Source organism: Jatrophihabitans sp. (assembly GCA_036389035.1).
Taxonomy (GTDB): domain Bacteria; phylum Actinomycetota; class Actinomycetes; order Mycobacteriales; family Jatrophihabitantaceae; genus Jatrophihabitans_A.
On sequence record DASVQQ010000005.1, the window covers coordinates 57,672 to 115,342 of the forward strand.

A 57,671-nucleotide genomic window follows, 5' to 3' on the forward strand; every position below is an offset into this window, starting at 1 on the left:
AGTACCAGCATGCTGCAGGCGCCCCGAGCGTCGGCCGCCTCGCCCGCCATCACGCTCGCCAAGCAGGCGCCGGCAAGGGTGCTCGCAGGCAAGCCGGTGAGCTTCACCCTGACCGCCGCGAACCCGTCGGCCAACGCCAGCTCGCAACCGGAGTACAACACCACGTTCCGCGATGTGCTGCCGCTGGGCCTGAGCTACCAACCCGGCTCGACCACGCCGGCCGACCTGGGCGAGCCCACCGTCCTGACCGACCCGGGCAACGGCCAGCAGACCCTGATCTGGAGCGACACCTTCGACCTGGCAACCGGATCCTCGGCCAGCCTGAGCTTCTCGGCCACCGCGAGCCTGCCGATCGGCAGCACGGTGCACAACGTCGCCACCGCCTATGCCAGCACCGCGCCCCGCTACGTCGCGCGCTTCACGGCCGCCGGCCTGCCGATCGCCGATCCCCGGATCCAGCCGGCGACCAGCAACCAGAGCGCCACCGTGATCACCGCACTGCAGCTGAGCAAGACCGAATCCAGCCCGGACGCCAAGCTCCTGCGCGGCGCCCACCAGCATCCGACGGTCTACACCCTCACCCTGAGCAACGCCAGCCAGGCCGGCACCACCGGCGTCACCGTGCTGGACTACCTGCCCGCGTCCCAGGAGTTCCTCGGCTGCGGCCAGCTCGACAACACCGGCGGCGCGGCTGTGGAATACCCCGGCGCGGCCCGGCTCAGCGCGACTCCCGCGGTGGGCGCTGACTGCCCGGCCCCCAGCTCGGTGGACACCGTGCTCAACCCGCCCCCGAACGGAACTGCCAGCTACCCACCCGGCGTCTACACCAAGCTGACCTGGACGCTGGGCACACTGGCCGCCGGCCAGGTCAGAACCATCCGCTACGCCGCCGCCGTTCCGCTGAGGCAGAACGTGCTGTTCACCGCCGGCCCGACCCCGGCCTCACTCGGCCAAGCCGCCAACCTCGACAACAACACCGGCGCCAGCACCCGCCAGCTCGGCAACCCGGCCCCGCTGATCAGCTACGCCCATGCCGGCGGCACCTACACCGGCCCGGCCATCGGCGGCGCGGCCAGCGTGTCAGACACCAGCCACCAGGTGAGCGTGCACGACCTGCGGATCGACAGGTCGGTCACCCCGTCGGAGTTCGAGGCCGGCGGCATCGCCAACCACACCCTGCGCATCGACTCGGGGGAGTACACCGACAACTCCGCCATCGTGATCACCGACGTGCTGCCCAACGGGACCTGCCCGCTGGACGGGGTCAGCAACCACGCCGCCGGAGCCCCGGCCGACTGCGCGCCGGCTGCCGGCTACGCCCCGTCGCTGCCCTATCAGTCGGTCAGCCAGAACCCCGACGGCAGTTTCACCGTCGTCTTCCAGCCGGTCGCGGTGCCCCGCAACGGCTCGCTGAGCATCACCTACACCGCTCGTGACCGGGCCAGCTACACCGGCGGTCCGCTGGCCGGGTTGCCGCCCGCCGCCGGCGACAGCTTCGTCAACACCGCGGCCGCGCAAGGGGATTCGACCCCGGCGCCGGCAACCGGCGTGAGCGGGAACCAGCCGGTACGCGATGCCGACTCGGTGACCCGGACCACGTCTGCCGGCACGCTGACCAACTCGGTCGCCGCCCGCACCACCCCCATGAACTGCTCGGACCCAGGCGCCAGTTACGGCGCCGGCAACCCGGTGTTCGCCAAGGGCGATCGGATCTGCTTCCAGCTCAGAGTCGGGTTCTCGGCGGCGAACCAGACCCGCAACGCGGTGCTGACCGACTTCCTGCCGGTCGGCACCGCCTACGAGGACGGCAGCGTCAGCTACCCGGCGGCCAACACCGTGGACCCGGCGCAGATCAGCTTCGACACGGCCGGAGCGGCCGGTGGAGCGCTCAGCTGGAGCCTGGGCGCCACCCAGGCCGACGGGTCCACCACGGTGCCGGCCGGCAAGGTGTTCGTGGCCCGCTTCAGCGTCCTGGTCACCGCCGCGGCACCCGGCCCGGCACCCGACAAGCCCGGCAACATCGCCAAGCTGCGCACCACCGACAGCGCCGGAAAGGCCAGCTCGCTGCGGGCCGGAGCCGACTTCCGGGTAGCCGCCGCGGCCCCGCTGACGATCGCCAAGTCAGTGGCCAGCGTCAACGGCGCCACCCCGGCGCCGGGCCCGAACACCGATCATGTGCTGGTCCGTGAAGGGGATTCGGTGGTGTTCGAGGTCGAGATCGACAACGCCGGCAGTGCCGCCACCGGCAACGCTGTCGACGTCGATGACCTGCGACTGTGGGACGTGCTGCCCGAGGGCCTGCGCTGCGTCCAGCTGAGCGCCGTTAGCGACGGCGGCGTGTGCACCGACCCGACCGCGCCCGGGCACCCGGACTTCGCCGGCAAGGCCGACCTGAGCGCCCTGGTGTGGGACGGGACCGGGGTAGCCGCGCTGCCCGCCGGCGCCAGCAAGACTTACCAGTACACCGTGGCCATCCCGGCCGGTGTGAGCGTCTCGACGGTGTTCGACAACACCGCCGCGGTGCGCTCGTACACCGCCGGCACCAACCTGCCCGGCGGCAGCGCCACCTTCTATCCGAGCTCCAACATCGACAGCACCGTGCCGGCCGGCCAGTACGACGCTCCGGCCGCCAGCGACACCAGCGACGTCTACCTCCGCAACGTCAGTGTCAGCTCCGGGGTCAGCTCCGCCGTCGCCGAGAGCGGCAACCTCGGTGCCGAACCCACCCCTGCCAGCAGCACCCAGGCCACCATCGGCGAGCAGCTGAGCTGGGTCGTCACCGCTCGGCTGCCGGCCGGCGCGACCGTCTTCCACGCCAGCTTCAGCAACCCGCTGCCGACCGGGCTCTCGCTGGTCAGCGCCACCGCTGCCTACACCGCCGATGCCGCGTTGCCGGCCGACCAGCCACTGCCTGCCGGTTTCACCTTCGACCCTGCTGCGACGACCATCCACTGGCCGGCCAGCTATGACAACAACACCGGCGCCGACCACCTGTTCGCCATGACCATCACCGCCCAGCTCAGCACGGCGGTGGCCAACCAGCACGGAGTGCTGCGAACCAGCACCGCCACCTTCAGCAGCGCGACCGCGGTGACCGGTGGCAGCCCGCTGCCCGCCCGGACGGCCACCGCCAGCGTCACCGACGTCGAGCCGGCGCCCTCGCTGACCAAGACCAATGACGCCGGCGCCGCCGTGTCCGGCGGCCAGAGCGTCACCTATACCGTGCGGGCTGCCAACGCCGCGGCCCGGCCGCCGCTGCACGACGGCTGGGTGGCTGACTGCCTGCCGGCCGGCCTGACCTTCACCGGTTACGCCCCGCCGCCGGCCGGCGTGACCGCCGCCGCGGCGACCGCCGGCGACGGCAGCAACGGCTGCCCGGCCGGCGCCACCCTGCTCAGCTGGAACCTCGGCGACCTGGCCGGCGGCTCGGCGCGGGTTCTGACCTACAGCGCCACCGTGGACCCATCGGCGTCGGGCAAGGCCGCCTACCCCAACCTCGCCGCGCTCACCGGCAACAGCCTGGCCGGCAGCCGGGGATCGCCGGCGGCCAGCGGCAACCCGGCCGGCCGGCAGTACAGCGCCGGCGCCACCAGCACCGTCACGGTCGCCGGCGCCACCGCGCTGAAGTCGGTGCTTCCCACCTCGGCAACGGTCGGTGACACCGTGAACTACAGCACCTCGGCGGTGCTGCCGGCCGGGGTGAACTTCTACAACCTGTCGCTGATCGACCAGCTGCCGGCCGGGCTCGACCCGAACTCGGTGGTTCCGGGCGGGGTCAGCTGCGCCTACGCCGACAGCTCACCGTGCACGCCCGACACCGCCGTCCGGCTGTCCTCGACCGCCGGGACGGGCTCGAGCACGCTGATCGGCTGGCTGCTCGGCGACGTGCCCTACACCAGCCAGAGCCGGACCGTCACCATCCGCTACTCGGCCCGGATCGCCGACATCGCCGGGGTCAGCTCCGGCGTGGCGCTGACCAACACGGTGCGGGTCGGCTGGGACAACGCCGCGCGGACGCCGCCGACCGGTTCAGGGGCCGCCTATGACCGGCTGAGCCCGAACGCCGCCGCGGCCGTCACGGTGCTCGAGCCGGGGCTGTCGGTGGCCAAGGCAGTCAGCAGACAGCATCCCGAACCCGGCCAGAGCTTCAGCTACACCGTGACCGTCAGCAACCGCAACACCGCTGCCACCAGCGCGGCCCACAACATCACGGTCACCGACACGGTGCCGACCGGCGTCGTGGTCGATCCGGCCAGCATCTCCGGCGATGGCAGCATCTCCGGCGCCCATCCCACCACCGGTGGCGGGGTGCTGTCCTGGACGCTGCCAGGCTCGCTCGCCAGAGGCGCGGCGATGCCGGGCCTCAGCTACACCGCCACGCTGGCGCCGTCCGGCTCGGTGACGGCCGCGGCGCTGGTCAACACCGCGCGGATCACCGGCTATGACTCGCTGCCGGCGGGCGGTCGGCACTACACCGGGCCGAGCGGGACCGCCACGATCACCGCGTACTTCCCCAGGGTCACGACCACCAAGTCGACCCCGGCAGGCAACACCGGCTACATCGGCGAGTCGTTCAGCTGGCTGGTCACGGTCCGCAACACCGGCCTGGGAGTGGCCTACCAACTCGCCAGCACCGACACCCTGCCACCGAACTGGAGCTATGACGCGGGCAGCGCCCGGGTGTCGGTGGCCGGCGGTCCCGCGAGCCCGGTCGAGCCGGCGGTGTCGGTCACCGGCGCGGTTCAGACGCTGAGCTGGACCGGCCTGGGCACCCTCAACCCGACTGCGGTGCTGACCGTCGCGTTCACCGCGACTCCGCAACCAGGCGTGAGCGGATCACCCGGCGTCGGCCTGGTCGTCAACCACACCAACTCGGCCACCTCGACCGCGCAGGACGCCACCGGCGCCAGTGCCAACGGCGCCGGCAGCTACACCGCCGGCCCGGGCACCGCCATCGCGCGCATCGGCTCCGCCGACCTCAGCCTCACCAAGGCGGTCGGCACCTCACCGGTGGCCGGTGGGAGCGGCAGCTGGACGCTCACGGTCGGCAACCTCGGGCCGAACCCGGCGACCGGCCCGTTCACCGTCACCGACCAGTTCACCAACCCGCTGCCGAGCGGGGTGACCTCGATCAGCGCATCGGGCCTCGGCTGGTCCTGTAGCACCGCGGCGCCGATCAGCTGCCAGCGCACCGCGGCCGGGGACACCCTGGCCAGCGGCGCGGCCTTCCCGGCCATCACGCTCGGCTACTCGGTCAACCCGTCGGCGCCGGACGGCAGCACGCTGTCCAGCACCGCGGCGGTCAGCGCGCGCACCTGGGACCCCACCCCGGCCAACAACAGCGCCACCGCTGTCGCGACCGTACGGGCTGCCGCGGACCTGGCGATCGCCGCCAGCCTCACCTCGCCGGAGCTGATCGCCGGAGCGCCGGCCAGCTACCAGTTGGCCGTCACCAACTCCGGCCCCTCCGACGCCCTCGGTCCGATCAGCATCGATGCCTCGATGCCGGCCGGCAGCAGGTTCGTGTCGGCGTCCGGCACCGGCTGGAGCTGTGACCCGGTCGCGGCTGGAACTCCTGCCGCCACCCTGCACTGCACGATGCCGGGCCCGCTGGCCGTCGGCGCGGCGCCGGCCGCCGTCTCGGTGACGGTGACCATCGCCTCCTCGCAGACCGGCCCGGTCACCAGCACCGCCAGTGTCTCCGCGCCCACCGCCGACCCGACTCCGGCGAACAACTTCGACGTGCAGACCGACACGCCGGCGCTGCGCGCTGACCTGGTGATCCAGAAGGTGCACCTGACCGACCCGTTCGTCGCCGGCAGCCAGGCCGACTACCGGATCGAGGTGCGCAATGCCGGTGAGTCCGACGCGACCGGCGTCGAGGTCAGCGACACCTTGCCGGCCGGGCTGAGCTATTCCTCGTTCAGCTCCACCGACCCGGCCTGGACCTGCTCGGCGGTCGGGCAGCAGGTCAGCTGCGACTACTCCGCCGCGCTCGTAGCCGGCGACAGCTCCTCGTTCACCCTGACGGTGAACCTGGCGGCCGCCTTCGAAGGCCCGGCGTCCAACACCGCGACGGTATCGGCCGGCACGCCCGATCCGGTGCCGGCCAACAACAGCGACGCCGATGACTCGTCGGTGTCGCAGGTGGCCGACCTCTCGATCACGGCGTCGCACACCGGAAGCGCGATCGCCGGCGACCTGCTGAGCCTGCGGTTCGCGGTCCACAACTCGGGGCCTTCCCAGATCACCGGGCCCGTCACGGTGCTCGACGCGCTGCCGGCCGGCTGGAGCTTCAGCTCCGCCACCGGCGCCGGCTGGAGCTGTGACTACGCCGCCGCCAGCAGGGTGCTCAGCTGCGTCCTGGCGGGCGGCCTGGCCACCGGCGCCAGCGCCGCCCAGCTCGGCGTCGTCGTACGGCTGGATCCGGACGCCGGCCCGGCCACGACCGCGAACACCGCGACGGTGAGCAGCGGCACCGCCGACTCCGATCTGGCCGACAACTCCAGCACCGACCAGGTCCAGGTGCTGGCCAGCGCGGCGCTCAGCCTGAGCAAGGCCCTGAGCACGCCCGCTCCGGTGCTGGCCGGCACCGGAGCCGACTTCGTGCTCTCGGCCAGCAACGCCGGCCCCAGCGATGCCGGCCCCGTCGTCGTGACCGACACGCTGCCGGCCTACCTGAGCCTGCAGTCCTACTCCGGCAGCGGCTGGACCTGCTCGGTGGCCGGGCAGTCGGTGATCTGCGGACGCGATGGGCTGGCCGCCGGCGCGACCGCGCCGGATCTGGTGCTGCGGACGCGGGTCTCGGCATCGACGCCGGTCACCCTGCCGGCCGGTACGGCGACCCTGCTCAACAACGCAGCCATCGAATCCGGCACCGCCGGCACCCGGACGAACCCGCCCGCTGTGCAGGTCCCGGTACGGGCCGAGGCCGGGCTGGCGCTGGCGATCGAGCCGACCAGCCCGCAGGCGCAGGCCGGAGAGGGTCTGGGTTGGCGGCTGACGGTGAGCAACGCCGGCCCCAGTGACTCGGCCTCGCCGATCACCGTCACCGACACGCTGCCGGCCTACCAGAGCTTCCTGTCGGCCAGCGGTGGCTGGGACTGCTCGGCCGGTCCGGCTCCGGCGCCGCCGTCGGCGACGGCGCACCAGACAGTGACGTGCACCCTGAACCAGTCACTGGCCCCCGGCGAGGTGGCTCCGACGCTCCAGCTGCAGGTGCAGCTCGATCCGCTGGCACCGGCCGGCGCCGAGTCGAACCAGGCAGTCGCCGGCTCGCCCACCCCGGGCGCGGCTGCCAGTGCCTCGGCCACGGTGGTGGTGGGCAAGCTCGCCGATCTGAGCCTGAGGATGCTGCACACCGGCAACGGTCAGGTCGGTGAGGTCATCGACTTCACCTTGCGCGTGCACAACGCCGGTCCCTCGACTGCCGGCCGGCTCACGATCCGCGACCCGTTGCCGGCCGGTCTCAGCTTCGTCTCGGGCGCCGGCAACGGCTGGACCTGCGCCGCGGACCCGGACCAGCTGGTCAGCTGCTCGCTGAGTGACCCGGTGGCCGCCGGCGCCGACAGCCCCGACCTGGTGCTGAGCGCGCTGGTGAGCGCGGCGGCCTATCCCGGCGTGATCAACCTGGCCACCGTGGCATCGGAGGATCCGGCGCTCGTGGACAGCGCCGACGCCTCCGACCAGCTGCTGGTGGATCCGGCCGCCCGACTGTCGATCACCAACGAGTTTCAGGGTGATCTGGTAGTGGGACGGGCCGCGAGCTACCTGATCACCGTCACCAACTCCGGCCCGACCGCCAGCCCCGGACCGCTCCGGCTGACCGAGACCCTGACGGCCGGCCTGAGCTACTCCTCGGCCACCGGAGCGGGCTGGAGCTGTGTCATCAGCGGCCGGCAGCTGAGCTGCGATCACGCCGGCGCGTTGCCGGTGGCCGGCGCCACCAGCGTCACGGTGACGGTCGCGGTGCTGGCCGGCGCCTACCCGGCAGTGACCGGCACTGCCACCGTCACCGGCCCGGGCTCAGCCCCGGCGACCGGTTCGGACACCGCGCCGGTGCAGCCGTCGGTGCTGCTGCGACTGAGCAAGGCGCTGGTCTCCTACGTAGACGGAGTGGCCAGTTACCGGCTGACGGTCACCAACCAGGGCCAGAACGCCACGGTGGCGCCGGTGATCGTCACCGATCCGCTGCCGGTCGGCCTGAGCTACTCCTCGGCCACCGGCGAGGGCTGGTCGTGCACGCAGGCGGCAACGGTGCTGCGTTGCGCGCACTCGGCCTCGATGGCGATCGGCACGGCGGCGCCGATCATCCTGCTGACGCGGGTTTCGGCAAGTTCAGGAACGGTGATCCGCAACGTGGCCACCGTGACCGGCGGCGGCGGTCCGCGCTCGGACAGCGCCGTCGCGAGCAACGCGGCGGTCCTGACGGTGAGCCTGACCGGCGGGCGGGCCGGCTCAGCCCCGCCCGGCTCAGCACCGCCCGGATCAGCACCGCCCGGCTCCGGCGCCGGGGAGCTGCCCTGGACCGGACGCGAGCTGGGTCAACCGGCCGCCGTGGCCCTGCTGTTGTTGCTGGCCGGATTGGCCCTGCGGTTGTCCGGGCGTCGTCGCACCGGATAGCGCCGCCTCACCTATCGGGTTCGAACACCGCCCGGACGCAACCGTCCTTACGGTTCTTGAACAGGTCGTAGCCGTTCACGGCCTTGGCCAGCGGCATCACGTGGGTGGCCAGGTGCCGCGTCTGCAGCTCACCGCGGGCCATTCGCTGCAGCAGCATCGGGATGTAGCGGTGGCCGTGCTGCTGGGCGCTGCGCAGGGTCAGCCCCTTGTTCATGATGGCGCCCAGCGGGAACTTGTCGACCACGCCGCCGAACACGCCGAGCACGAAGACGCTGCCACCCTTTCGGCAGTTGAAGATCGCCTCCCGCACCGCCAGCGGACGGTCGGTGCCCAGCCGTCGCTGCTGCTTGAACTGGTCATAGCCGTACAGCGGCGACGGGCCGCCCGAGACCATTCCGACCGCTTCGATGCAGACGTCGGGACCGCGGCCGCCGGTCCGCTCCCGCAGTTCGGCCGAGACGTCGCTGGTGCGAAAGTCGATGAGTTGCGCGCCCGGCTGGGCGCCGGCCTGGTCCAGCCGCTCAGCCAGGCCGTCGATGACGATGACCTCGGCCGCGCCGAGCAACGTCGCGGCCTGGGCGGCGAGTTGCCCCACCGCTCCGGCACCCCAGACCGCCACCACATCGCCGGGTCGGACCCCGCCCAGGTCAGCTCCCATCCAACCGGTGGGCGCGGCGTCCGAGGCGAACAGCGCGGTCAGGTCATCGACCTCGTCCGGGATCGGGAACATCCCCTGATCGGCGTAGGGAACCCGGATGTAGTCGGCGTGGCTGCCGGCGAAGCCACCGAGCGCATGCGAGTAGCCGTAGCAACCGCTGGGCGCCTGTCCCCACAGGCTCTCAGACACTGCCGGGTTGGGATTACTGTTATCGCACAAGGAAAAAAGCTGATTCTGACAGAACCAGCAGTGGCCGCAGCTGATGAACGAGCAGACCACCACCCGGTCACCGACCCGGCGGCGGCTCACGGCAGAGCCGACCTCGACGACCTCGCCCATGAACTCGTGGCCCAGCACGTCGCCAGGGCGCATGGTGGGCAGATAGCCGCCCAGCACGTGCAGGTCCGAACCGCAGACCGCGCTGAACCGTACCTTGACGATGGCGTCGTGAGCGTTGAGCAGTCGCGGATCCGGAACCGTCTCGAGCGACAGCTCATCGACACCGGCCCAGCACAGCGCCTTCACACGACACCTTCCTGATCGGCATCGCCGGTCATCAGGTCCACCAGTAGGCCCTTGGCCGGTCGGCGCTTGCCGGCCGGCTGTGGCTCGATCGACAGCACCTCGCCCACCTCGACGAGCTGCTTGGCCCGCAGCAGCGCGTTGCGGATCTGACGAGACAGGTCCTCGCCCTTCCAGACCGTCGGGTCGGGTTTGGGGCCGGGCTTGGGGCGGGCCGAGAGCTGGGTGCCGCGTCCACCAGGCGCCGGCTCCAGCCGGGTCTCGATCAGCTCGGCCAACTCGGCGAGCGGCTGGGGCAGCCGGCCCTCGGCGGCGATGACCTCCGGCGCTCCCATAATCGTGACGGTGTGCCACCGAAAGGGGTCCGTAAGCGCTTCCTCCGGAGCCCACAGGGGCATCGGAGGCTGCCTGGACAGCCGGCGCCGGAGCGCCTTGGCCGTGGACGTGCCGGAGGACCGGAGCGCGGCGGCGAGTTCGAATACCTTCATGATGTGACTCCTGGTCGGCCGCCATACGGCCGATGCCTGCTTCGCTGTGCTTCGGAGCCGCGCTTCAAGCTGAGCGTGGCTCCCCGGTCCGAGCCGCGCGACATCCGGAGTCTTCGCGTCCGCTCGCCTGCCGTCAAGGCTGTTGGTCTGACGCCACCCTGGGGCCGTGCGGCTGGACAAAGAAGTATCACCTTCGCCACCCCCTGCATATCGCGTTGTGAGAATGGTGCCCGCCCGAGTGCTGCGCGACCCACCAATCCTTGCGCCGGTGACGTCCATCGGATTGGAGGTGGGTTACCAACCAGCGTGTCGCTCCTTGGAGAAATGCGCCACTTCATACCGGGTTACCACCGTCACTTCCAGGCAGCCAGGACCGTTCCGGCGGCCGTCGCCGACGGCGCATTTATGATCGGTTGATGACGAGCCAGGGCCCGGCGCGGGTCGCCTCCCTGCCCGAACTTGACGCCGCGGTCGCCGGTTGCCGGGCCTGCCCGCGGCTCGTTCGATGGCGCGAGGAGGTGGCGCTGACCAAGCGCGCCGCCTATCGGGACTGGGACTACTGGGGACGGCCGGTCCCGGGCTTCGGGCCGGCGGACGCGGCGATGGCGATCGTCGGGCTGGCGCCGGCCGCGCACGGGGGCAACCGGACCGGTCGGATGTTCACCGGGGACCGTTCCGGCGACGTGCTCTACGCCGCGCTGCACGAGGTGGGTCTGGCCTCGCAGGCGACCTCGGTGGCAGCCGGGGACGGCATGCGGTTGTACGGCGTGCGGATCACTGCTCCGGTGCACTGCGCGCCCCCGGATAACCGGCCCACCCCCGCCGAGCGGGACACCTGCCGGGCGTGGCTGTCGCGCGAGCTGCAGCTGCTGCGCCCGACGCTGCGCTCGGTGGTGGTGCTGGGCGGGTTCGGTTGGCAGGCGCTGCTTCCGGTGCTGGCGGCGTCGTCCTGGCGGATGCCCCGGCCGCTACCGGTGTTCGGCCACGGCGCGATGGTGCGGTTGCCGGCCACCGATTCCGGGCCGGCGCTGAGCCTGTTCGGCTGTTATCACGTCAGTCAGCAGAACACCTTCACCGGACGGCTGACGCCGGCGATGTTGCGGCAGGTGTTGGCTGCCGCCGCGACGGAGGCGGGGCTGCTGCCGTGAGCGCCGGCCCGGAGCCCCGGCAGGCCGGAAGCAGGATCACCGCGACGCTGGACCGGTTCCAGCGGCGGCACCCGTGGGCCGGGTTGCCGTTGGCGGTGGTGTACAAGTTCATCGACGACCAGGGCCACGTGCTGGCGGCGTTGATCACCTACTACGCCTTCGTCTCGCTGTTCCCGTTGTTGCTGCTACTGGTCACCCTGCTCGGCTACGCGCTGAACGGCAACGAGGAGCTGCAGCTGCAGGTGCTCGATTCCGCGCTCAGCCAGTTCCCGGTGATCGGCGAGCAGCTGACGACCAATATCGACCCGTTGCAGGGAAAGGTGCTCGGCCTGGTCGTCGGAATCCTCGGCAGCCTGTACGGCGGGCTCGGCGTCGCCCAGGCCTGCCAGAACGCCATGAACAAGGTCTGGGCGGTGCCGCGCAACGCGCGGCCGAACCCGATCAAGGCCCGGGGCATCAGCTTGCTGCTGCTGCTGTTGCTCGCCGGCGGCGTCGGAATCACCACGATGCTGTCGGCGCTGACCACCAGCGCTGAGGAGTACGGCAGCGACCTCGGCGTCGGGGCCAGGATCCTGGCCACGGTGCTGTCGGTGGCGGTGAACGCGGTGCTGTTCGTGGTGGCTTTTCAGCTGATGACCGCCGAGCACGTCACGGCCAGACAGGTTCGCGGCGGCGCGCTGGCGGCCGCGGTGTGCTGGCAGGTGTTGCAACAGATCGGCACCTACTACGTCGGCCACGAGCTCAAGGGCGCCAGCGCCACCTACGGCGTGTTCGGGCTGGTGTTGGGTCTGCTCGCCTGGATCCACCTCGGCGCGCTGGTCATCGTCCTGTGCGCCGAGTACAGCGTCGTGCGGGCCAAGAAGCTCTGGCCGCGCAGCCTGCTGGCGCCGTTCACCGACAATGCCAAGCTGACCGAAGGCGACCGCCGCGCGTACTCCTCCTATCCGATGACCGAGAAGCACAAGGACTTCGAAACGGTCGACGTGGATTTTCACGAGCCGGACGGGAGCCAGCCGGACGGGAGCCAGCCGGACGGTGCGGCCGAGCCGGACAGCCAGGACGCGCCGAGCAGGCCGCGCCGGGGCAGGCGCCGCCGCGGGTGATTGACCGTCCTGGCGTGGTAGCGGCACCATGGAGCCGCCCGCCGCCGGATCGCGGCCCCGGTGGCCGCCTCGCGGCGTGGAACGGAGCGCCATGAACGTGCCTCAGACCGGTTCGCAGCCGGCCGGCGACCGAACGCCGATGCGCAACCGGGTCACCCCGTGGGGGAACATCGTGGCCATCGAGCAGCGCGGCGCGTGGCTCGGCAACCGCGGCATCCTGCACGAGGGCACCGACGTGGTCCGATTCCACCGCAGCGACCTGTGGATCATCTGCCGCTTGCAGTACCGGGACTGGCGGCTGGCGCAATGGCAGCCGGGTCATTTCACGGTGCTGTACTTCTATGACGAGGCGGTGGCGCTGGCGGCCGGTCACCGGCCCTGCGCGTTGTGCCGGCGAGCCGACTACAACGCGTTCCGGACGGCGTTGACGAACCGGCCTGGTGAGGCGGCTGCCGCCGGACAGCCCGGGCTGCCGCTGGCCAAGGAGCTGGACCGGCAACTGCACCAGGAGCGGATCGTGCGCGGCAGCCACCGCCGCCGGCTGCATCCGATGCGGTGGTCGACGCTGCCGGCCGGGAGTTTCATCGCCCTGGACGGCCAGCCGGGCCTGGTGCTGGCCGACAGCGTCCGGCCCTGGAGCCCGCAGGGCTACCGCGATCCGCTGCCCCGGCCGCGCACCGGCACTGCCGAGGTGATCACCCCACCCTCGACGGTGGCCGCGCTGCGCGGCGGGTACCGACCGCAGATCGACGCCAGCGTGCTGGCTGCCGGCTAACCGCGCCGGAGGGCCCGGCCACAACCGCTCGACTACCCTGGGGGAATGGTTGAGCGGCGAGGGACGGGAGTGTTGTGGTGACCGGCAAGTGGACGACGACCGCGCTGGCGCTGGCTGCGACGATGCTGCTGGCCGGCTGCGGCGGTGATGACCCACCGGCCGATGTGCCGTCGACGGTGACAGCCTCGGCCTCGGCGACCGCGCTGGCGGAGGTCAGCTTCAGCGGGGTCACCCTCGACGACGCCGGTGACCTGACTGCCAAGCCCAAGGTGGCCGCCAGGTCGACGACCACGCCGACGGCCCTGCAGGTCAAGGATGTGGTGACCGGCACCGGACTCGCAGCGACGCCGACCTCCACCGTCACCGTGCAGTACGTCGGCATTCGCTATGCCGACGGAAAGCAGTTCGACGCCTCCTGGGATCACGGTGGCGCCACCAGCTTCTCCCTGCGGGAAGTGGTGCCGGGCTTCACGCAGGGCATCGGCGGCGCGCCCGGAACCGAGCCGATGAAGGTGGGCGGCCGCCGGATCATGATCTTGCCCGCCGTGTTGGGATACGGCCCGACCGGAAGTCAGGACGGCAGCATTCCTCCGAACGCGCCGATCGTGTTCGTGGTCGATCTGATCGCGGTGAAGTAACCGAGACCGGCGCACGCGCACTTTCCGCCGGCCGCCCGTTCCCAGCATCTGTCTGACATAAGATCAGTCAGCAGACACTGGGTAACCCCTGTCGGAGAAGGGAATCAGTCCTTCTTCGAGGTGATCGAGTCCAGCACCAGCGAGGAGCCGATCGCGGTCAGCCAGGCGTCCTTGGCGAACGCCGTGCCGGCCAGCGTGGGCATCAGAGTCTTGTCGTGCATGCCCGGGGTGCGCAGGTACATGCCCAGCAGGGTGAGCGAGTAACCGGTCAGCAGCATCCCGGCCAGCCTCGCGCCGACCAGTGGCAGCAGCAGCAGGCTTCCGACGGTGATCTCCAGAATCGCCAGGGTCCTGAGCAGGACCGGCGGCGGGACGCGTTTGAATGCCGGATAGTTCGCGCTGAACACGCCATGGATGGCCTGGGCGAACATGGCGTCGGCCTGGAACTTGACCCGGCCGGAATGCAGGATCAGCGTACCGGCGGCGACCCGGCCCGGCGCCCGACGGATATTGGCAGGTGAAAACACAGCAGAGTCCTCCAAGTGGGGTGAGGAAAGTGGTCCTCAGCGTGCCACGGAAGGGTCCAGGCGCTGACCGAGTTATTGCTCTCCTCTCGCGGCGCGGGGTTTGCGGATTCTTCTTCAGCGCAAATCTTTCAAGCAATCCCGCGATAAGTGACGCCCGCGATACTTTCTACACTCGGCTGACCGGGTTTCCCACCGCCTCGCCGCTGCAGACCTCGCCGCGCCGACCACCCGTCGTGCGGCATGCTGGTGCTTTCGCGCAAACCAGGAGGCTATGACAGTGGCTACCCGCTCCAGCGAGATCCAGCTGGCCGCTCGACCGCGTGGCGAGCCGGTCGAATCCGATTTTCAGCTGGTGACCACCGAGGTCGCCGATCCTGGCCCCGGCCAGGTGCTGGTGCGCAACCTGGTGATGTCGGTGGATCCCTACATGCGCGGCCGGATGGACGACCTGCCGTCCTACGCGCCACCCTGGCAACTGAATGAAGCGGCCTACGGCGGCGCGGTCGGCGAGGTCGTCGCCTCTGAGGTTCCCGAGCTGCCCGTCGGCTGCCTGGTCGTGCACGGGCTCGGGTGGCGCGAGTACGCGCTGGTGCCCGCTCGGCACGCTGAGCGGGTCGAACTGGTGGCCGGGCTGTCGTCCTCGAGTTACCTCGGCGTGCTGGGGATGCCCGGCCTGACGGCCTACGCCGGGCTGTTCGAGATAGCCGGGTTCAGCGCGGGGGAGTCGGTATTCGTCTCCGCCGCGGCCGGCGCGGTGGGCAGCCTGGTAGGCCAGTTCGCCCGGCTGCGTGGCGCCTCCCGGGTGGTGGGCAGCGCCGGCTCAGCCGCGAAGGTGCGGTTCGTCACCGAGGAGCTCGGCTTCGACGCGGCGTTCGACTACCACGACGGACCGGTCCGCGACCTGCTGCGGCAGGTCGCGCCCGACGGAATCGACGTGTATTTCGACAACGTCGCGGGCGAGCATCTCGAGGCCGCGCTCTCCCTGCTGTCGGTGCACGGCAGGGTCGCGCTGTGCGGCGCCATCTCGCTCTACAACAGCACCGAGCGGCCGATCGGCCCGGCCAACCTCGCGCTGGCGATCGGCAAGCGGTTGACCCTGCGCGGGTTCCTGGTCACCGACCATGCCCACCTGCAGCCGGAGTTCCGGGAGGTGGTCACCGGTTGGCTGACCTCGGGGCAGCTGGTCGTCACCGAAACCGTCGTGGAAGGCCTGGACCAGGCGGTGCCGGCCTTCATCGGCATGTTGCGGGGCGCCAACACCGGCAAGATGGTCGTCCGGCTGGCGCCGGACCCTGCGGTGAGCGAGGCGCCGATGCCATCTTGAGCCGACCCAATCCGTCACGGCGCGTCGATCCGAATCTCAGTTAGACCAGTCAGGAGCCAGGACATGAAAACCCACGCCGCACAACGAAGCAGCTTCACGCTGACCGCCTTCGATCGCTGTGACCGGTGCTCGGCGCGGGCCGTCGTGGTCACCGTCATGCAGAGCGGCGGCACCCTGCTGTGGTGCGCGCACCATTACGGCCTCAATGAGGCGGCGTTGCGCGCCGGCTCGGCTGTGGTGGTGCGGGACGAGCGGCCGACCCGCTGAGGGCGCGGTCAGCCGCGGACCACCACCACGGGGCAGGAGCCCTGCCGGACGCAGTACTCGGCGACCGAGCCGAGCAGCATGCCGGGAAACGCCGCCCGGCCCCGGGCGCCGACCACCAGCAGGGTGGCGCCGTCGGACTGGGTCAGCAGTGCCGGGCCGGCCGGGCCTTCGACGACGTGCCTGGTCACCGGCACGCTTGCAGCGGCCTGCGAATTCTCGGCCAGCACGCCGTTGATCACCTCGTCGAGGACCTGGCCGGTCTCCTCGGCCAGGTCCACTCCGGGCGGGATCATGGTCAGGTAGTTGGGCCAGCGCCAGCTCGACACCGCCCGTAGCCCGGCGCCGGTGAGCGCGGCCTGGGCCAGCGCCCAGCGCGCGGCGTCCCGGCTGCTGTCCGAGCCGTCGACACCGACCACGATCACCCCGGACGGGCTGGTCATGGCAGGTCCATCGGGCGCGGCCGGTCCACCGGGTGCGGCTGGTTCACGGGGTGGGGCTCGATCCGCAGCGGGCGCAGCACTCGCCACAACAGGAACAGCAGCCCCAGCGTCAACATCCCCAGACCCAGCCAGAGATTGATGTTGATGTTGCTGGCCTTCTGCCGGTCGGCTTCGGAGGTGAAGAAGCCGGCCACGGTCAGCATCACCCCGTAGACGACGAACAGGCCACCGATCAGCAGCCGGATGTCGAACAGCTTGTACATCGCGGAGCGAGGCACGGCCGGATCAGCTGAGGTGCCAGCCGAACTCGACGCCGCGCTGGCGCCGGAAACCGGTTCAGACATGGTGACCCCTCTAGAGGAAGATGATGGACAGGACGAGGACGATGCCGAGTGAGGCGGTGGCCAGCAGCTTCGGCGAGGCCCACCACACCGGTTTGGGCACCGCGTCCGGGTCGGGTGCGTTCGGGTCGTGCACGCCCCACACCAGACCGGCCAGCTCGGCGACCGGTTTGGGCCGGGTGACCAGGGTGACCGCGACCGTGACCACGGCGTCGGCCACGAACGCGGTGATCGCTCCGTAGAAGTTGAGCATCTGCGCGTTGATGGTCGAGTGGGTCGGGTCGTACACGCCGCCGGGGTAGAAGTAGGCGATGTTGTAACCGGCGAAGTGCATCACGCCGGCGCCGGCGGTGCCGGCCACCAGCCCCCAGAAGCCGGCCCAGGGCGTGGTCCGTTTCCAGAACATCGCGATGATGAAGGTCGCGAACAGGGGTGCGTTGAAGTAGGAGAACAGCAACTGGATGTAGTTCATGATGTTGCTGTAGCCCGAGGCGATGAAGGCGGTGCCGATGCCGACCAGGATGCCGAGGATGGTGACGATCCGCCCCACCTGCAGGTAGTAGGTGTCGCGGCGGCCCTTGACCACGTAGGTCTGCCAGATGTCATAGGTGAACACGGTGTTGAACGAGCTGACGTTGGCGGCCATGCCTGCCATGAACGCGGCGAGCAGTCCGGCCAGTGCGATGCCGAGAGCCCCGTTGGGCAGGAACCGGTTCATCAACAGTGGTATGGCGTCGTTGTAGGTGTAATCACTGCCTTCCTGGCCGAGGTTGGGGATCAGCACCAGGGCGATCAGGCCGGGCAGGATGGTCAGCGCGGGGATGAAGATCTTCGGGAACGAGCCGATCAGCGGGGTGCGTCGCGCGGCGGACAGGTCCTTGGCCGACAGCGCGCGCTGGACCTCGGCGAAGTTCGTCGTCCAGTATCCGAACGAGAGCACGAAGCCCAGACCCATCACGATGCCGATCCAGTCACCGAGCGGGTTGGTCCAGTTCCCGACGTTCGTTCCACCCCAGGTCGAGAAGGCCTCCGGCCCCAGCTCGGTCTGGCTCACCCTGTCCTTCAGACCGCCGTAACCGCCCACGTTGTGCAGGCCGATCACCACCAGCGGGATCAGGCCGGCGATGATGACGAAGAACTGCAGCACCTCGTTGTAGATCGCCCCGGACAGCCCGCCCAGGGTGATGTAGGCCAGCACGAAGAACGCCGACACCATGATGGACACCCAGATCGGCCAGCCGATCAGCGCGTTGACGACCAGCGCCAGGGCGTAGAGGTTCACGCCGGCGGTCAGCACCGCGGCCGCCGCGAAGCTCAGCGCGTTGAACAGGTGGGTGGCCGGGTTGAACCGCCGCAACAGGAACTCCGGAACCGTGCGCACCCGGGAGCCGTAGTAGAACGGCATCATCACGATGCCCAGGAACACCATCGCCGGGACGGCGCCGATCCAGTAGAAGTGCAGGGTCGCCATGCCGTACTGGGCCCCGTTGGCGGCCATGCCGAGGATCTCGATGGCGCCCAGGTTTGCCGAGATGAAGGCCAGCCCGGTGACCCAGGCAGGCAGCGACCGGCCCGAAAGCAGGAAGTCCTCGCTGGTGGCGATCGCCCGCCTGGCCATCACCCCGATCCCCACGACCAGGGCGAAGTAGATCGCCAGGATCGTGTAGTCGAACAGGTTCACATCAAGTCGCAGCACAGTGCCGACCTCTCATAGGCGACGCGACCTGGCTGGCGTGCGGCACAGCCCGGATCGGTCCGAGTGAGAGGGTGAGAGGTCAGCTCTGAGGAACCGGAAGAAGCACCGGCCTTGGCGCGGATCGCCGCATCAGCGCACCCGAACTAGGCTGCCGTTCGAGCCTTCTTCCGAAGCTACTCAGGCCGTCGGGTTTTGCATAGCGGCACCAGGGTGTTCCAGTCGCACCGGTTTGCGGTGCTCGGGCAGCCCGGCGTCGTCAGTCAGACCAGGTGTGCACCGGCTCGTTGCTGTGCATGTGCTCGACGTAGCGTCCGAGCATCTCGCGCAACGAGTCCCGGCGATCCAGCGGCCGCTTGTCGTCATCGATCTGGTGAAAGGTCTTGGCCTGCCACTCGGCTCCGTTGAGATGGCTGGTGCAGCGCTGCTCGATGATGCCCAGCAGCCGGTCCCGCACGGCCGGGTCCACCCCCCAGCGATCCAGGCCCTCATAGGCCATCGGCAGCAGCCGGCGCAGCACCAGCTCGGTGGCCGGCGCCTCGCCCAGGCCGGGCCAGTAGATCTGGGCATCGATGCCGTGCCGGGCGCCGGCGTAGAAGTTGTCCTGGGCGGCGGCGAAAGAGAGCCTGGTCCAGATCGGGCGGTCCTCCTCGGCGAGCACCCGGAGCAGGCCGTAGTAGAAGGCTCCGTTGGCCAGGACGTCGACGACGGTCGGCCCGGCCGGCAACACCCGGTTCTCGACCCGCAGGTGCGGCTTGCCGCGAAAGACGTCATAGATCGGCCGGTTCCAGCGGTAGACGGTGCCGTTGTGCATTCTCAGCTCCTGCAGCCGCGGCGTGTCGCCGCGCGCCAGCACCTCGGCGGGCTCCTCCTCCTCACAGACCGGCAGCAGCGCCGGGAAGTAGGTGACGTTCTCTTCGAACTGGTCGAAGATCGAGTTGATCCAGCGCTCGCCGAACCAGACCCGGGGCCGCACACCCTGGGACTTCAACTCCGCCGGCCGGGTGTCGGTGGCCTGTTCGAACAGCGCGATCCGGGTCTCGCGCCAGAGCTCCTTGCCGAACAGGAACGGTGAGTTGGCACCCAGCGCCAGCTGGACGCCGGCGATGCTCTGGGCAGCGTTCCAGTTGTTGGCGTAGGCCTGCGGGCTGACCTGCAGGTGGAACTGCACGCTGGTGCAGGCGGCCTCGGGCGCGATGGTGTCGGCGTAGGTGGACAACCGCTCGGGGCCGTCGATGGCGATGTGCAGGTCCTCGCCGCGGGCGGCGAAGATCTGCTGGTTCAGCAGCGCGTAGCGGGCATTGGCGCTGAGCGACTCAGACGTCAGGGCGTCGGCGGTCAGGGTCGGCAGGATGCCGATCATCACGATGTGCGCTCCCTGGCTGCGCGAGCGCTCCTCGGCGTCGTTCAGGCTGGCCCGCAGCGCCGCCTCCAGCTCCTGCATCGACTGCCCGGCCAGACCCCGCGGCGGGACGTTGATCTCGATGTTGAACTGGCCGAGCTCGGTCTGGAAGTCGGGGTTGGCGATGGCCTGCAGCACGGCCGCGTTGCGCATCGCCGGGTCGTGGTCGGCGTCGATCAGGTTGAACTCGATCTCCAGACCGGTCATCGGCCGCTCGAAGTCGAACTTCGACTCGGTCAGCATCCGGGCGAAGACATCAAGGCAGCGCCGGACCTTCTCCCGGTAGCTCTGCCGGTCCTTCCGGGTGAACTCAATGCTGTCGACGTCGTCACCCATGTCGAGGCGCCTCCTTGCTCGTGTGACCCCGGCTCTGCGCTACCAGCTTGGCAGAGTGCGCCGGTTCAGGTCGAGGCGACGGTCATCCCGCGAGTGCGCAACTCGCCGGCGCCGGCGCTAGGGTCACACGTGATGACTACTACCGCGACCCCGGCCGGCCCGGTCGTCGACGCCGTCGGCGTGACCTTGCGGCTGCACGATCCGCATGCCCGGCTTCGGGGCGTCCGGCTGTCCCAGGACATCCGGATCCCGGGGGAGCAGCTCGACTTCCGCTACCGGCGGGGCTGGTGGACCTTGCGGGTGCAACGCCCGGCGGTGGATCGGATGGAGTACCTGCTCGAGTTGCGCCACCACAACGAGGGCCGCGAGACGATCCCCGACCCGGCGAACCCGCTGCGGGTGCCCGGGGCCTTCGGGGACAAGTCGGTGATCGAGTTCCCCGACTACCACCGGCCGGGCTGGCTCGACCTGCCGGGCACGCCGGCCGATGTCACCGAGCTGGCGATCAGCAGCCGCGAGATCGGCAGCACGGTCCGCGGCCGGCTGTGGTCACCCCACGCGCTGCCCGCCGAGCAGCCCGCGCCGCTGCTGGTGGCCCATGACGGGCCGGAGTACGACTCGTTGGCATCGCTGACCCACTTCACCGGCGCGCTGATCGAGGCCGGCCGGCTGCCGCTGCTGCGGGTGGCGCTGCTGGCGCCGGGGGACCGCAATCGCTGGTACGCGGTCAACCCGGCCTATGCCCGGGCGCTGGCCGGCGAGGTGCTGCCCGCGCTGGCCGAGCCGGCGCCCAGCACCGTGCGGATCGGCGCCGGCGCCAGCCTGGGCGCGCTGGCGATGCTGCACGCCCACCGGCTGTTCCCGGGCTCCTTCGACGGCCTCTTCCTGCAGTCCGGCAGCTTCTTCAGCGTCCAGACCGATGCCCAGGAACGGCGGTTCGCGCGGTTCGGCCCGGTCACCAGGTTCGTCCGGGAAGTGGTCCAGGCGGTCGCGGATCCGCACCCGCTGCCGGTGAGCATGACCTGCGGGACCATCGAGGAGAACCTGGCCAACAATCAGGCGATGGCCTCGGCGCTGCGCCGGCTCGGCTATCCGGTGGAATTCCAGGAGGTACGCGACGTGCACAGCTACACGGGCTGGCGTGACGCCTTCGACCCGCACCTGGCCGAGTTGATCAAGACGGTGGTGAGCTAGGTGAAGCAGCAGCAGGTCGAGCTGGCCGGAAGCCACTTCAGCGGCAGGGTCGTGGCGCACGGTCACTACGGGCGTCCGGTGCTGGTCTTCGCCTCGGAGCAGGGCAGCCCTTACGACTTCGAGAACAACGGGATGCTGGGCGCGGTGGCGGATCTGGTCGAGGCCGGCCGGGTGAAGTTCTACTGCGTCGACAGCGCCGATGCCTACAGCTGGTCCGACAACAGCCTGCCGACCGAGGAGCGTGCCTGGCGGCACGGCGGCTACGAGGCCTGGGTGCTGGAGCAGGTGGTGCCGTGGATGTCGCAGGACAGCGGGGGCGCCTCGGAGTTCATCACGCTGGGAGCCAGTCTGGGCGCCTACCACGCGGCCAACTTCGCGCTCAAGCGGGCCGACCTGTTTCCGCTGGCCATCTGCCTGTCCGGAAACTACGACCCGACCACCTGGCGGTCATGGGGCGAACCGGGTGAGCAGACCTACTTCAACAACCCGATGTCCTATGTCGCCAACCTCGAGGGCGATCACCTGGACTGGCTGCGCAGCCGGGTCAACCTGCTGCTGGTGGTCGGCCAGGGCGCCTGGGAGGTGCACCCCACCCAGTCGCTGCCCAGCGCCCGGGCTTTCGCGGCCCTGCTCGCCTCGAAGGGGATCCCGCACGAACTGGACCTGTGGGGATTCGACGTACCGCACGACTGGGACTCCTGGCGTGCTCAGCTGGCCCACCACCTGCCGCGATTCTGCTGAAGGAGCATGATCTGCCCATGACCGAGACGACGCACCTGCTGGGCCTGCTGCTCGGCACCGAGGAGGACTGGCCGACCGCGTTCGAGTCGATCGTGCGCCGGATGGGCCCGGTGGGAACCGGCGCGAACGCCGAGCAACTGCACCACATCGACGTCGAGCGGGTCACCATCGAACCGTTCGACCTGCGGTACAAGCCGCGCTATGACCTGGTGATCGACCGGCTGGCGTACTGGTACTACGTTCCGCGGGAGTGGTTGAAGAAGGCCGCGCTGATGGACGACGTCTACCTGCTCAACAGCCCGTTCACCTTTCAGAGCATGGAGAAGCACGCGGCGTACTGCGCGATGATGCGGCTCGGGCTGAAGGTGCCCGAGACCGTCCTGGTGCCTTACAAGAACCCGCCCGAGCACGCCAAGTACGCCTACACCGCCGCGCGCTACAACCAGCCGTTCGACCTCGACGTGATCGCCGAGCACATCGGCTACCCGATGTTCATGAAGCCCTACGACGGCGGCGCGTGGGTCGGGGTGAGCCAGATCCGCAACCGCGAGGAGCTGCACCGGGCCTATGACGAGTCCGGCCAGCGGTTGATGCACCTGCAGAAGGCGGTCGCCGGCTACGACGTGTTCGCCCGCAGCCTGTCCATCGGCGCCGAGACGATGGTGATGAACTTCGACCCCGACCAGCCGATGCACGCCCGGTACTCGGTCAGCCACAACTTTCTGGGCGCCGACACCGGCGATGAGGTGCTGACGATCGGCCGGCTGGTCAACGCCTTCTTCCGGTGGGAGTTCAACTCCTGCGAGACGCTGATCAAGGACGGCGAGGTCTACCCGATCGACTACGCCAACGCCTGCCCGGACGTGGCCCTGACCAGCCTGCACTACTACTTCCCGTGGGCGATGAAGGCGCTGGTGAAGTGGTCGGTGTTCTGCACCGTGACCGGGCGCAAGCCCCGCTATGACCTCGACACCCGCCGGTACTTCGACATCGCCGACCGGCAGGAGCTGTCCTATGAGGACAAGCTGGCCTGCTACCGGCAGCTGGCTGATGACTACTTCGACGTCGATCGCTACCAGGAGTTCTGCGCCAGCAGGCTGGCGAACCTGGACGAGGTCGTGCTCGAGTGGGTGGCCGGAGCCGATTTCGACCAGCTGCTGGTGAACACCGTCCGCTCGACGTTCCCCCCGCACGAGCACGACCACTTCATCGAGCACTACCGGGGGCTGCTGGGCGCCTGGGTGCACGACCAGCAGGCCGGGTCCTGACCATCGCTGGGCGCGCCTGAGAGCCCTGAGCTGCGCAGGTGGCTCAGGCGTACATCAGCGAGCCGGGCGTGGTTAGCACCTCGCCGGTCTCCAACCAGGTTTTGAGGCCGGACAGGATCATCGGCCAGCCGCCGTAGAGCTCGTCGTTGGCGCCCTCGCGCAGCTGATCGTGAGTGACCACCAGCCGGCAGGAGTCTCCGACCGGCTCGATCTCCCAGGTGACCCGGGAAGTGCCTTCGCTCTTGACGTCGTCGCTCCATAGCGCGCGCATGCTCTGCACCAGCCGGCGCGGGGGGTCGATCTCGAGGATCTCGCCCTCGCCGAGTGGGCCGTCAGCCTTCGGGCTGGTCTGCTCGAAGCGGGACCCGACCGTCCAGTCGCAGGCGATCTGCACTCCGAAGTTGTACTTGCTCCTGATCTCGCTGTCGGTGATCGCCTGCCAGAGGCGCTCGGGGGTCGTGCGGATGTAGATCTCGAACACCTTTTCCATCGGAGTCTCCAATCGCTGCTTCAGCTCGCTGAGGGCTGCCGTCCACGGCTCGGCGTACTTGCTCACCCACCGGTCGTGGACGAGCCGGATCGGGACGGGGTTGAGGTAGTGCAGCTTCTCCCGACCACGGCGCTTGGTGACGACGAGGCCGGCCTCTTCGAGCAGCTTGAGGTGCTTCATCACACCGAAGCGGGTCAGCTCGAAGCGTGCCACCAGCGCGTTCAGGCTCTGGCCATCCTCACGAAACAGCTCATCCAGCAGGCTGCGCCGGGTCGGATCGGCGAGGGCTCTGAAGACCGCGTCCACTCCGCCGAGATTAGGTGACTATTCAGTCACCTGTCAAGGGGGCGTTGACGGTCACCAGGCCGGCGGAGCTGGGCGGCTAGTTCAGCGGCAGCGGCCTGCCCAGCAGGTAGCCCTGGCCGTGGTTGCATCCCAGCGCCCGGACCGAGGTCAGCTGCTCCTGGGTCTCGATGCCTTCGGCGACGGTGGTGATCCCGAGTTCCTGGCACAGCCCGATGACACTGCGCACGATGGCCCGCGCGCTGTGGTCGGCGGCGATCGGGGCGACGAAGCTGCGGTCGATCTTGACCGTCGACACCGGCAGGTCGCGCAGCAACGAGAGCGAGGAGTAGCCGGTGCCGAAGTCGTCCAGGGCGATCCGGACCCCGAGATCGGCCACCTCGCAGACCTCCTTGATGGCAGCCGGCGAGGCCTCGACCAGGGCGCTCTCGGTGATCTCGAGGTGCAGCCGGCCCGGGGACAGGCCGCTGGCTTCGAGCCCGCGCCGGATCTCGGGCACCAGTTGCCCCCTGCCCAGCTGGCTGCCGGAGGCGTTCACCGCGACCCACTGAGCGCTGCCGCCGGTCAGCCTGGCATCGCCGGCAGCCCGGCAGCAGGTGGCCAGCATCCACCAGCCGAGCGGGACGATCAGGCCGGTCTGCTCGGCCATCGGCAGGAAGTCGTCCGGGTCGAGCATGCCCTGCTCGGCGTGCTCCCATCGCACCAGCGCCTCGTGGCCCACCGCGGTGTTGTCGAGCAGGCTGACGATCGGCTGGAAGTAGGGCACCAGGCCGCGGTTCTCGGTGAGCGCGCTGCGCAGCGAGTGCTCGAGTTCGAGCTCGTGCAGGGTGACGGGCTTGTCCTGGGTCGGGTCATACATCTCGATCCGCGCCCGGCCCCGGCGCTTGGCCCGCAACAGGGCCAGGTCGGCCTCGCGCAGCACCTCGTCGGGGTGGTCGTGACCGTTGCCGCCGACGGTGATCCCGATGCTGAGGCTGGCCGTGTGCAGGTGCCCGCGGACCACCAGCGGCTGTTCCAGGGCCAGGGCCAGCCGCTGGGCGATGGCTTGCAGCCGTTTCGGGTCGGCTATGTCCGGCGCCAGGGCCACGAACTCGTCGCCGCCGACCCGGCCCAGGGTGGCGCAGACCGGAAGGGCGTCGCGCAGCCGGTGTGAGAGCACCAGCAGCAACTCATCTCCGGCCTCGTGCCCGAGACTGTCATTGACGATCTTGAAGCGGTCCAGGTCGCAGTACAGCACCCCGACCGGCCGGCCGGAGCGAAGGTAGCCGGACAGCAACTCCTCCAGCAGCGTCCGGTTCGGCAGCTCGGTCAGCGGGTCGTGCGTCGCCCGGTGGGCCAGCCGGTCCTCGGCCTGCCGGCGCTGGGTCACGTCGTTGATCTGGGCGACGATGCTCTGCAGGTCACCGGTCGAGTTGCGAATCACCCCCACGTGAAGCAGGCCGAACACCACGTGCCCGTCGGCGTGCACCAATCGCTTCTGGTTCTCGTAGCTGTCCCGGGTGCCGTTCAGCAACTCGTTGAACAGTGCGGTGCCCTCGTCGATGTCGTCCGGGTGGGTCAGCTGGGAGAGCCGGCGCCGCAGCAGCTCTTCGCGGGGGTAGCCGAGCATCTCGACCAGCGACTCGTTGACCTGGAGCAGCTCGCCGTCCCGGCCGACGATGGCCGCACCGATCGGGCTCCGCTCGAAGGTGACCTGCCAGCGGTGCTCGGCCTCCCAGCGGCGGGCCTCGGCGCGGTCGCGCGCACGGGATTCGGTGATCGCCACCGCGGCCTGGTTGGCAAACAGCTCCAGCACGGTCCGCTGTTCGAAGTCGGGCCGCTCGCCGCTGGCCGGTTGGTCGACGCTGAGGACGCCCAGCAGCGCGCCGTTCGGGCTGAACAACGGCGCGAACAGCATGTCTTCGGGATGCCAGTCGCCCGGGCGGGCCGCAGTCGGGACCTCACCTATCCAGGTGGCGATCCGGTCGATCACCTGGCGGTCCTGGTCGTGACCGAAGAACCGGAGCGAACCCCACGGCTCGGCTGCGTCCAGCAGGTCCTGCCAGTACTGCACCGGGCTGCCGCGGCCGAGCAGCTGTCCGATGTCGGGTGGGCCGGCCACCGCCCGCACCACCATCTGGCCGTCAGCGTCCACCACATTGATCGCGGCGGCGCCGAATTCCAGGTATTCCACGGTGGCTTCGGCGATCCGGTTCAGGGTCTGGTCGATGTCGCTGATGGTCCCGAGTTCGCGCACCACATCGAGCAGCCGCTCGAGCCATGACCGGCGCAGGTTGCTCACCCTCGGCCGCATCGAAACCATCATGGCAGTTTCACACATGATGCACCGTCTAACCAGCGGTCATCCGGCTTGCAGAGGAATTGGGTCATGCGTGCAGGACGACCGCCAAACCCTGACCGACGCCGATACAGATCGCGGCCAGGCCATAACCGCCGCCGCGAGCCTTCAACTGGTGCGCCAGGTGCGTGACGATCCTGGCGCCGGAACAGCCCAGCGGGTGGCCGAGCGCGATCGCGCCGCCGTGGATGTTCACGATCGCCGGGTCGAGTTCGGGCCAGTCGGCCAGGCAGGCCAGGGACTGGGCGGCGAAGGCCTCGTTCAGCTCCACCATCGCCAGCTGGTCCCAGCCGATACCCGCGCGGCCCAGGGCCGTCCGGGCTGCCTCGACCGGGCCGATCCCGAAGAACTGCGGCTCGACGGCGGCCACCGCTCGCGACACTATCCGGGCCAGCGGAACCCGCCCGGCGGCCTGCGCGCCGGCTTCGTCGCCGATCAACAGGGCGGCGGCGCCGTCGTTGAGCGGGCTGGCGTTTCCGGCGGTCACCGTGCCGTCCGGTCGGAACGCCGGCGTCAGCTTGGCCAGCGCGGCCAGCGAGCTGTCGGCGCGGATGCTCTCGTCGCGACTGAGCTGCACCCCGGGGTAGCCGACCACCTCGGCGGAATAGGCGCCGGAATCCCAGCCGGCGGCAGCCTTCTGGTGGCTGGCAAGGGCGTACTCGTCCTGCGCCTGCCGGGTGATGCCGTACTTCTCGGCCAGCAGCTCGGTGCACTCGCCGAGTGAGACAGTCCAGTCGCCGGGCATCGCGGGGTTGACCATCCGCCAGCCCAGCGTGGTCGAGTGCAGCGTCTCCGAGCCCGCCGGAAAGCCCTTGGCCGGCTTGGGCAGCACCCACGGCGCCCGGGTCATCGACTCCACGCCCCCGGCGATGGCCAGCGAGGCATCGCCTACCGCCACCGCGCGGTTGGCCGCGATCAGCGCTTCCATGCCCGAGCCGCACAGCCGGTTCAGGGTGACGCCCGGCACCGAGGTAGGCAGCCCGGCCAGCAGCGTCGCCATCCGCGCGACGTCCCGGTTGTCCTCACCGGCGCCGTTGGCGTTGCCGAAGAACACGTCGTCGAGCCGGGCCGGGTCGAGCTCGGGCGCTCGCTGGACCACTGACCGGATCACGTGCGCCGCCAGGTCGTCCGGTCGGATCCCGGCCAGCGCGCCGTTGTAACGACCCATCGGGGTGCGGACCGCGTCGAGAATGTAGACATCGCTCATGCGTTCCATTTTGCCCTGGCCAGGACCCGTGCGGGGTGTCCGGCCGGTCACGTCAGGCAACCGGGGCGGGCCGCGTCGCCCTCGGCCTGGCCATTAGCGTTTGAAGTCGCGTGAGCGTCGTGACAGGCTGGCGCAATGGCCGCCGCAGATCCAGCTCCGTCCGACCCCAACGCCTCGGCCGAGCCGAACGTCGCGTCCGAACCGGACCGCTCCGAGGCCTCAGCCGATACCGAGACCCCGCCGGCCGACGTCAAGGCGCGCTTTCGCGACGCGCTGGAGCGCAAGAAGAGCCAGCACGCCGACGGAGTGGGCACCGGGGGCCCGAACGCGTCCAAGATTCATGACGTGCACTCCCGGGCCGGCGGCAAGCGCCAGTTCCGGCGTAAGAGTGGCGGCTGAGCACGGATTTAACATAAATGCCGAACGGGCTGGCGCCGGGCGGCATCATGGGTCACAATAGCCACGTACGTACCACCGCTTAACTTCAGATGGCTGCGCTTGGGGAAGACGTTGCCGTCGAGTCGAAGGTGCGGAGGTGCGCGATGTCTGCTGCTCATGTGGCGTCATCCACGCGGGGTGTGGTGTTCATTCACTGCTGCCCGCCCGCCATCGGTCCCCATGTCGAATGGGCACTGGCTGGCGTACTCGGCCGACCCTGCAAGCTGCAGTGGACCGCCCAGCCCGCCGCGGCCGGCCAGCTGCGCGCCGAGGCCACCTGGGTGGGCCCGGTCGGGATGGCAGCCCGGCTGTCGGCCGCACTGCGCGCCTGGCCGATGTTGCGCTTCGAGGTCACCGAAGAGGGCACCGGCTCCACCGATGGGGAACGGCTGGCCTACGTGCCGGGACGTGGCTTTCACCGCAGCGCGGTCTCGGCCAACGGCGATGTCGTGGTGAGCGAGGAGCGGCTGCGCGGGCTGCTCAGCCGGGCCACCTCCGCCGACGAGTTCGCCCACGGCCTGCACGAGATGCTGGGCTCGTCCTGGGACGCCGAACTGGAGCCCTACCGGGCAGCCGGCGACGGGTCACCGGTGATCCTGATGCACAAGGTGGTCTAGCAGCCGTGGCCTACTAGCCGTGGCCTACTAGCCGTGGCTTAGCAGCCGCGGCCTGGCAGCCGCCCGCTCAGAGCTTGTGGAACAGCAGCGAGGCGTTGTGGCCGCCGAAGCCGAACGAGTCGTTCAGCGCGGCTGTCACGGTCATTTCCCGGGCCTTGGTGGGAACGTCGACGTTCAAGCCGTCCTCCGGGTCATCGAGGTTGATGGTCGGCGGCACCACATCGTTGACCACGCTCAGCACGGTGGCGATGGCCTCGATCGCGCCGGACGCGCCGAGCAGGTGGCCGGTCATCGACTTGGTGCCGGTGACCACCGTCTGCTCACCCAGCAGGGTGGCGATCCAGCGCGCCTCGGCCATGTCGCCGGCCGGCGTGGAGGTGGCGTGGGCGTTGACGTGCACGACATCGGACAGCGCCACCCCTGAGCGCCGGATCGCGGTCTTGGCCGCACGGACCTGGCCGCCGCCGTCCGGATCGGGCTGGACGATGTCATAGGAGTCGGCGGTGATGCCGGCCCCGCCGAGCACCGCGTACGGCTGCCGGCCGCGGGCCCGGGCGGAGGAAAGGCGTTCGAGCACCAGGACGCCGGCGCCTTCGCCGAGCACGAAGCCGTCCCGGTTCTTGTCGTAGGGCCGCGAAGCCCGCTCGGGCTCGTCGTTGCGGGTGGACATCGCCCGCATCTGGGCGAAGCCCGACATGGTCAGCGGGTGGATGCAGGCCTCGGTGCCGCCGACCACGACCAGGTCCGCCCGATCCAGCTGCAGCAGGTCCAGGCCGTAGGCGATTGCCTCGGCGCCCGAAGCGCAGGCACTGACCGGGGTGTAGACGCCGGCCCGGGCCCCGATCTGCAGCCCGACGTAGGCCGCCGGCCCGTTGGGCATGTTCATCGGGATCATCAGCGGCGAGACCTTGCTCGGCCCCTTCTCCAGCAGGATGTCGTGCTGGTGCATCAGGCTGGTCACGCCGCCGATCCCGGTGCCGATGGCGACCGCGACCCGGGACGGGTCCAGGCCGTTCTCGTCCGAGGTGCCCTTGAAGCCGGCGTCCGCCCAGGCCTGGGCCGAAGCCACCAGGGCGGCCTGCTCGGACCGGTCCAGCCGGCGGGCCTGCACCCGGGGCAGCACCCCGGCCGGGTCGACGGCCATCGGCGCGCCGATCCGGACCGCGATGGTCGAGGCCCAGTCGAAGGGCAGAGCCACCACGCCGGACGTCCCCGCCAGCAACGCGCTCCAGAAGGAGTCGACATCGCCGCCGAGCGGTGTGGTCGCGCCAAGGCCGGTCACCACCACCGGGTCGCTGGTGTTCACCACGGTCTCGGTCATCGTTGGCTGTCCTTTGTTCTCGTCCGGGCAGGTGCGCCAGGTGCTGTCAGGTGCTCAGTGTGCTGCTTCGGCGGGCCGAGCGCGCCCCGGCGTCCCGGCCGAGCCGCGATCAGCCCGCTCGGGCGAGCGAGTCAGCTCGGGTTGGCGCTGATGTAGCTGACGGCGTCGCCGACGGTCTTGAGCTTGGGCAGTTCCTCATCCGGGATCTTGACGCCGAACTTCTCCTCAGCCGCCATCGCGACCTCGACCATGGACAGCGAGTCGACATCGAGGTCGTCGGTGAAGGACTTCTCGACGGTCACGTCCTCTTCGGCGACATCGGCGACCTCGTTCAGGATCTCCGCCATGCCAGCCAGGATCTCTTCGTTCGTTGCCACAGGTGCTCTACCTCTCTGCATCGAAGGCCATGCCTTCGCCTGGATCGCCGCGTCCCGGTCGGGAACGGCGTCGTTCTCGGTGGTGCTCCACCGCTGGTCCGCGATGGCTTGCTGGCCGAAAGGCCTGGATCTTTTCGCCGGCCGGACCTGTCGGGCCCGAGGCCGGACCTACCCAGCCGGGAACTCAGGGGGCAAGGATTACCTGGCCCGCGTAGGTCAAACCGGCGCCGAAGCCGACCAGCAGGACGGGCGCGCCGCTGGCGACCTCTCCGCGCTCCAGCATCTTGGACAGCGCGATCGGGATCGATGCCGAGGAGGTGTTGCCGGAGTGGATGATGTCGCGGGCGACCACCACGTTCGGGGCATCGAGCTTCTTGGCGATCAGGTCGATGATCCGCAGGTTGGCCTGGTGCGGAACGAAACCGGCCAGCTGGGCCGGCTCCAGCCCGGCGGCGGCGCAGGCCTGCAGCCCGACGTCTCCCATCTTCGACGTGGCCCAGCGGAACACCGACTGGCCCTCCTGCCGCAGGGTGGCCGATTCGGCGTCGGTGGTGATCGCGCCGGCGCTGTCGCCGTCCGAGCCCCAGACCACCGGCCCGATGCCCACCGAGTCGCTGGCGGTCACCACCGCGGCGCCGGCCCCGTCGGCGAAGATGATCCCGGTGCCCCGGTCCAGCAGGTCGACGTAGTCGGTCAGCTTCTCCGAGCCGACCACCAGCACGTTGCGGGCGTGGCCCGCGGTCACCGCGTTGGAGGCCGCGCTCAAGGCGTAGACGAAGCCGGCACAGGCGGCGTTGAGGTCATAGGCGCCGGGGGAGTTGATGCCCAGCCGGCTGGCGAGCTCGGCGGCGCCGCCGGGCACCTGCTGCTTGCCGGTGCAGGTGGCCAGGATCACCAGGTCGACGTCGGTCGCCGAGATGCCGGAGTTCGCCATCGCCTTGCTGGCCGCGGCCACCCCCATGTCCAGCATCGTCTCGTCCATCGCGAACCGGCGCTCAGCGATCCCCACCCGGCTCTGGACCCACTCGTCGTTGGTGTCGACGCCGAGCGCGACCAGGTCGTCATTGGTCAGGACGGTCGGCGGCTGGTAGTGGCCCAGGCCGGCTACCCGGCTGCCCTGTGACCGGGGCGAGTTGGTGAGCGTGACGTTCATCAGGACATCCCCGTGGCGAGTTGGGCGACCGATGGGCCGCTGAGTGAGGTGGCTGCCTGCGGGTCCTGCTCGGGTGCTGAGTGCTCGGCGAGCAGGCGCTGCGCCTTGTCGAGGTCTTCGGGGGTCTTCACGGCGACCAGTTGGACGTCCGGCAGCTCGCGCCGGGCGATCCCGGTCAGGGTGCCGGCCGGTGCGAGCTCCACGGTGCCGGTGACGCCGAGGTTGCGCAGGGTGTCCAGGCACAGGTCCCACCGGACCGGCCGGGTGACCTGGCTGACCAGCCGGGCCAGCACGGTGGATCCGTCGCTGACCGCGGCGCCGTCGGCGTTGGACAGCAGGATCTGGTTCGGATCGCCGGGCGTCAGCTGCGCCGCGACGGTCCGCAGGTTCTGCTCGGCCGAACTCATGTAGTGGGTGTGAAAGGCGCCGGCGACCTGTAACGGGCGGATCCGGACCCGCGCCGGAGGGTTCTCGGTGAGAGTGGCGATCGCCTCGACCGATCCGGCGGCCACGATCTGACCCGTTCCGTTCCGGTTGGCCGCCGTCAGGCCGGCGGCGAGGATGGCGGCCAGCACCTCGTCGGTGTCGCCGCCGAGAACGGCGACCATCGAGGTCGGGGTGGCCGCGCAGGCCGCGGCCATCTCGGCTCCGCGGCGAGTCGCGAACGAGATCGCCTGTTCCGGCGTCAGCGCGCCGGCGATGGCGGCGGCGGTGACCTCGCCGATGCTGTGACCAGCCAACGCGATGTTGTGGGTGAGAGTGCCCAGCGGAAGCTGGCCGGCCGTGATCAGACCCATGGCCACGATCAGCGGTTGGGTGACGGCTGAATCCCTGATCTCGTCGGCGTCCGCGGTGGTGCCGAGCCTGGCCAGGTCCAGGCCGGAGAGCTCGGAGAAGGTCGCGACCTGCTCTGCCACTCCGTCCAACTCGAGCCAGGGCGCGAGCATGCCGGGAGTCTGAGCTCCCTGCCCGGGAGCGAGTACGGCAATCACACCCTTTACGGTGCCCTGTCTGCAGTACTTACGGCGAGCACGGCTCGCACAGTGTTCATGCCGCTATTTTAGAGGTTCACTACAACTGACGACATTCCCGACGTCCATGTAAGCGGTTGCAATGCAAGGATTCCGCCAATGGCGGGGCAGTCTAATGCGAGTTGGACTGGCCGTTCTGGGGGCCAGTCGAACGGGCCGGGCCGTAGCCGCTGAGCCGGCCCAACACCAGCGCGAGCTGGATGGTGAAGGCTCCCCGGGCGTCGGTCGGCGCGTGCCCGCACAGCTCGGCGGCGCGGCGCAACCGGTAGCGCACCGTGTTGGTGTGCACGAACAGCGCCCGGGCAGTGGCTTCCAGCGCCCGGCCGCCGTCGAGGTAACCGACCACGGTGTCGAGCAGCACATCTCCGGCCTCGACCAGCGGCTGGTAGACCGATTCGATGAGCTCGTGGCGGGCCCCGAGGTCACCGGCGATGGTCCGCTCGGGCAGCAGGTCATCAGCCGACACCGGGCGCGGCGCTCCGGGCCAACCGGCCACCGCGCGCAGCCCGCTCAGCGCCGTCGCGGTCACCTCGGCCGCGCCTTCGATCCGCGGCGCCGAACCACCCACCACCACGGGCGCGTCGCCGAATTCCTGCAGCACCGTCCTGGCCGCGTCGAGCGGGTCGGTGATGCCGCCCAGGACGACCACCAGCCGGCCGCCGTGCACTCCGGCCAGCACGTCGAAGCCGGCCCGGCGAGCTGCCCGGTGCACCGAGTCCAGCGCCTCGGTGGGGTCCAGGTCGATCCGTGCCGAACCCACCACGGTGGTCACCGCGCCCTCGGCCCGCCAGCCCAGCGCGGCCAGCTGGCTGACCGGTGACCCCTCCTCGGTGGAGCCGACCCCCCGTACCAGGCCGTCGATCACCAGCGCCTCGAGCCGGGCATCCCACCGGCCCCGGGTCTCGGCCGCACCGGCATAGACCCGGGCCGCGGCGAAGGCGATCTCGCGGGAGAACCGCAGCATGGCGTCGGCGACGTCCTGCTCCTCGCCCGGACCGGCCAGGGACGGGACGGCCTCCTCGACCACGGCGATGGTCTGGCGCACCAGCTCGACGGTCTGCTGCAACGACACCCGGCGGGCCAGCTCACGGGGTGCGGTGCTGAACACCTCACCGGTCAGCCGGACCGCCTCATTCGGCGAGCGCAGCCATTCCACGAAGGAGCCGATGCCGGCCTGCGCCACCAGCGTGACCCAGGACCGCTGGTCGGCGGGCAACCTGCGAAACCAGGCCAGCTGCTCGTCCATCCGGGCCAGGCTGCGGGTGGCCAGCGCGCCGGAGGACTGCTCGATCCGGCTGATCGTCGCCTCGCTCAGGGTGCCGCCCACGCGCCGAGCCTAGTGTGAGTCGGGTGGGCCGGTATGAGATACGACGCGGCGTGGATCGGGCGCGCACCCGCACCGAGTGGCTGGATTCCCGGCACTCGTTGGCGTTCGGTTCGCACTATGACCCGGACGACACCCACTTCGGGTTGCTGCTGGCCCACAACGAGGACCTGGTGCAGCCCGGCCCGGGTTATCCCGAGCACGTCCACCGCGACGTCGAGATTCTCACCTGGGTGCTTGCCGGGTCGCTGAGGCACCACGATCTGGCAGGGGACTCCACGCTGATCCACGCCGGGCAGCTGCACCACATCAGCGCCGGCAGCGGCATCCGGCACACCGAGTCCAGCGCGCGGGAGGACCGGCCGGTGCACCTGGTGCAGATGTGGCTCAGCCCGGACGAGTTCGGGCTGGCGCCGAGCCACCGGGCCTTGCGGGTGGGTGATCGGCTGGACTCCGGCGAGCTGGTGGTCCTCGCCTCCGGCCTGGCCGAGCCCGGAGATCAGGACGTGCTGCGGATCCGGCAACGCGACGCCGCGCTGTCGGTCGCCCGGCTGCCGGCCGGCGCGACGCTGACGCTGCCGGCAGCGCCCTTCCTCCACGCGTTCCTGGCCGCGGGCTCGGTAACGGTTCAGGCCGCGACCGGCGGCGGCCTGGCTGGCGGCGAGGTGGGCGGCGGCCAGGCGCTGGTGGCCGGTGACGCGCTGCGGATCACCGGCGGCGGCGGTGAGCGGGTGTCGGCGGACCAGCCGGCCGAGTTGCTGGTCTGGCAGCTGCGCTAGCGACACACCTCAGCCCTGGCCGCCTGGCCGGGATTGCCCGCCTGATTCGTTAACGTGCGGGTCATGCCGAGTTCGACCGCGTACCAGGGCCGACCGGCGGCCGCGGAGTTCTTCGCGGGCATCGGCCTGGTGCGACTGGGCCTGGAAGCCGCCGGCTTCGACGTCGTCTGGTCCAACGACATCGAGCCGGCCAAGCAGAGCATGTATCACGGGCATTTCCAGGACCCGGCGCCGAGGCACGAATTCCATCTCGGTGACATCGGCGAGGTCTCGGGCGCCTCGCTGCCACCGGACCTGGCCCTGGCCTGGGGTTCCTTCCCGTGTACGGACCTGTCGCTGGCAGGCTCTAGGCGCGGCCTGGCCGGCAAGGCCTCCGGCGCCTTCTGGCATTTCACCCGGGTGCTGGCGGAGCTGGGTGATCGCAGGCCACCGGTCGTCGCGCTGGAGAACGTCGTCGGGCTCGCCACGAGTTCTGGCGGCGCGGACCTGGCGGCTGCGGTCGGGGAGCTGAACCGGCTTGGCTACTCCGTGGACGTCCTGACCCTGGACGCTCGGCGGTTCGTTCCGCAATCGCGGCCCCGGCTGTTCCTGGTGGGGGCGCTGGACCCGCCTGCCGATCCGTACCCGGCTGCTGATTCACCGGTCGCCGATTCGCCGGTCGCCGACAGCGAGCTTCGGCCTGCCTGGCTGCGGGCGGTGTTCTCAGACCCCGCGCTGCGCACCCACCAGGCGGCGCTGCCGGCTCCGCCACCGCCGCTGACGGCCGGCCTGGGCAAGCAGGTCGAGTTCTTCGACCCGGCCGGTGAGCAGTGGTGGTCGGCCGAGCGCACCGCCGCGTTCGTCGGGTCGCTGAGCGGGCTGCAGCTGCGCCGGCTGCACGTTCTGAGAGATCTGGACCGCTACTCCCACCGCACCGCCTACCGGCGGACCCGGCACGGGACGGCGGTGTGGGAGATCCGTCCGGACGACGTCTCGGGGTGCCTACGGACAGCCCGCGGCGGCTCGTCCAAGCAGGCCGTCGTGCAGGCCGGCCGCGGCGAGGTGCGGGCCCGATGGATGACCCCGCGCGAGTATGCGCGGCTGATGGGAGCGCCCCATTACCGCCTCGACGGGCTTCGCCGGAACCAGGCCCTGTTCGGGTTCGGCGACGCGGTGTGCGTTCCGGTGGTCAGCTGGCTGGCCGAGCACTACCTGATGCCGCTGGTGCGGGGCGGCTTGCGGCCTCTGACGCTTGCGGCGCGGGGGAACGGGCAGGCGCTGTGAGCCGGTGAGCGTTGCCGGCTCCGTGAGCGGGAGCCGGGTAGCGGCTCGGGCGGTCGTATCGTGGGGGCGTGGCTGAGGAGTCCTGGGCATCGACACCGGCGGTGCGTAGCTCGATGCAGTCCAACAAGAGCAGGGACACCAAGCCGGAGCTGGCTGTCCGGCGGGCCATCCACGCGCTGGGCCTGCGCTACCGGGTCTGTGAGCGGCCGCTACCCGCGGTCCGCCGGACGGTGGACGTGGTGTTCCGGCGGGATCAGGTGGCGGTCGAGATCCGAGGGTGCTTCTGGCACGGGTGTGCCGAGCACTACCGCGGCCCGTCCACCAACGGCAGTTACTGGGCCGAGAAAGTGGCTCGCAACATCGCCCGCGACGCAGACACCGAGCGGCGGCTGGCCGAGGCCGGCTGGACCCTGCTGGTGGTCTGGGAGCACGAGGATCCGCAGTCGGCGGCCCTGCGGGTGCGCGACGTCCTCAACTTGACCCGGCGCAGTTAGGGCTCGACTTGCCATCATCGGGGAACCGGTTCGTGATCCGTATGTAGTAACCACTGGGATCGGTCAGCCGGAAGTCTGTGAGACCCCACGGACGTTCCTGCAGCGCTTCGGCCACAGGCCAGCCCGACGACAGGATCCGGTCGTGCTCGGCCTCGACGTCGTCAACCTCCAGAACCAACTCGACGCCTGTAGGCGGCCTTCTCATGCCCGCCTCTCCGTCAGCGCGCAGAGCGGCGCCGATACGGACCGAATCTCGCTGCAACGCCAGGTAAGGACTTGGCGGCTCCAGCTGGAGACGCATCACCCGGAACCCGAGTACCCGTACGTAAAAGTCTTCAGTGGCGTCCAAGTCGGACGGAAAGATCTCACATCGAAGCTGCATTGCCATTGGGTAGCCCACTCACTCTGTGGCAGTTCGTTCATGATGCTCGCCTGCCGGGCCTTACCGGGTGTGCCCTATTGCCGCTGCGCCGTTGTCGTCACGGGTGCTCGGCCGGCTGCCGCCGGTGGGAGTGCGGAGGTTCGCGAGACTTCGGCGGCCCTGCGCCGGGCAGGGCGCTGCGCTACCGTGACGGCAGCGGCGTTGGCGGCCACCACGATGGCGATGCCGACCCACTCGTGCAGGCCGAGAAGCTGGCCCAGCAGCACCATGCCGGCAAGGCCGGCCAGTACCGGGTGCATGCTCATGAAAACGCCGAACAAGCGCTGCGGCACATAGCGCAGGGCCGTCAGGTCCACGGCATACGGGATGACCGAGGACAGCACGCCCGTTCCCAGCGCGTACAGCAGCGGCATCCCGGTCATCCGGCCCTGCGCCACCAGCACCGCCAGGACGGGCAGGTAGGCCAGCGCCGACAGGCCGGTGGCGACCGCCGGTGCCTGCAGGCCCGGCAGCCGGGTCCCGGCGAGGCGGTTCAGCAGGATGTACACCGCCCAGCACGCCGCGGCCAGCAGCGCCAGGCAGAGCCCGAGGTAGTCGCTGGAGGGCCCTGGCAGCACCAGCACGTAGACCCCGACGCCTGCCCCGGCCGCGGTGAGCAGGTCCAGCCGGGACCGGGAGCCGGCCAGCGCTACCGCCAGCGGTCCGAGGAACTCCAGCGTGACGGCCAGGCCCAGGCCGATCCGGTCGATCGCGGTGTACAGCGACAGGTTCATCACGGCGAAGACCACGGCCAGCAGCAACGCCGGCCACCACTGCGCCCAGCTCATGCGACGCAGCGACGGCCTTGCCACCGGAAGCAGGACGGCCGCGGCGACGAACTGCCGGACGGCCACCACGCCGGCGGGTCCGATGGCCGGAAAGGCGTGCGCGCCGACGCCGGCGCCGACCTGGTTGCCCAGACCGCTGAGGATCAGCATCACCACGCCACTGCGCATCGTCCGGGGCGTCCGAGCTCGGGTCAGCACCAGCCCAGTCTCAGCCGCCGCCATTTACAAGGGAAATGCCTTAATGTCATACAGCGATACGCTGGACGCATGAATGCCGTGGAGGTGCGACACCTGCGAACGCTGGTCGCCGTGGTCGATGAGGGCGGGTTCACCCAGGCCGCGGCGTCACTCGGGGTCTCCCAGGCGGCGGTGAGCCGGACGATCGCCGGGCTGGAGCAGGCGCTGGGTGCCCGGGTGCTGCGCCGCACGACCCGCGAGGTGGCGCTCTCGCCGGTCGGATCGCGAGTGATCGGGCATGCCCGCAGGGTGGTGGAGGAGACCGCGGCGATGGTGCGCGCCGTCTCGGAGGCCGCGGCAGCGGTCCGGGTGGGCTACGCCTGGGCCGCCCTCGGCCGTCACACCACCACCGTGCAGAGGCAGTGGGCGGTCGATCACGCCGGCGCCGAGCTCGTCTTCGTGCAGTCCAACACGCCGACCGCCGGGCTGAGCGAGGGCCTCGTCGATGTCGCCGTGCTGCGCCGATCGGTGACCGATGACCGGTTCGACACGGCCCTCGTCGGGGTGGAGCCGCGCTTTGCCGCGGTGGCGACCGGGCACGCCCTGGCTCGCCGCCGCAACGTCACGCTGCACGACTTCGCCGGCCGCACCGTCGCCGTCGACGGCCGGACCGGGACGACCACCGAGCAGCTCTGGCCGGCGGACGCCGCACCCACGGCCACCCGCAGTGTGGACGGCGTCGACGAGTGGCTCACCGTCATCGCGGCCGGCCAGGCGGTCGGCATGACCTCCGAGGCGACCGCGCGCCAGCATCCGCGCCCGGGCGTCATCTATCGCCCCGTCCGCGACGCGCAGCCGGTGGCCGTTCGGCTGGCCTGGTGGCGCGACAGCCCGCCGCCCGCCCTGTCGGACCTGCTGCAGCTGGTGTGCCGGGCCTATGGCTGAACAGCGTTTGATGTGCGCCACTCGGCTGCCCTTGCCGGCCATCCCGACCTACCGTGGTCAGGTGCAGGACGCCGACTTCGAGAAGCTGGTCAAGCTCGCCCACTCGGGCGGCATCGTGGTCCTGAGTGGGGCCGGGCTGTCCACCGAGTCCGGAATCCCGGACTACCGGGGGCCGACCGGGCGGCTGCACCCGGCCACCCCGATGACGTTCCAGGAGTTCACCGGCAGTCCCGCCGCCCGGCAACGGTACTGGGCACGCAGCCACCGGGGCTGGCAACGGATCCAGCACGCCCGGCCCAACGCGGGACACCAGGCGGTGGCCCGGCTGCAGCGCGCCGGCCTGCTGAGCGGCGTCATCACCCAGAACGTGGACGGCCTGCACCAGGCGGGCGGCGCCCGTGAGGTGATCGAGCTGCACGGCGGCCTGGACCGGGTGATCTGCCTGAGCTGCCGGACGCTCAGTGACCGGGACGAGCTGGACGAGCGGCTGTCTGCCGCCAACCCGCGGGCCCGCGACGTCCAGAGCACCGGGCCGGTGAAGCCGGACGGCGACGTCGAGCTCGCCGAGCCCGAGATCGCGGAGTTCCGGCTGGTGGACTGCCTGGACTGCGGCGCCGGCCCGCTCAAGCCCGACGTGGTGTTCTTCGGAGAGAACGTGCCGCCGGAGCGGGTGGCCCGCTGCTACGCCCTCGTCGAGTCCAGCCGGCTGCTGCTGGTGCTGGGATCGTCCCTGACGGTGGCCTCGGGCTTCCGGTTCGTCCGGCGAGCGGCCGCCCGGGGCATCCCGGTGGCGATCGTCAACCAGGGCGTCACCCGGGGCGACCCGCTGGCCGATGTGCTGCTCGACCGGCCGCTCGGTGAGCTGCTGCCGGCGCTGGCCGCCGCCGCGATCGAAGGCTGACCTGCGCCGGCGCTAGGGTCGGCGGTGACCCAGCCGGTGCCAGAGTGACCGAGAGGACACGTCGATGGAGCTGTCGCGGCTGGATGACGTCGGGGCCTTCGGTGAGCTGGCCGATGTCGAGGTCGACGAGCTGCGCGAGCTGCAGCTGCGCCGGCTGAGGTGGTCGCTGCGGCACGCCTATGACAACGTCGGCCACTACCGGGCGGCCTTCGACAGCGCCGGGGTCCACCCGGATGAGCTGACCTCGCTGGCCGACCTGGCGCACTTTCCCCTCACCAGCAAGGAGGACTTGCGCCAGAACTACCCGTTCGGCATGTTCGCGGTGCCCCGTGAGCGGGTGGTCCGGGTGCACGCCTCATCCGGGACCACCGGCAAGCCCACCGTCGTCGGCTACACCGCCGATGACATCCAGACCTGGGCGTCGGTGATGGCCCGCTCGATCTACGCCGCGGGCGGCCGGCCGGGTGACATCGTGCACGTGGCCTACGGCTACGGCCTGTTCACCGGCGGGCTGGGCGCGCACTACGGCGCGGAGAAGCTGGGCTGCACGGTGGTGCCGGTGTCCGGTGGCATGACGGCGCGGCAGGTGCAGCTGATCACCGACTTCGAGCCCCGGATCATCATGGTCACCCCGTCCTACTTCCTGGCGATCCTGGACGAGCTGGCCCGCCAGGGCATCGACGCCGCGCAGACGTCCCTGCGGATCGGCATCTTCGGCGCCGAGCCGTGGACCGAGGCGATGCGTGCCGAGATGCAGCAGCGGACCCGGCTGGCCGCGCTGGACATCTACGGCCTGAGCGAGGTGATGGGCCCGGGAATCGGCCAGGAAGCGGCCGGGCATCCGGGCAGCCTGCAGGTCTGGGAGGACCACTTCTACCCCGAGGTGATCGACCCGCGGACCGGCCAGGTGCTGGCAGAGGGCCAGCCCGGCGAGCTGGTGCTGACCTCGCTGACCAAGCAGGCGATGCCGGTGGTGCGCTACCGGACCCGGGACCTGACCAGGTTGCTGCCGGGCAGCGCCTACCCGGCCTTTCGCGGCATCGAGAAGATCACCGGGCGCACCGACGACATGATGATCATCCGCGGCGTCAACGTCTTTCCCACCCAGATCGAGGAGTTGCTGCTGTCGGTGCCCGAGCTGTCGCCGCACTTCGAGTGCGTCCTGAGCCGGCCCGACCGGCTGGACGAGCTGAGCGTGCGGGTCGAGTCCCGCGAGCCCGATGCCGACGCCGACGCCCTGGCCAGGACGCTGGGCACCCTGATCAAGGACCGGGTCGGAGTGAGCGTCACCGTCGAGGTGCTGGCCCCGGAGGCGATCGCGCGCTCGCAGGGCAAGGCAGCCAGGGTGCTTGACCAGCGCTGAGCCGATGAACTAAGTAAGAGGGCCGAGAATGAGATCGGGAGGTCAGGCGGACATGGATCGGATCCGGCTCGGGGAGCTCGAAGTCTCCCGTCAGGGCCTGGGCTGCATGGGCATGAGCGAGTGGTACGGGCCGGCGGACTGGGACAGCTCGATCGCCACCATTCGCCGCGCCCTCGAACTGGGGGTCAGCTTTCTCGACACCGCCGACGTATACGGCGCCGGGCACAACGAGGTGCTGGTCGGACGGGCGATCGCCGGCCGGCGCGAGCAGGTGCAGCTGGCCACGAAATTCGGCATCGACCGCTCCGGCGGTGATCAGGCCCGGGTGTTCCGCGGCGAGGCCGGCTACGTCAAGCGGGCCTGCGAGGCCTCGCTGCTGCGGCTCGGGGTGGACGTGATCGACCTGTACTACCTGCACCGCCCACCCGAGACCGCCGAGATCGAGGAGACGGTCGGCGCGATGGCCGAGCTGGTCGCCGAGGGAAAGGTGCGTTACCTGGGACTGTCGGAGGTGGACGAGCGGCTGCTGCGGCGGGCGCACGCGGTGCACCCGATCACGGCCGTGCAGAGCGAGTACTCGCTGTGGACCCGCGACGCCGAGGCGGTGACGCCGACCATGATGGAGCTCGGGATCGGGCTGGTGCCCTACTCACCGCTCGGACGGGGCTTCCTGACCGGCACCATCGATCCCGGCCGGCTGGACAGCGGCGACTTCCGCGGAGCCAATCCCCGGTTCCGGGGCGAGGCCGGCCAGGCGAACCTGGCGATCGTGGCGGCGGTCCGGGCGGTGGCACAGCGGCATGCGGTGTCGCCGGCCCAGATCGCGCTGGGCTGGGTGCACGCGCAGTCCGACCGGCTCGGGGTGCCGGTGGCGCCCATTCCCGGCACCAAGCGGGTGCGGTGGCTGGAGGAGAACGTCGCGGCGGTGGACGTCAAGCTCACCCAGCAGGATCTGGCCGAACTCGACCCGCTGGGCCTGCACGTCGTCGGCGCCCGCTACTAGCGCCGACCTGCACGTCGTCAGCGCCAGTTGCTGAGTTGCTCGCTGCTAAGGCGCGGTAGCGGGTTTCCCGTTGGATCGTTGGCCTCATAGCCGGGCGACGCGCCGGGCGCAGCCCTGCACAGCGGCCGACGATCGGGCACGGCGACCCGCGGCTGATCGCCGGTCCTGCGGGTCGCGGGCTTACGGTGGTTCTGCGACGCCTTGTGATCAGGCAGGAATGGCCACCCGTGCGCTGGCCGAGGCGAAGCCGAGCCAGGTGTGCCGGTTGCCGGCCCAGCACCAGCCGACCTTGGGGGCATTGCGGCGGGCCGTGCCGTCCCGGCCGGTGCCGTTGCTGATCCAGAGCGCGGGAGTACGGGCGTCCAGGCTGCCGTTGGGCTTGCGCAGCCGGGACCCGACGGTCATGAAGCAGCTGTTGCGCTCCAGGATGCCGGGTTGTTGCAGTAGCCAGTGCAGGCCCTCGACCAGCGTCAACGGACTGCGGCCGGCCGCGGCGATGGCGGGCAGCGCCTCGTCCGGGCTCCAGTTGCGCATGCCGTCGCCGCGGTCGAGTCCCCGCGCCAGGTAGGCCGCGCCGGCCGGCGGCGTCGCCACGTCGATGGCGGTGAAGTCATCGACGTCCTGCATGTCCGAGACGACGAAGCCGGGGCGTCCGTCCCAGCTCACCAACGGGGCCAGCGCCGAGGCCGGCACCCGTGCGGGATGGACCACCAGAAGGCTGCCTGCCGGTGCGCGGTCGAGCACGGACGCGCGCAGCTCGCCGGCGCTCAGGCCGGCAAGGTCGTGCACTCCCGCGGCGATCAGCCGCTCGACCTGCTCGGGCAGGGAAGGCAACGCGGCGGCGACAACAGGGGTGGCTACAGGCAAAGCGGCTCCTCAACTCGGTGGCGAGGCGGATCAACGCCTCGCAGGGGCAAGAAGTTCCCGCTAGGACAGGGGCGCCAGCTGGACGCCTGCCGCTTGGGCGCCGGTGCGCAGCCGCTTATCCCAGACGGCGAACAGTGTGCCGGTCGAATTCACTGTCAACAGGCTCGCCAAGTGCACCGCGTCGGGGCCTGCCAGTGAGTGCCGGGCAGCCAATGCGCCGGCAGCGGCCGCGATGGCCTCAGTCAACTCGACCGGCCGGGTTGCCGCCCAGAATTCCTCCCACAGGGATTCGGCTTGCAGCTGCTCACTCGGATCGAGTCGCTCAGCACGGCCGGCAGCGGCTAGCGCGGCGCGTACTTCTGGATAGGCCAGCCGACTGGAGACAGCCGTATCGCAGGCATTCCACAGCGCCGAAGCCAGCTTGCTGCCGGCTTCTTCGACGATCAGTTTCACAAAGGCACTGCTGTCGAAGTAGACGATCGCCACCGCTGTCAGCCGCGCTGCTCGCGGACCAACTCAGAGACTGAATCGGTTGCTCGCGCTCGGACGACGCTTTGCGCGTCCGGCCGGTCAGCACGCCGAGGCCTGCCCAGAACGCCCTCCTCGGTCAGCCGCTCGATCAGCGGCGCCGTGTCGATCGGCAGAAGTCGCGCCACCGGGATACCTCGTTCGGTGATGATCACCTCTTCGCCAGCTCGGACGTGCCCGATCCAGCCCGATAGCTCGGCCCTCAACCTGCTGATGGCAACGTCCATTCACAGAGTGTACAACTCTGCGGAACTGAGTTGTACACTCCGTGGATGAGCTCGGCTGACCAATCCGCTGGCAGCAGCCGGAACTAGGCAGAACCCTCCGCCGAGCCGGCGTTGGCAGCCGCGACGTCGGTGATCTTGTACTTCTCCAGCGCGTCGCGGGCCGCCTCGGGCTTGACCTCGCCCCGCTTGGCCAGCTGCGCCAGCACGTTCACCACGACCGACTCGGCGTCGATGTGGAAGAACCTGCGGGCCGCGCCCCGGGTGTCGGCGAAGCCGAAACCGTCAGCGCCGAGCGAGCTCCAGTCGCGTCCGGCGGCCTGCACCCACTGGGCGATCTGGTCGGGCACCGCGCGCATGTAGTCCGACACCGCCACCACCGGCCCGGAGGTCTCGGCCAGCTTGGTGTTGACGTAGGGCGTCAGCGGCTCGGCGTCCGGGTGCAGGAAGTTGTGCTCGTCGATCTCCAGGGCGTCCCGGCGCAGTTCGTTCCAGGACGTCACCGACCAGACGTCGACGTCGACGCCCCAGTCCTGTCCGAGCAGCTCCTGGGCCCGCAACGCCCACGGCACCGCGACCCCGGAGGCCAGCACCTGGGCCCGCGGCCGGCCCGACTCCCCGAGCGCGGCCGAGACCCGGTGCATGCCCCGCAGGATGCCCTCGACGTCCACGTCGGCCGGTTCGGCCGGCTGCGGGATCGGCTCGTTGTAGATGGTCAGGTAGAAGAAGACGTCCTCGCCGCCCGGGTGCTGCTCCGACGAGCCGTACATCCTGCGCAGCCCGGACTCGACGATGTGGGCGATCTCGTAGGCGTAGGCCGGGTCATAGGCCACCGCGGCCGGGTTGGTCGAGGCGATCAGCAGCGAGTGCCCGTCGGCGTGCTGCAGGCCCTCACCGGCCAGGGTGGTCCGCCCGGCGGTCGCGCCCAGGACGAAACCCCGGCCCAGCTGGTCGGCGAACTGCCAGAACTGGTCACCGGTCCGCTGGAAGCCGAACATCGAGTAGAAGATGTAGAACGGGATCATCGGCTGGCCGTGGGTGGCGTAGCTGGTGCCGGCCGCGATCAGCGACGCGGTGGAACCGGCCTCGCTGATGCCCTCGTGCAGGATCTGGCCCTGCCTGGACTCCTTGTAGGACAGCAGCATGTCGCGGTCGACCGCGTCGTACTCCTGGCCGTGCGGGGAGTAGATCTTGGCCGTCGGGAAGATCGCGTCCAGGCCGAAGGTGCGGGCCTCGTCCGGGATGATCGGCACGAAGCGCTTGCCGATCTCCTTGTCGCGCATCAGGTCCTTGAACAGCCGCACCATCACCTGGGTGGTGGCGACGCTCTGCTTGCCCGAGCCCTTCTTCAGCTCCGCGTACGCCGAGGCCTGCGAGTCGGGCAGCACCAGCGGCTTGGCCCGGGTGACCCGCTTGGGCAGCACGCCGCCGAGGGCCTCGCGGCGATCCTTCATGTACTGGATCTCGTCGGACTTCTCGCCCGGGTGGTAGTAGGGCGGCAGGTCGGCCTCGAGGGCCTCGTCGGTGATCTCCAGGTGCAGCCGGTCGCGGAATGCCTTGAGGTCGACCTTGTTGAGCTTCTTCATCTGGTGGGTGGCGTTGCGGCCCTCGAAGCTCTCCAGCGTCCAGCCCTTGATGGTGTGCGCCAGGATGACGGTCGGCTGGCCGACGTGCGCGCGGGCCGAGGCGAAGGCGGCGTAGACCTTGCGGTAGTCGTGACCGCCGCGGGAGAGCACCCGCAGCTGCTCGTCGGACAGGTCCTCGACCATCTTGCGCAGCCGCAGGTCATCGCCGAAGAAGTTCTCCCGGATGTAGGCCCCGGACTCGACGGTGTAGGTCTGGAACTGCCCGTCCGGCGTGGTGTTCATCTTGTTGACCAGCACGCCGTCGCGGTCGGCGGCCAGCAGCGGGTCCCAGTCCCGTCCCCAGATGACCTTGATGACGTTCCAGCCGGCGCCGCGGAAGTAGGACTCCAGCTCCTGGATGATCTTGCCGTTGCCGCGGACCGGCCCGTCCAGCCGCTGCAGGTTGCAGTTGATCACGAAGGTGAGGTTGTCCAGCTCCTCGCGGGAGGCCACTCCGATCGCGCCCAGGGACTCGACCTCGTCCATCTCGCCGTCGCCGAGGAAGGCCCAGACGTGGGAGTTGGCGGTGTCGGCGATGCCGCGGGCGGCCAGGTAGCGGTTGAACCGGGCCTGGTAGATCGCCCCGATCGGGCCCAGCCCCATCGACACGGTCGGGAACTCCCAGAAATCGGGCATCAGCCGGGGGTGCGGGTAGGAGGACAGGCCGTTGGGCGCCTTGGACTGCTCCTGCCGGAAGCCGTCGAGGTGCTGCTCGGTGAGCCGGCCCTCTAAAAAGGCCCGGGCGTAGATGCCGGGGGCGGCGTGGCCCTGGAAGTAGATCTGGTCGCCGGTGCCGCTGGCCAGGTCCTTGCCCCGGAAGAAGTGGTTGAAGCCGACCTCGTAGAGCGAGGCCGCCGAGGCGTAGGTGGCGATGTGCCCGCCGACGCCCAGGTGCTTGTTGGCCCGGCTGACCATGATGGCGGCGTTCCACCGGATGTAGGCCCGGATCCGGCGCTCGATGTGCTCATCGCCGGGGAACCAGGGCTCGCGCTCGGGCGGGATGGTGTTGATGTAGTCGGTGCTGCGCAGCGCGGGGACGCCGACCTGGCGTTCGCGGGCGCGTTCGAGCAGCTTCAGCAGCAGGAACCGGGCCCGCTGGCGGCCGTCATGGTCCACAGCGGCGTCAAACGATTCGATCCACTCACGAGTCTCACCGGGATCGATATCGGGGAGCTGGCTGGGCAGTCCGTCGGTGATGATGTTGTAGCGATCACGAGTCACCCCTCCAGTGTCCACCAACACGGGAGAAGATGTGACCTCTGATCTTTACCCATCGGGAGCCCCAGAGGCTTGCGTCGTCGCCGAAGTGTGGTTATCTACCTGGGCACGGTTACCAGCGGTGAGGATTTGCCTCCCGCTTTGGCACCTATGGAGGCTGGCAGTGAGCACCACCCCCGGCACCGGGGAAAACACGACTGCATTGGTTGACCGCCTGGGAATCGAACCAGGCATGGTTGTGCAGGAGTTGGGCTATGACGACGATGTCGACCAGGCTCTGCGCGAAGCGATAGAAGAGCGCCTCGACGACGACATGGTGGACGAGGACTCAGATGATGTAGTCGATGTGGTGCTCCTGTGGTTCCGGGAGGACGACGGCGACCTCGTCGACGCCCTGGTGGATGCCATCGCCCCGCTGGCCGACAACGGGGTGATCTGGTTGCTGACGCCCAAACGTGGCCGGGCCGGTTACGTCGAGCCCTCCGACATCTCCGAGGCGGCCCCGACGGCGGGGCTCTCGCAGACCTCGCTGCTGCCGCTGGGCGCCGGCTGGACCGGCGCCCGACTGGTCAGCAGGCGCGCCAAGGCCGGTGCTGAGCGCGGCAGGGGAGACCGACGGTGAGTTTTATGCCGGATGACTCCGTGATTCCGGGGTTGAGCCCGCTGCCGGTCGGAGTGGAGGCGCCGGACTTCACGCTGCGCGACCAGAACAACGAGGTCGTGACGCTGTCGTCGTTCCGGGGCTCCAAGGCCGTGCTGCTGGTGTTCTACCCGTGGGCCTTCACCAGCATCTGCACCGGCGAGCTGGGCCAGATCCGGGACCGGATCGACGAGTTCGCCAACGACGCGGTGCAGGTGCTGACTCTGAGCATCGACTCATCGTTCGTGCACAAGATCTTCTCCCAGCGTGACGAGCTGAACTACCCGCTGCTGGCCGACTTCTGGCCGCACGGCGCGGTCGCCCAGGCCTACGGGGTGTTCAACTCCGACGCCGGGGTCTCCAATCGGGGGACGTTCCTGATCGACCAGGACGGCGTCATCCGGTTCAGCGAGGCCAAGGAGATCGGCGTCGGACGGGATCCGCAGCGCTGGCTGGACGAGATCGCGGCGTTGACCACCGGGGTGGCCAGCTAGCTCTGGTGGCTGGCTGTTCGCTCGATCGTGTACTTGGTCGGTTCGGCGGGATCGTTGGCCTCCGCCCCCGGATCGTTGGCCTCCCAGCAGAGGGACACGCCGGTCGAGGCCCTGCTCAGCGGCCAACTATCGACCGCCGACTGTCCTAGGCGACTGGCGGGCCGCCGCATTGCGCTGTCGGCTGGCTAGGAGCGGCCGGCGAGCCGGTCGTCCAGCGAGGCCTTTCTGGCCTTGGCGGCTGCCCGGCCGGTGGGTGGTGGCTGCCCAGCGGGTTCCGCCACCTTGGCCGGCAGCGGCTCGGCGGCCCGGTCGCGTCGGCGCTCGGCCGCGGCCATCACGAACGGCGCGCACAGGGCCAGCAGGGCGAACAGGTACCACTGGATCACGTAGGCGGCGTGCTGCGGCTCCTCGGCGCCGCCGGCCGGGTTGGAGAGGTCCGGGCCCGGCAGCGTGGTCAGGCCGGCGGTGCCCGACTGGCCGGCCAGCAGCTCGGCGTAGCCGTTCCAGACGGGGGTGCCGATCCGGCCGGCCTGCTCGACGGGGTTGACGGACTCGACCTGCCGGCCAGGGAGCTGGCCGAGCCGGTCGGGCTTGGTGCCGGCGGGCTCGAGCCGGCCGGTGATGTTAACCGTTCCGGAAGGGCTGGCCGGGATGGGCGGCGTGGTCGTGGCCGCCCCGGTCTGCCGCACGAAGCCCCGGGCCACCAGCAGCACGCCGTCGCCGGTCCTGAGCGGGGTGATGACGATGACCCCGACGTCCCCGCCGACGCTCTGCTGGCGCAGCAGGGTCTGGTGCTCGCTGAGGTAGACGCCGGTGGCGGTGATCTGGCGGAACTTCTGGGCCGCGCCGTCCGAGACCGGAGCGCTGGCCCTGCCCAGCACCGCGGTGACGTCCAGCGGGCGGTCGCGGATGTCGGCTTCCAGCCGCTGGTTGGCCTCGCGTTTCTCCTGGAACCGCTCCGCCTGCCAGGTGCCGGCCAGGCCGCAGACGCCAGCGATCACCAGCACCAGGGCGAACAGCCCCAGGTAGCGCGGTTGCCGCAGGGTCGAAAGCACGCCACGACACTACGTCGAGAGCATGAGCGACGCCGGGGCCGGTTACCCTTGCACGGTTGTCGCCGGCCCGTGGCGGGCAGCGGGCCTTCCTCGGTTCGGTGCCAGTGGCGGCCGTCGAAGGGCGCTTAGCTCAGCGGGAGAGCACTCGGTTTACACCCGAGCGGTCGTTGGTTCGATCCCAACAGCGCCCACCAAAGGTGATCCGCTGGCGATCCCGCCTTCAGCCTGGTGGCCAGACAGGCTCGGCGCGTGACGCCGAGCCTGTCGGACCCGCAGAACCCCCAGTGGGTGGTGCTACCTAGTAGTAGCAGTGGGGAACACCCGATAGGTTCCCGTTGAGAAAGCTGGGGTTTGCCCAGCCAACCCCTCCGGTGGTCGTGTTGCGGAAGCTGATGCCCCCGCCGGTGTACTTATCAGGGTGGGTGGTCCAGCCGTTGCAGTAGGTTGGCTCGGCTGCGGCCGGGCTGGCGGATACCAGCATGCCTCCCAGAGTGAGTGCCAGCGCACCCATTGACGCGAGCAAGCGAGATCGGATGGAGGAGTCCCTCTCTGAAGCGGTTTATGGATGCGCTAATGTCGCTCTCTAACAGCAGCTTCGTCAATAATATTAGTTGTAGTCAGCTAATCTTTTACCTTTGCGGACAGTTCCGACCAGCTTGCCTCTAGCCGGCTCTGAGGACATCGGTCCGGTGATGCGGTCGAGCCCTTGCCCGGGTCGATCGTGGTGCCAGATCAGCTCGATCTGGTTCAGAAGGTATCGCGGCATCGGAGCCGGTCCGTCGAGGATCCATCCAGCGAAGAAGAGTTGAATGCTGGGGATCTGGCGTCGTAGTCGACGCCGACATAGCCCAGCTGTCTGCCGCTGTGGGTACGGTCACCGAGGTGCCAGGTGAGAACCGCAAACATAAGAAGTGACGAAACGCAAGCAGTCGAGATTAATTTCGTCAGGTTCTGCTCGCAGTCATCAGATTCAGATGCTTCGTAGTAGCTATTGGCGAGGGGGGTGAAGCGTTGTACGAATATAAAATCGGAGAAAATTAGGCCGATGTGCTTGACCAATTCAGGTCGGGAGGAGTAAGAATTTGCCATTCACCACCCTTGAAAGGGGTCTTTATGCGATCTCGACTGCTCTCGTCGATGGGTGCGGTAGCACTCACCCTAGGTGGCCTGCTGGTGTCTGCCAGCCCGGCCGCAGCCGATCCGGCCCACTGCTACGGCTGGAACAACCACCCCGACCTGCACAGCAGCGGGGGCTTCAGCTTCGGGAATGGGACGGCTATCCGACGGGGGCCGTACACCGATTGCGACGCCTTCGGCCGCGGTTACCCGAGTCAAGGCGTCGACGCCCACTGCTACGTCCGCAACAGCAATGGCGTCTTCTGGGTCTACCTGCGCAACATGGCCACCGGAGTGACCGGCTGGTCCCAGTACGACGCCCTCAATCCGGTCGGGACAGGCATCGCCAGCTGCAACTAGGCAACCACCATCGAGAGTGACCTGCGGGACTGCAACAGGCTCGGCGCTTCACGCGCCGGGCCTGTTCAGTAAGGGGAGGCGTTCCCTCAACGAGCCGCATCTTCTGCTTGACGGGCAGTCTGAGCCGTGATGTCCTGACTGTCCATATTAAGGAGTTAAAATGCAAGCATTGAAGATGATGGTGGCGCTGATCGCCTCGCTCGCGGGGCTCTTTGTCCTTTCGTCCCCGGCGGCGGCTGCCGACCCCTATCGGTTCGACCATCTCAATAGCGGCGACTACGTACTGTGGAACGCCGAGACGAATACGTTGGCCGCATGTGACAAATCCTCCGGCAACGGGACGGCGATGGCGATGTTGGAAGTGGTCGGCGGTACTACAAAACAGGTGATTGACGGCAATGGTGCTCAGCCGGGATGTGGTTCCGCCACATTTTATGTTGACGAGACGAAGTATGCCTACCTGTGGATCTGCACCAACCCCTCCATGTCGTCCTGCTATCGCAAGGGCACCCCAGTCCCGCTGTAGAGGCACAACTGTCGCTCAATCTTCAGGCTCCACTGTGGTCTGTTGGAGTGCTCGTTGTCGGCAGGATGACGCTCGGCGCTGCCACTACCCTCGGCGTTGGAACACGTCCGGGATGTCATCGCCGTCGAGGTCCAGGCTTTCTTCCTCGCAGATCTGGGCGGTAGACGCGGTTCCGTAAGCGCAACACCGCCGCGGCCAGCAAGTCGGCACCCGCGGGCAACGTCTCTACGGCATTGGCGCCGACGCGGGCGGGGGCATTGCTGGGTATCCGCACCCCAGTCCTGACACTAGGTCCGCGTGCGGCACCGAGCCCTGTTGAGACCTGCAGGTCACTTTCAGGTGGGTGGTGCTTGCCTATTCGCAAAGTTTGATGGCTACTCCCGGGGCATCGAGGTGCTCGAGCCGAACCCAGCCGGCCGTTCCGGTGGTGGTGTCGCGGACGAAGACCCAGGCGACGTTATAGCTGTTGATGACGGCGCAGTGGACGTCGATGCCGTGCCCCGAGCGACCCAGATTGAAGGCGTCGCATTCCTTGTACGGCCCCCGCCGAATGGGCGTCCCATCTTTGAAGCTGATGCCCCCTGCGGTGTAAAGGTCAGGGTGCGTGTCCCAGCCGTAGCAATGGGCCGCATCAGCCGCGGCCGGGCTGGCGCAACCGCGCCCACATTCGGTTCCAACTAACCTGCAGTGAGGGCCACCGGTAACGGTGGTCGCAGTAGGGTAAGAGCCGGTGCGCCGGGAAGCCTGGTCGGCAGTGGATTCGTAATGCCCTGCCCTGCCACATTCTTCCTAGTCTCGGAGCGTCATGTCTGACACTTTTCCCTTCGCGCGGCTGGTGCTGCTGGTGGGCGCGGTCGGCCTGCTGGCGTTGCTGTCCAACCGGTTGACCGAGCGGATCCGGATTCCGGCGCCGCTGTTGGTGCTGGTGACCGCCGCGGTAGCGGTGCAGGTGATTCCGGACCTGTACCGTCCATCCGAACTGCTGGTGGAGCGGCTGGTCACCTTGGCGCTGATCTGCATCCTGTTCGACGGTGGCCTGCACTTGGGCTGGTCGAGGTTTCGGACTGCCGCCGCTCCAATCGCCATAACTGGGGTGCTGGGCACGTTTCTGACCGCTGCGGCCGCTGCGGCGTTCATCCACTACGCCTTCGGGTTGAGTTGGTTCCTGTCGTTGCTGGTGGCGACGGCGATCTCGCCGACCGATCCCGCGGTGGTGTTCTCGGTGCTGGGCAGGCGTGAGGTGACCGGGCGCAGCGGCACGATCCTTGAGGGCGAGTCCGGGGCCAACGACCCGGTCGGCATCGCCCTGATGGCAAGCCTGATCACGGCCGGCGGGATCAGCGCGGGTGCGTTCGGTGAGATTGCCGGCGAGTTCGCCCTGCAGATGGGCATCGGCGCCGCGGTGGGCGTCGTGGGCGGCCGGGCGCTGCTGTGGTTCATGCGGGCGGTGCCGCTCCCCAGCGAAGGCTTGTATCCGTTGCGGACCGCCGCGTGTGCGCTGATCCTGTTCGGCGTGGCCACGCTTGCGCATGGTTCCGGCTTTCTGGCGGTGTTCGTGGCCGGCATCCTGATCGGCGATGAGCGGGCGCCGTACAAGCGTGAGATTGAGCGGTTCCACTCGGCGCTGGCCAGCCTGGGCGAGATCGTCGCCTTCGTCGTGCTTGGCTTGACCGTTGACCTGGCCGAGTTGACCCACGCCGACGTTTTGATCCCGGGGTTGGTCATCGGCGCGGTGCTGGCCGTGGTGATCCGGCCGGTATGCGTAGGGCTGTGCTTGATCCCGGCTGGGCTGGAGCGCAATGAGCGCGCCTTCGTGCTGTTCGCCGGGCTCAAGGGGGCGGTGCCGATCCTGCTCGGCAGTTTCATCCTGGCCGCGCAGGTGCCCGACGCGGAGCGGCTGTACGGCATCGTCGTGGTGGTGGTGCTGTTCTCGGTGCTGCTGCAGGGCAGTCTGGTGCCGACGGCCGCGCGGTTACTGCGGCTGCCGATGCGCGTCGTCGAGCCGGAGCCGTGGGCGATCGGGGTACGGCTGCGCGATGAGCCGGAGGGTGTGCACCGGTTCACCGTGACCACCGGCGCGCCCGCGCACGGACACCGGATCGATGAGCTGCGCGACCTGCCCGAGGACGCCTGGATCAGCTTCGTGGTGCGCGAAAACCAGCTGTTGCGGGTTCGGGGTGACAGCTTGCTGCAAGCCGGTGACGAGGTGCTGGTGCTGGCAGATCCGAGCCTGCGTGACAAGTTGGCCGCCACGTTCCACGGTTGAGCCGCTCCTGGCCGGCTATCAAGTCACGGGGTTGACTCAGGGTGTCCTTAGCCGATGATGGGTCGTTCCTTGGGAAGTTCGTAGAGCCTGGTGGTGTGCCGCAGGGCCAGGGCGGAGGCGAGGGTGACGGGTCCGACCCTGCCCAGGAACATCAGCAGTACCAGGATCAGTTGCCCGGCGACGGGCAGGTCGGGGGTGATGCCGGTGCTCAGGCCCACGGTTGCGAAGGCGGAGATGACCTCGAACAGCACCCGGTCGAGGCTGAACTCGGTCATGACCAGCAGCGCCACGGTCGAAGTCACCACGACCGCCACCGCGAGCAGGGCGACGGTCGCCGCTTGGCGGTGCGTCGAGCGCGGCAGCCGCTTGCCCAGGGCGCTGACCGCGCCGTCGCCGCGGATCTCGCTGTAGATGATGAAGTACAGCACCGCGAAAGTGGTCACCTTCAGCCCGCCTGCGGTGCCCGCCGGGCCGCCGCCGATGAACATCAGCACGTCCATGCCCAGCCAGGTCGCCGGATCAAGCTGGCCGATGTCAACGCTGTTGAAGCCGGCGGTGCGGGTGATCACCGCTTGGAAGAAGCCGGCCAGCAGCCGGCCGCCCGGGCTCAGCCTGCCCAAAGTCTGCTCGTTGTTCCATTCCATCACGGTGATGAAGGCAGTGCTGGTAACCAGCAGGACAGCCGTGGCGGCCAGCACAAGTCGGGTGTTGAGCGTCCACAAGCGCGGGTGGGTGAGTTCCCGGCGCAGCTGCAGCAGCACCGGAAAGCCCAGGCCACCGGCGATCACCGCGAAGGCGATCGGCAGGCAGACCCACGGGTCGGCGGCGAACTCCACCAGGTTGTCCTCGAACAGTGAAAAGCCAGCATTGTTGAACGCCGACACTGCGTGGAACACCCCGTGCCACAGCGCCTGGCCGGCCCGTTCGTGGTAGCCGAAGTAGAACCGCGCGCTCAGCGCGACCGTGGCCACCGCCTCGAGCAACAAGCTGGCCAGCACGACGCCGGTCACCACCCTACGGACGTCCCCGATGCCCATGCTGCGCGTCTCGGCCGCCGCCGTGATCCGGCTGCGCAGGCCCAGCCGCCGCGACACCAGCACCCCCAGCAGCGAGGCCAGCGTCATGACCCCGAAACCACCGACCTGGATCAGGGCAAGGATTACCACCTGCCCGAAGACACTCCAGTAGGTCGCGGTGTTGACCACCAGGTGCCCCGTCACACAGACCGCCGAGGTCGCCGTGAATAAGGCCTCCATCAAGCTGGCGTGACCCGGCCCCGGCGTCGCCACCGGCAGCGAGAGCAGCGCCGTGCCGACCGCCGTGGCAGCGGCGAAAGACAGCACGATGACCCGGGCCGGATTCTGAAGCACCTGCCCACGGGCCCGCCGCCCGGTACTGGCCGGCCCAGCCGGGCTCCGAACGCGCATCCGCCGATGCTAGTCCGGCGCTAACGGCCAGCGGTGACCCGGCGGATCTGGCACCATGCGAGCCGAGCTGCGCAAGTCTGGTAGCGCGCGATCACCAGCGGTGCCCCTTGATTGACTTGGGTCCGGTGTAGGCCACACTCGCTCAGATGGAGACCCTCTTGCCAGCGTCAATCCCGGTGTTGTGATGGCGGCGGCCGGGCAGGATCTGACGCTGTGGATGCGAGCCGAGTCCCGGCCCACCGAGCGGCGTGCGCCGCTGGTGCCTGCTGACGTGGCGAAGCTGATCGCCGAGGGCATCGAGGTGGTGGTGGAGCGCTCCGCCCAGCGGATGTTCGACGATGCCGACTACGCGGCTGCCGGCGCCCGACTGGCCGAGACCGACGGCTGGCCGGACGCGCCGGCCGACGCCGTGGTGCTCGGGCTCAAGGAACTACCCGCCGAGCCGTTCGCGTTGCGACACCGGCATGTCTTCTTCGGCCACGCCTACAAGGACCAGCCCGGCGCCCGGGTGCTGCTGAACCGGTTCGCGGCCGGCGGCGGAGCGCTGCTGGACCTGGAATACCTCACCGACGACAACGGCCGCCGGCTGGCAGCGTTCGGTTACTGGGCCGGCTATGTGGGCGCGGCCCTGGCGGTGCTGCAACACACCGGCGCGCTGCACGTGCCGTTGCAGCCGGGAACCAGGCAGCAGCTGGACGCCCAGCTGGCGATGGCCGCCGCCGGCTCGCCCGGACTGCAGGTCCTGGTGCTCGGCGCGCTCGGCCGCTCCGGCACCGGCGCCAGGGACGCCCTGGCAGCCACCGGAGTGGCGATCACCGGCTGGGACCTGGCCGAGACCCGGACGCTGGACCGGCCCGCGATGCTCGACCACGACATCGTCGTGAACACGGTGCTGACCACCGAGCCGGGCCGGCCTTACCTGACCGCGGCCGACCTGGCCGGCCAGCCGTACCGGCTGCGAGTGCTGACCGACGTCACCTGTGACGTGGGCTCGCCGTACAACCTGTTCCCGCTCTATCAGAACACCACGAGCTGGGAACAGCCGGTCTTACGGGTGCCGATGACCGAGCTGGACGTCATCGCGATCGACAACCTGCCGTCATTGCTGCCGCTGGAGGCGAGCATCACCTTCTCGGGCGACCTGCGAGGGCAGCTGTCCGGGCTGCGTGCCGACACCGCGCCCTGGCAGCGTTGCCTGAGCCTGTTCCGCAGCCACCGGGAGCTCTGAGTCGTCAGGCCAGGCTGTCGCGGATCTCGAACAGGATCGGGATCAGCGACAGCACCAGCGTCACCGCCATCACGACGTTGAAGATCCGGAACTGGGCCGGCTTGGAGATCACCCGGCGCAGCCCCACCCCCATCAGCAGCCAGGCCACCGTGCACGGCGTGCCGAACACCAGAAAGACCAGCGCGACCGCCAGCACCTGCCACCCGAACGAGCCGTCGGTCGAGGTGTAGATGACCAGCGCGCCGACAATCATCACCCACGCCTTGGGGTTGACGAACTGGAACAGCGCGGTCTTGGTGAAGGTCAGCGGCTTGGTGGCCTCGGCTTCGAGGTCATCGACCGGCGCGGTGGCGATCTGGTACGCCAGGTACAGCAGGTACGCCGCGCCGATCGGGCGCAGCACGTCCAGCGCCACCGGCCACCGCTCCAGAAAGCCGCCCAGGCCGAACCCGATCAGGATGACCATGATCGGAAAGCCGGTGTTGATCCCCACCACGCCGGGAATGCTGCGGCGGAACCCGAAGCTCACCCCCGACGCCATCACCAGGGTGTTGTTCGGCCCGGGCGTGCCGCAGGTCGCCAGCGTGAACACGATCAGCGAGAGGTAGTTCATCCCTCGCCCAACCTCCCGCTGAACCTCGACGGACTCGCACCCGCGCCGACCCGCCGGCCGATCACCTATAGTCCTCCAGCGTTCCGGTCCGGCGGACGTCGACGGTGACGCAGTGAAAGCCGCCGGACAGGGTGCGGGTGTGGCGCAGCCGGGCCGGCGCGACGTTGACGTCACGCTTCTCCAGCTCGCGGATCAGGTTCACCTGGATGTCGCTGACCACGGCCAGGTCCGGCCGGATCATCATGAAGTTCATGCCCTGCCAGATCGAGGCCCGCGGGTAGTCCCAGACGTAGCCGGGGTCGACCAGCTCCGGGCACCACAGGATCTCCCAGTCGGCGAAGATCTCGGGCACCTGGTCGGGCTTGACCCGCTCGGGGCTGATCACCACCAGGCCCGGGCGCACCAGGGTGATGGTGGTGTCCAGGTGGGTGCCCGGGTAGACGTCGCGCACCGCGTGCACCCGGTAGCGATCGCCCAGCACCCGCTGCAGCCAGCGCAGCCCGCGCTCGTTGCCGCTGCAGGAGACCAGGTACAGGATGTCCTCGCCGACCCGCAGCACGTTTGCCGCGTCGAACACCGGCTCGTGGTCGTTGAGCACCACCCCGTCGGCCGGCCTGATGTTGTAGGTGTCGTCCAGCAGTTGCGGCTTGGGCGCTGAGATCCAGTTGGCGCCGCTGTCGAAGTACTCGCGCAGCAGGTCGCGGTAGGCGAAGGTCTCGAAGTACCGGGCGCGGTTGGCCATCGGCGTCTCGATGATGGTGTCGCCGATCGGCAGCAGCACGTCGCGGGGGCAGTAGTTGTACTCGCCGTCGGCGGTCCAGTCCGGGGAGCTGAAGGGCTTGCTGTGGTCGGTGACGTCCGGGCGCCGGACGGTGACGCCCTCGGAGCGCAGCAGCGCCGCCAGCTCCTCCAGGTCCTCCCTGGTCTCTTCGATCACCCGGTCGTCGTACGGGCCGGTCGGGATGTCTTCGGGGCTGTCGACGTTGTCGCAGTAGTCCAGGGCGAACAGCCCGCGGTCCGGAGACGGCACCCGGGCGCCGTCCACCACTCCGACGATCATCTCCTCCAGCGGGTCCCACTCGTTGTGGACGTCGACCAGCGACATGTGTTTCCTTTCCGACCGGCTCGGGGGGCCGACGTTGTTCGACGGCCGAGCCGTTGACGGACGGCGTGACCGGGGTCAGGGGGTCAGTCAGCCGCGCGGCCGCGGCTGACGGACCCGGGTGATTATGCCTAGCTCGCCCCGCTTGCAGACACCCCGCCC

The 57,671-nt window shown here is 69.6% G+C and carries 50 protein-coding genes and 1 tRNA gene (1 of these 51 only partly in view); 26 read left to right on the plus strand and 25 right to left on the minus strand.

What is annotated here, in order from left to right:
- Positions 1-8,622 carry the 3' portion of a hypothetical protein gene (locus VF557_01990; GenBank protein ID HEX8078961.1) on the plus strand. The gene continues 66 nt to the left of window position 1, outside the view, so the window shows 8,622 of its 8,688 coding nt (coding positions 67-8,688); its start codon lies beyond the left edge, outside the window; it ends in the stop codon at positions 8,620-8,622.
- 7 nt (positions 8,623-8,629) lie between these two features.
- On the opposite strand, the gene VF557_01995 is transcribed toward VF557_01990, so the two are convergent.
- Both VF557_01995 and VF557_02000 read right to left on the minus strand, forming a co-directional pair.
- On the minus strand, positions 8,630-9,805 hold the full coding sequence (locus tag VF557_01995; GenBank protein HEX8078962.1) for a zinc-dependent alcohol dehydrogenase: 1,176 nt from the start codon (positions 9,803-9,805) through the stop codon (positions 8,630-8,632).
- Positions 9,802-10,290, minus strand: coding sequence for a hypothetical protein (locus VF557_02000; GenBank protein HEX8078963.1), 489 nt, complete (start codon positions 10,288-10,290; stop codon positions 9,802-9,804). Before VF557_02000 ends, VF557_01995 begins: the two co-directional genes overlap by 4 nt.
- 416 nt (positions 10,291-10,706) lie before the next feature.
- On the opposite strand from VF557_02000, the gene VF557_02005 reads away from it, so the two are divergent.
- The 4 genes from VF557_02005 to VF557_02020 all read left to right on the plus strand — a co-directional run bounded on the left by VF557_02005 (position 10,707) and on the right by VF557_02020 (position 13,954).
- Positions 10,707-11,438: a uracil-DNA glycosylase gene (locus VF557_02005; protein ID HEX8078964.1), complete on the plus strand. Its 732-nt coding sequence runs from the start codon at positions 10,707-10,709 to the stop codon at positions 11,436-11,438.
- On the plus strand, positions 11,435-12,541 hold the full coding sequence (locus VF557_02010; GenBank protein ID HEX8078965.1) for a YihY/virulence factor BrkB family protein: 1,107 nt from the start codon (positions 11,435-11,437) through the stop codon (positions 12,539-12,541). The genes VF557_02005 and VF557_02010 overlap by 4 nt, the downstream gene beginning before the upstream one ends.
- 91 nt (positions 12,542-12,632) lie before the next feature.
- Complete coding sequence (locus VF557_02015; protein HEX8078966.1) at positions 12,633-13,316, plus strand: hypothetical protein; 684 nt, start codon at positions 12,633-12,635, stop codon at positions 13,314-13,316.
- A gap of 77 nt (positions 13,317-13,393) precedes the next feature.
- Positions 13,394-13,954, plus strand: coding sequence for an FKBP-type peptidyl-prolyl cis-trans isomerase (locus tag VF557_02020; protein HEX8078967.1), 561 nt, complete (start codon positions 13,394-13,396; stop codon positions 13,952-13,954).
- A gap of 104 nt (positions 13,955-14,058) precedes the next feature.
- Here VF557_02020 and VF557_02025 read toward each other — a convergent pair whose 3' ends face one another.
- Positions 14,059-14,481, minus strand: coding sequence for a hypothetical protein (locus VF557_02025; GenBank protein HEX8078968.1), 423 nt, complete (start codon positions 14,479-14,481; stop codon positions 14,059-14,061).
- Between the two features lie 271 nt (positions 14,482-14,752).
- Between VF557_02025 and VF557_02030 the strand changes: the two genes are divergently transcribed.
- Both VF557_02030 and VF557_02035 read left to right on the plus strand, forming a co-directional pair.
- The gene (locus VF557_02030; protein HEX8078969.1) at positions 14,753-15,805 is read left to right on the plus strand and encodes an NADP-dependent oxidoreductase; all 1,053 of its coding nucleotides are present in this window, start codon (positions 14,753-14,755) and stop codon (positions 15,803-15,805) included.
- Positions 15,806-15,868: 63 nt separating this feature from the next.
- Positions 15,869-16,072, plus strand: a complete 204-nt coding sequence (locus VF557_02035; GenBank protein ID HEX8078970.1) for a hypothetical protein — start codon at positions 15,869-15,871, stop codon at positions 16,070-16,072.
- 8 nt (positions 16,073-16,080) lie between these two features.
- On the opposite strand, the gene VF557_02040 is transcribed toward VF557_02035, so the two are convergent.
- The 4 genes from VF557_02040 to VF557_02055 form a co-directional block, all read right to left on the minus strand.
- Positions 16,081-16,512: a universal stress protein gene (locus tag VF557_02040; protein HEX8078971.1), complete on the minus strand. Its 432-nt coding sequence runs from the start codon at positions 16,510-16,512 to the stop codon at positions 16,081-16,083.
- Positions 16,509-16,856, minus strand: a complete 348-nt coding sequence (locus tag VF557_02045; GenBank protein HEX8078972.1) for a hypothetical protein — start codon at positions 16,854-16,856, stop codon at positions 16,509-16,511. Before VF557_02045 ends, VF557_02040 begins: the two co-directional genes overlap by 4 nt.
- A 10-nt stretch (positions 16,857-16,866) precedes the next feature.
- Positions 16,867-18,549, minus strand: coding sequence for a sodium:solute symporter family protein (locus VF557_02050; GenBank protein HEX8078973.1), 1,683 nt, complete (start codon positions 18,547-18,549; stop codon positions 16,867-16,869).
- Between the two features lie 256 nt (positions 18,550-18,805).
- The gene (locus VF557_02055; GenBank protein HEX8078974.1) at positions 18,806-20,284 is read right to left on the minus strand and encodes a glutamate-cysteine ligase family protein; all 1,479 of its coding nucleotides are present in this window, start codon (positions 20,282-20,284) and stop codon (positions 18,806-18,808) included.
- Between the two features lie 132 nt (positions 20,285-20,416).
- Between VF557_02055 and VF557_02060 the strand changes: the two genes are divergently transcribed.
- Genes VF557_02060 through VF557_02070 form a run of 3 tightly spaced genes read left to right on the plus strand, consistent with a single transcriptional unit; the run spans position 20,417 to position 23,487 of the window.
- A complete protein-coding gene (locus tag VF557_02060) occupies positions 20,417-21,478 on the plus strand; it encodes an alpha/beta hydrolase-fold protein (GenBank protein ID HEX8078975.1) in 1,062 nt (353 codons plus the stop codon).
- Positions 21,479-22,219: an alpha/beta hydrolase-fold protein gene (locus tag VF557_02065; GenBank protein HEX8078976.1), complete on the plus strand. Its 741-nt coding sequence runs from the start codon at positions 21,479-21,481 to the stop codon at positions 22,217-22,219.
- A gap of 17 nt (positions 22,220-22,236) precedes the next feature.
- Entirely contained in the window at positions 22,237-23,487 is a 1,251-nt protein-coding gene (locus VF557_02070) for a hypothetical protein (GenBank protein ID HEX8078977.1), read from the plus strand.
- Between the two features lie 43 nt (positions 23,488-23,530).
- Here the strand turns inward: VF557_02070 and VF557_02075 are convergent, their stop codons facing one another.
- The 3 genes from VF557_02075 to VF557_02085 form a co-directional block, all read right to left on the minus strand.
- The gene (locus VF557_02075) at positions 23,531-24,283 is read right to left on the minus strand and encodes an SRPBCC domain-containing protein (GenBank protein ID HEX8078978.1); all 753 of its coding nucleotides are present in this window, start codon (positions 24,281-24,283) and stop codon (positions 23,531-23,533) included.
- 76 nt (positions 24,284-24,359) lie between these two features.
- The gene (locus tag VF557_02080; GenBank protein HEX8078979.1) at positions 24,360-26,585 is read right to left on the minus strand and encodes an EAL domain-containing protein; all 2,226 of its coding nucleotides are present in this window, start codon (positions 26,583-26,585) and stop codon (positions 24,360-24,362) included.
- Between the two features lie 61 nt (positions 26,586-26,646).
- Positions 26,647-27,825 carry a thiolase family protein gene (locus tag VF557_02085; GenBank protein HEX8078980.1) on the minus strand — a complete coding sequence of 393 codons (1,179 nt, stop codon included), beginning with the start codon at positions 27,823-27,825 and terminating at the stop codon, positions 26,647-26,649.
- A 135-nt stretch (positions 27,826-27,960) separates the two neighbouring features.
- Here VF557_02085 and VF557_02090 point away from each other — a divergent pair, with 135 nt between their 5' ends.
- Positions 27,961-28,224, plus strand: a complete 264-nt coding sequence (locus VF557_02090) for a DUF5302 domain-containing protein (protein HEX8078981.1) — start codon at positions 27,961-27,963, stop codon at positions 28,222-28,224.
- A gap of 179 nt (positions 28,225-28,403) precedes the next feature.
- Positions 28,404-28,880, plus strand: a complete 477-nt coding sequence (locus VF557_02095) for a DUF3145 family protein (protein ID HEX8078982.1) — start codon at positions 28,404-28,406, stop codon at positions 28,878-28,880.
- Positions 28,881-28,947: 67 nt separating this feature from the next.
- Here the strand turns inward: VF557_02095 and VF557_02100 are convergent, their stop codons facing one another.
- The 5 genes from VF557_02100 to VF557_02120 all read right to left on the minus strand — a co-directional run bounded on the left by VF557_02100 (position 28,948) and on the right by VF557_02120 (position 34,089).
- Positions 28,948-30,201, minus strand: a complete 1,254-nt coding sequence (locus VF557_02100) for a beta-ketoacyl-[acyl-carrier-protein] synthase family protein (GenBank protein HEX8078983.1) — start codon at positions 30,199-30,201, stop codon at positions 28,948-28,950.
- A gap of 131 nt (positions 30,202-30,332) precedes the next feature.
- Entirely contained in the window at positions 30,333-30,599 is a 267-nt protein-coding gene (locus VF557_02105) for an acyl carrier protein (GenBank protein HEX8078984.1), read from the minus strand.
- 163 nt (positions 30,600-30,762) lie between these two features.
- A complete protein-coding gene (locus VF557_02110; GenBank protein ID HEX8078985.1) occupies positions 30,763-31,731 on the minus strand; it encodes a beta-ketoacyl-ACP synthase III in 969 nt (322 codons plus the stop codon).
- Positions 31,731-32,723, minus strand: a complete 993-nt coding sequence (locus tag VF557_02115) for an ACP S-malonyltransferase (protein ID HEX8078986.1) — start codon at positions 32,721-32,723, stop codon at positions 31,731-31,733. Before VF557_02115 ends, VF557_02110 begins: the two co-directional genes overlap by 1 nt.
- Before the next feature lie 151 nt (positions 32,724-32,874).
- Positions 32,875-34,089 carry a helix-turn-helix domain-containing protein gene (locus VF557_02120; GenBank protein ID HEX8078987.1) on the minus strand — a complete coding sequence of 405 codons (1,215 nt, stop codon included), beginning with the start codon at positions 34,087-34,089 and terminating at the stop codon, positions 32,875-32,877.
- 23 nt (positions 34,090-34,112) lie between these two features.
- Between VF557_02120 and VF557_02125 the strand changes: the two genes are divergently transcribed.
- From VF557_02125 to VF557_02135, 3 genes are all read left to right on the plus strand, one after another.
- Positions 34,113-34,865 (plus strand): pirin family protein, encoded by a 753-nt coding sequence (locus VF557_02125; GenBank protein ID HEX8078988.1) that lies wholly within the window; start codon positions 34,113-34,115, stop codon positions 34,863-34,865.
- Between the two features lie 63 nt (positions 34,866-34,928).
- Positions 34,929-36,128 carry a DNA cytosine methyltransferase gene (locus VF557_02130; protein HEX8078989.1) on the plus strand — a complete coding sequence of 400 codons (1,200 nt, stop codon included), beginning with the start codon at positions 34,929-34,931 and terminating at the stop codon, positions 36,126-36,128.
- A gap of 68 nt (positions 36,129-36,196) precedes the next feature.
- A complete protein-coding gene (locus VF557_02135; protein ID HEX8078990.1) occupies positions 36,197-36,622 on the plus strand; it encodes a very short patch repair endonuclease in 426 nt (141 codons plus the stop codon).
- Here VF557_02135 and VF557_02140 read toward each other — a convergent pair.
- Positions 36,600-37,010 carry a VOC family protein gene (locus tag VF557_02140; GenBank protein ID HEX8078991.1) on the minus strand — a complete coding sequence of 137 codons (411 nt, stop codon included), beginning with the start codon at positions 37,008-37,010 and terminating at the stop codon, positions 36,600-36,602. The genes VF557_02135 and VF557_02140 overlap by 23 nt on opposite strands.
- Positions 37,011-37,078: 68 nt before the next feature.
- A complete protein-coding gene (locus VF557_02145) occupies positions 37,079-38,029 on the minus strand; it encodes an EamA family transporter (GenBank protein ID HEX8078992.1) in 951 nt (316 codons plus the stop codon).
- A 69-nt stretch (positions 38,030-38,098) separates the two neighbouring features.
- On the opposite strand from VF557_02145, the gene VF557_02150 reads away from it, so the two are divergent.
- The 4 genes from VF557_02150 (at position 38,099) to VF557_02165 (ending at position 42,220) form a co-directional block, all read left to right on the plus strand.
- Positions 38,099-38,953 carry a LysR family transcriptional regulator gene (locus VF557_02150; GenBank protein HEX8078993.1) on the plus strand — a complete coding sequence of 285 codons (855 nt, stop codon included), beginning with the start codon at positions 38,099-38,101 and terminating at the stop codon, positions 38,951-38,953.
- Positions 38,954-38,963: 10 nt separating this feature from the next.
- Positions 38,964-39,854 (plus strand): NAD-dependent protein deacetylase, encoded by an 891-nt coding sequence (locus VF557_02155; protein ID HEX8078994.1) that lies wholly within the window; start codon positions 38,964-38,966, stop codon positions 39,852-39,854.
- 64 nt (positions 39,855-39,918) lie between these two features.
- Positions 39,919-41,217, plus strand: a complete 1,299-nt coding sequence (gene paaK / locus VF557_02160; GenBank protein HEX8078995.1) for a phenylacetate--CoA ligase PaaK — start codon at positions 39,919-39,921, stop codon at positions 41,215-41,217.
- A 52-nt stretch (positions 41,218-41,269) separates the two neighbouring features.
- Positions 41,270-42,220: an aldo/keto reductase gene (locus VF557_02165; GenBank protein HEX8078996.1), complete on the plus strand. Its 951-nt coding sequence runs from the start codon at positions 41,270-41,272 to the stop codon at positions 42,218-42,220.
- 207 nt (positions 42,221-42,427) lie between these two features.
- Here the strand turns inward: VF557_02165 and VF557_02170 are convergent, their stop codons facing one another.
- The 4 genes from VF557_02170 to aceE all read right to left on the minus strand — a co-directional run bounded on the left by VF557_02170 (position 42,428) and on the right by aceE (position 46,649).
- A complete protein-coding gene (locus tag VF557_02170) occupies positions 42,428-43,087 on the minus strand; it encodes a DUF5701 family protein (GenBank protein HEX8078997.1) in 660 nt (219 codons plus the stop codon).
- 60 nt (positions 43,088-43,147) lie between these two features.
- Entirely contained in the window at positions 43,148-43,573 is a 426-nt protein-coding gene (locus tag VF557_02175; protein HEX8078998.1) for a type II toxin-antitoxin system VapC family toxin, read from the minus strand.
- A gap of 5 nt (positions 43,574-43,578) precedes the next feature.
- Positions 43,579-43,842: a type II toxin-antitoxin system prevent-host-death family antitoxin gene (locus tag VF557_02180; GenBank protein HEX8078999.1), complete on the minus strand. Its 264-nt coding sequence runs from the start codon at positions 43,840-43,842 to the stop codon at positions 43,579-43,581.
- 83 nt (positions 43,843-43,925) lie between these two features.
- Positions 43,926-46,649: a pyruvate dehydrogenase (acetyl-transferring), homodimeric type gene (aceE, locus tag VF557_02185; GenBank protein ID HEX8079000.1), complete on the minus strand. Its 2,724-nt coding sequence runs from the start codon at positions 46,647-46,649 to the stop codon at positions 43,926-43,928.
- Between the two features lie 196 nt (positions 46,650-46,845).
- Between aceE and VF557_02190 the strand changes: the two genes are divergently transcribed.
- Both VF557_02190 and VF557_02195 read left to right on the plus strand, forming a co-directional pair.
- Complete coding sequence (locus tag VF557_02190) at positions 46,846-47,304, plus strand: DUF3052 domain-containing protein (protein HEX8079001.1); 459 nt, start codon at positions 46,846-46,848, stop codon at positions 47,302-47,304.
- Positions 47,305-47,309: 5 nt separating this feature from the next.
- Positions 47,310-47,816, plus strand: coding sequence for a peroxiredoxin (locus VF557_02195; protein HEX8079002.1), 507 nt, complete (start codon positions 47,310-47,312; stop codon positions 47,814-47,816).
- A 185-nt stretch (positions 47,817-48,001) separates the two neighbouring features.
- Here the strand turns inward: VF557_02195 and VF557_02200 are convergent, their stop codons facing one another.
- Complete coding sequence (locus VF557_02200) at positions 48,002-48,871, minus strand: SURF1 family protein (protein HEX8079003.1); 870 nt, start codon at positions 48,869-48,871, stop codon at positions 48,002-48,004.
- A gap of 119 nt (positions 48,872-48,990) precedes the next feature.
- Here VF557_02200 and VF557_02205 point away from each other — a divergent pair.
- From VF557_02205 to VF557_02220, 4 genes are all read left to right on the plus strand, one after another.
- Positions 48,991-49,065: transfer RNA gene (locus tag VF557_02205), tRNA-Val, on the plus strand.
- A 979-nt stretch (positions 49,066-50,044) separates the two neighbouring features.
- On the plus strand, positions 50,045-50,347 hold the full coding sequence (locus VF557_02210) for a hypothetical protein (GenBank protein HEX8079004.1): 303 nt from the start codon (positions 50,045-50,047) through the stop codon (positions 50,345-50,347).
- Positions 50,348-50,507: 160 nt separating this feature from the next.
- The gene (locus tag VF557_02215; GenBank protein ID HEX8079005.1) at positions 50,508-50,873 is read left to right on the plus strand and encodes a hypothetical protein; all 366 of its coding nucleotides are present in this window, start codon (positions 50,508-50,510) and stop codon (positions 50,871-50,873) included.
- Between the two features lie 805 nt (positions 50,874-51,678).
- On the plus strand, positions 51,679-53,139 hold the full coding sequence (locus tag VF557_02220) for a potassium/proton antiporter (protein HEX8079006.1): 1,461 nt from the start codon (positions 51,679-51,681) through the stop codon (positions 53,137-53,139).
- Positions 53,140-53,186: 47 nt separating this feature from the next.
- On the opposite strand, the gene VF557_02225 is transcribed toward VF557_02220, so the two are convergent.
- Entirely contained in the window at positions 53,187-54,566 is a 1,380-nt protein-coding gene (locus VF557_02225) for a potassium transporter TrkG (GenBank protein ID HEX8079007.1), read from the minus strand.
- A gap of 184 nt (positions 54,567-54,750) precedes the next feature.
- On the opposite strand from VF557_02225, the gene VF557_02230 reads away from it, so the two are divergent.
- Positions 54,751-55,794 (plus strand): saccharopine dehydrogenase, encoded by a 1,044-nt coding sequence (locus tag VF557_02230; GenBank protein HEX8079008.1) that lies wholly within the window; start codon positions 54,751-54,753, stop codon positions 55,792-55,794.
- Positions 55,795-55,798: 4 nt separating this feature from the next.
- Here VF557_02230 and VF557_02235 read toward each other — a convergent pair whose 3' ends face one another.
- On the minus strand, positions 55,799-56,407 hold the full coding sequence (locus tag VF557_02235; protein ID HEX8079009.1) for a LysE family translocator: 609 nt from the start codon (positions 56,405-56,407) through the stop codon (positions 55,799-55,801).
- Positions 56,408-56,468: 61 nt separating this feature from the next.
- The gene (locus VF557_02240) at positions 56,469-57,512 is read right to left on the minus strand and encodes a hypothetical protein (GenBank protein ID HEX8079010.1); all 1,044 of its coding nucleotides are present in this window, start codon (positions 57,510-57,512) and stop codon (positions 56,469-56,471) included.
- Positions 57,513-57,671: the final 159 nt, after the last annotated feature.

What these genes read in the sequence shown, in the direction of transcription:
- VF557_02000 (HEX8078963.1), bottom strand. Translation starts at nt 10,290, where the DNA reads ATGAAGGTATTCGAACTCGCCGCCGCGCTCCGGTCCTCCGGCACGTCC.
- VF557_02005 (HEX8078964.1), top strand. Translation starts at nt 10,707, where the DNA reads ATGACGAGCCAGGGCCCGGCGCGGGTCGCCTCCCTGCCCGAACTTGAC.
- VF557_02015 (HEX8078966.1), top strand. Translation starts at nt 12,633, where the DNA reads ATGAACGTGCCTCAGACCGGTTCGCAGCCGGCCGGCGACCGAACGCCG.
- VF557_02030 (HEX8078969.1), top strand. Translation starts at nt 14,753, where the DNA reads ATGACAGTGGCTACCCGCTCCAGCGAGATCCAGCTGGCCGCTCGACCG.
- VF557_02035 (HEX8078970.1), top strand. Translation starts at nt 15,869, where the DNA reads ATGAAAACCCACGCCGCACAACGAAGCAGCTTCACGCTGACCGCCTTC.
- VF557_02040 (HEX8078971.1), bottom strand. Translation starts at nt 16,512, where the DNA reads ATGACCAGCCCGTCCGGGGTGATCGTGGTCGGTGTCGACGGCTCGGAC.
- VF557_02045 (HEX8078972.1), bottom strand. Translation starts at nt 16,856, where the DNA reads ATGTCTGAACCGGTTTCCGGCGCCAGCGCGGCGTCGAGTTCGGCTGGC.
- VF557_02055 (HEX8078974.1), bottom strand. Translation starts at nt 20,284, where the DNA reads ATGGGTGACGACGTCGACAGCATTGAGTTCACCCGGAAGGACCGGCAG.
- VF557_02060 (HEX8078975.1), top strand. Translation starts at nt 20,417, where the DNA reads ATGACTACTACCGCGACCCCGGCCGGCCCGGTCGTCGACGCCGTCGGC.
- VF557_02070 (HEX8078977.1), top strand. Translation starts at nt 22,237, where the DNA reads ATGACCGAGACGACGCACCTGCTGGGCCTGCTGCTCGGCACCGAGGAG.
- VF557_02080 (HEX8078979.1), bottom strand. Translation starts at nt 26,585, where the DNA reads ATGATGGTTTCGATGCGGCCGAGGGTGAGCAACCTGCGCCGGTCATGG.
- VF557_02085 (HEX8078980.1), bottom strand. Translation starts at nt 27,825, where the DNA reads ATGAGCGATGTCTACATTCTCGACGCGGTCCGCACCCCGATGGGTCGT.
- VF557_02090 (HEX8078981.1), top strand. Translation starts at nt 27,961, where the DNA reads ATGGCCGCCGCAGATCCAGCTCCGTCCGACCCCAACGCCTCGGCCGAG.
- VF557_02100 (HEX8078983.1), bottom strand. Translation starts at nt 30,201, where the DNA reads ATGACCGAGACCGTGGTGAACACCAGCGACCCGGTGGTGGTGACCGGC.
- VF557_02105 (HEX8078984.1), bottom strand. Translation starts at nt 30,599, where the DNA reads ATGCAGAGAGGTAGAGCACCTGTGGCAACGAACGAAGAGATCCTGGCT.
- VF557_02110 (HEX8078985.1), bottom strand. Translation starts at nt 31,731, where the DNA reads ATGAACGTCACGCTCACCAACTCGCCCCGGTCACAGGGCAGCCGGGTA.
- VF557_02130 (HEX8078989.1), top strand. Translation starts at nt 34,929, where the DNA reads ATGCCGAGTTCGACCGCGTACCAGGGCCGACCGGCGGCCGCGGAGTTC.
- VF557_02140 (HEX8078991.1), bottom strand. Translation starts at nt 37,010, where the DNA reads ATGGCAATGCAGCTTCGATGTGAGATCTTTCCGTCCGACTTGGACGCC.
- VF557_02150 (HEX8078993.1), top strand. Translation starts at nt 38,099, where the DNA reads ATGAATGCCGTGGAGGTGCGACACCTGCGAACGCTGGTCGCCGTGGTC.
- VF557_02155 (HEX8078994.1), top strand. Translation starts at nt 38,964, where the DNA reads ATGTGCGCCACTCGGCTGCCCTTGCCGGCCATCCCGACCTACCGTGGT.
- paaK (HEX8078995.1), top strand. Translation starts at nt 39,919, where the DNA reads ATGGAGCTGTCGCGGCTGGATGACGTCGGGGCCTTCGGTGAGCTGGCC.
- VF557_02165 (HEX8078996.1), top strand. Translation starts at nt 41,270, where the DNA reads ATGGATCGGATCCGGCTCGGGGAGCTCGAAGTCTCCCGTCAGGGCCTG.
- VF557_02180 (HEX8078999.1), bottom strand. Translation starts at nt 43,842, where the DNA reads ATGGACGTTGCCATCAGCAGGTTGAGGGCCGAGCTATCGGGCTGGATC.
- VF557_02195 (HEX8079002.1), top strand. Translation starts at nt 47,310, where the DNA reads ATGCCGGATGACTCCGTGATTCCGGGGTTGAGCCCGCTGCCGGTCGGA.
- VF557_02215 (HEX8079005.1), top strand. Translation starts at nt 50,508, where the DNA reads ATGCAAGCATTGAAGATGATGGTGGCGCTGATCGCCTCGCTCGCGGGG.
- VF557_02220 (HEX8079006.1), top strand. Translation starts at nt 51,679, where the DNA reads ATGTCTGACACTTTTCCCTTCGCGCGGCTGGTGCTGCTGGTGGGCGCG.
- VF557_02225 (HEX8079007.1), bottom strand. Translation starts at nt 54,566, where the DNA reads ATGCGCGTTCGGAGCCCGGCTGGGCCGGCCAGTACCGGGCGGCGGGCC.
- VF557_02230 (HEX8079008.1), top strand. Translation starts at nt 54,751, where the DNA reads ATGGCGGCGGCCGGGCAGGATCTGACGCTGTGGATGCGAGCCGAGTCC.
- VF557_02235 (HEX8079009.1), bottom strand. Translation starts at nt 56,407, where the DNA reads ATGAACTACCTCTCGCTGATCGTGTTCACGCTGGCGACCTGCGGCACG.
- VF557_02240 (HEX8079010.1), bottom strand. Translation starts at nt 57,512, where the DNA reads ATGTCGCTGGTCGACGTCCACAACGAGTGGGACCCGCTGGAGGAGATG.